This is a genomic window from Vibrio plantisponsor, assembly GCF_013041605.1.
GTDB classification, from domain to species: domain Bacteria; phylum Pseudomonadota; class Gammaproteobacteria; order Enterobacterales; family Vibrionaceae; genus Vibrio; species Vibrio plantisponsor.
The window spans coordinates 57,672-115,342 of the sequence record NZ_JABEQC010000011.1; the positions used below are offsets into that span (position 1 = coordinate 57,672).

The following is a 57,671-nucleotide window of genomic DNA, read 5'->3' on the forward strand; positions in this document are numbered from 1 at the left end:
CTGGTCACATTCATACTCAAATCATGGCTTACTCAGCAAAATACGCTTCTTGTTATTACGGCCCGTTCCGTGATGCAGTCGGCTCTGCGAGCAATCTGAAAGGTGGTAACAAGAAGAACTACCAGATGGATCCTGCGAACAGCGATGAAGCGATTCATGAAGTGGCGATGGATGTGAATGAAGGTGCGGATATGGTGATGGTGAAACCGGGTATGCCATATTTGGATATCGTTCGCCGCGTGAAGACGGAACTGCAAGTTCCAACCTTCGCATACCAAGTTTCTGGCGAATACGCGATGCACAAAGCTGCGATTCTCAATGGCTGGTTGTCAGAGAAAGAAACAGTGATGGAATCTCTACTGTGCTTTAAGCGCGCGGGCGCGGACGGCATTTTGACTTACTTTGCTAAAGATGTGGCGCAGTGGCTGGCTGAAGAAAATGCGCGAGCAGCTCAGTTTCTAAAGTAAAGCCCCTAAAATAAACCAGAAAACGAACAAGTCACTAAAGGCTGGCCATTGACCAGCCTTTTCTTTTTGAACTCAATTTAAGGAAACAATAATGAAGATACGTGAAGGCAGTTTGTCTGAAGTTGTAGCCGTGGTGACTGAAATTGATGAGTTCATTGTTAAAGAAAACGAACAAAGCTTAGCTCAGCGATTAGAAGGTAAGCGCCATTTGATTCTGGTTGCAGAGCAACAAGGCCAAATATTAGGTTTCAAAATCGGTTATGAGCTAGATTCAGATACTTTCTACAGTTGGTTTGGTGGTGTTTCTCCTAAAGCTCGCAATTTGGGGTTGGCTCAAAAGCTATTAGATGTGCAGGAATCTTGGGTTGTTGATCAAGGATATCAACAGCTTAAGGTTAAATCGCGTAATCAGTTTCCAACCATGTTAAGGCTGCTATTAAGGAATAACTACCTGATTGAGAACTTTGAGCCGTATGAGCCGCTATTGGAAAGCCGTATCCACTTTGTGAAGCAGTTAAAAAATAAATGAGATTTTTTCTCATTTAGTGTTGACAGATAAATGAGAATCATTATTATTAACTTTGTCTTAGGGAATGAGTGAATTTCATAAGGATGTGAGTGACTTGCTTTTTAAACTTGTTTAATTGCAAAGAATGAACAGCTGAATGAACGAACCTATTCTTTTTGACACGACATTGCTCACATTGCTTCCAGTGTAATTTTAAGCTTTTCGGTAGTGCTGAACGTTTTATTTCAGGCTGACCTTATATTGCTAGGCGACATCAAACGATGTCGCTTTTTTTATGCCACTTATCCACCGCACCTCTCTGGCGAGGCTACGCTCTTATATTTTTCTGTTTGGTACGGGATGTATAGTAACAAGTTTTTATTTTCAGTGATTAACCAGATTTCTCACCGTCAGAAAAATCCTCTTTTGTAAGAATTCTGTGTCAGAGTATGAAAATTCATCATTCATTTTGGATCCAGATCTCAAGGTGACTAAAAGGACACCGAGTGTCTTTTCCACAATTGATGATCGGAGGATGATCGTATTTTAAAACTTGGATCTTTTATTTTTATTTTAAAAAACAATTAATTATATAATGTTTTGTCGCTGTTTTTTACACTTTAATAACCAGTGGATAAAATCTATGAACAGAGTTATCCACAGAATGGTTTGTATGTTGGTGAGTAATTAGACGAAAGCGTGAACTTGAGTCTGCAAGGTAACATAGAATCCTGAACACAGTCGTGGCATCCTAGTCGCCAATTGTTTCTCATTGGACTAGCAACACTATGGCTCGCATTCCTGATAATCCGTTAATTTTGATCGACGGTTCTTCTTATTTATATCGCGCATTCCACGCTTATCCAGGCACCATGAGTAATGGGGATATTCCAACTAACGCTGTTTACGGTGTAGTGAATATGGTCCGTTCTATGATGCGCCAATTTGCTTCGGATCGTATTGCCGTTATTTTTGATGCCAAAGGCAAAACGTTCCGTGATGACATGTTTCCAGAATATAAGGCTCATCGTCCGCCAATGCCGGATGACCTGCGTTGTCAGATTGAGCCGCTACACAACATTATTCGCGCAATGGGTTTGCCACTGCTATCTGTTGAAGGTGTGGAAGCGGACGATGTGATCGGAACCTTGGCTTATCAGGCGTCACAAGCGGGAATGCCAGTACTGATTAGTACGGGTGATAAAGATATGGCTCAGTTGGTGGACGATAACGTCACTCTTATCAACACCATGACGAATGTGGTGATGGACAGAGAAGGCGTGATTGAGAAGTTTGGCATTCCACCAGAGCTGATTATTGATTACCTCGCGCTGATGGGTGATAAGGTCGATAACATTCCTGGTGTACCGGGTGTGGGTGACAAAACCGCAACGGCACTGCTGCAAGGCATCGGCGGTCTGGATGCGCTCTATGAGAACTTAGATAAGATTGCTGACTTAGGTTTCCGTGGTTCTAAAACCATGGCTCAGAAACTCGAAGATAATCGCGAAAACGCGTACATGTCTTACAAGTTGGCAACCATTAAGCTTGATGTTGAGCTAGAAAATACCCCTGAATCTCTGCATAAACAAACACCGGATCGTGATGCTCTGATTGAGCTGTACGGCAAAATGGCATTCAAATCTTGGTTATCTGAATTGCTAGAGGGCGGATCAGGTGTTGTTGAAGCCGTTGAAAAGAGCGGCGATACCGCATCCACAGCGTCTGCAGCGAGTGTCGCACTTCAAGCTGATACCTCAGCAGTAAAAATCGACCGCAGTCAGTATCAAACCATTCTCGATCAAGAAACGTTTAAAGCGTGGCTGGATAAGCTCCAAACTGCAGAGCTGTTTGCATTTGACACTGAAACGGACAGCCTAGACTACATGGTTGCTAACTTAGTGGGCGTGTCGTTTGCTGTGGCGGAAGGTGAGGCTGCATATGTTCCGGTTGCTCATGACTATCTTGATGCACCAGAGCAGCTCAGTCGTGAATGGGTAATTGAGCAGCTAAAACCGATTTTAGAAGATGAGTCAAAACATAAAGTTGGCCAGAACCTGAAATACGATGCGAGCGTACTTGCTCGTTATGGTATTGAGATGAGGGGTATTGCGCACGACACTATGTTGGCCTCTTACGTCTACAACAGTGTGGGCGGTAAGCACGATATGGACAGCTTGGCACTTCGCTTTATGCAGCACAGCTGTATTTCGTTTGAGCAAGTTGCGGGCAAAGGTAAAAACCAGCTGACTTTCAATCAAATCGATTTAGAGCAAGCGGCGCCATACGCAGCAGAAGATGCGGATGTGACTCTTTGTCTCCACAATCGCTTGTGGCCGTTAATTGAGCAAGATGAAAAACTGCTTTCTATCTACCGTGATATTGAAATGCCACTGGTTCCTGTGATTTCGCGCATCGAACGAACAGGCGTGTTGATTAATGACATGCTGCTTGGTACTCAATCACAAGAAATTGCTCTGCGCCTTGATGAGTTAGAGAAAAAAGCGTTTGAAATTGCAGGGCAAGAGTTCAACTTAAGCTCACCAAAACAGCTGCAAACCATTCTGTTCGATCAGATGAAGCTTCCGGCTGTGAAGAAAACGCCTTCAGGCACACCATCAACCAACGAGGAAGTGCTGCAAGAGTTAGCATTGGATTACCCGCTACCAGCAGTCATTTTGGAATATCGAGGTTTGGCGAAGCTGAAATCGACTTACACCGACAAACTACCTAAGATGATTAACCCAACAACTGGGCGAGTGCATACCTCTTATCATCAGGCGGTAACGGCAACAGGTCGTTTATCTTCAACCGATCCAAACTTACAGAACATTCCAATTCGTAACGAGGAAGGTCGCCGTATTCGCCAAGCGTTTATTGCTCCGCATGGCTGGAAAATTATGGCTGTCGACTACTCGCAAATCGAACTGCGAATTATGGCGCATCTTTCAGGTGACAAAGCACTGTTGGAAGCGTTCCAGCAAGGTAAAGATATCCATGCGGCAACGGCTGCTGAGATCTTGGGCGTTAGTATTGATCAGGTTAGCAGTGAACAGCGTCGCCGAGCGAAAGCGGTTAACTTCGGTTTGATCTACGGTATGAGTGCATTTGGTCTGGCTAAACAACTGGGCATTCCACGTGGTGAAGCACAAACCTATATGGACAGATACTTCGAACGCTACCCTGGCGTGATGCAATATATGGAAGATACACGCAGTGCGGCTTCTGAACAGGGCTATGTTGAAACAATTTTTGGTCGTCGTCTTCACTTACCGGAAATCAAGTCTCGTAACGGTATGCGTCGTAAAGCTGCGGAACGTGCAGCGATCAACGCGCCAATGCAAGGAACCGCTGCGGACATCATCAAGAAAGCCATGTTGCTGGTTGATGAATGGATTCGCCAAGAGGGTGATGGTCGAGTGAAACTGCTGATGCAAGTGCACGATGAATTGGTGTTTGAGGTTGAAGAGTCAGCTTTATCCGAAATTGAAAGTAAAGTACGACAATTGATGGAATCTGCCGCTGAACTTAAAGTGCCACTGGTTGCCGAAGCAGGGCATGGTGACAACTGGGATCAGGCACACTAATCACACTGAATCGTCCAAAACACGAGATAAACATGAGCCAGCGCACAAATGCTGGCTTTATTTTTACCTATAAAAAAATAAACGCATTTCAAATGTTTATGTAGCTTAATAAAAACTTAATGAAAAAAAATTACAAAAGTGGTTTTCATTTCTGACCAATTGTTGTACATTAACTTTCGTAGGGTACAGAGGTAAGATGTTCTATCTTTCAGACCTTTTGTTTCACGTTATTGGATTAGGCTGATTCAGCCGCCCCAGTCTCCTTTTGACTGGGGCGTTTTTTCTTGTGCGCTACAAAACCTTTTCTTCTCGTAAGTTGCCTTTCTTTTACCAAAAATCTTCTGAGCTTTTCTTCTTTTACTGTCGACACCCACACTGTGTTTTCGTGAATTCTAATGTCAGTTTCGTAATTTTATATCAGCATGATTAATGATTATTTTTAGAGTAATGATTCTACAAATGGTTTTGTAACTATCTGATATTTAATAAAAATAAAGTGAGGCTGATGTGGGAGGGGTTTTTCGTGATCAAGGCATATTGTTTTTACTAGGAGATTGGGGAATGCTAAACCGCATAACAATAACGATTAGGTTTTATTCTCTCCATTCCCCCACTTAGGTGGGGATTTTTGTATCTGCCACTTTTTAATAGCAAAAAGCCCCACCAATTGGCAGGGCTCATGTTTCTGAGAAGGTAAAATCCTTCTATTTATTCTTCTTTAGCTTGTTCTTCTTCAGCATCTTGCTGTTGGTCTTCAAGTACTTCTTCAACCAATTGTTCAGCAAGTGCTGGTGCAAACCAAGCATCAAGCTTAGCGCGCAGAATATCAACGCCGATACCGCTCAATGAAGAGAAGCCGTCAACACTTACGTCGCCACCAAACTCTTTCGCATCATTACGGATTTTCAGAATTTGCGCTTTACGTGCGCCACTCTTTAGCTTGTCCGCTTTAGTAAGTAGTACCTGAACTGGGATGCCACACTCAACCGCCCAAACAATGAGTTGTTGGTCGAGATCTTTCATTGGGTGACGAATATCCATCAAAACCACCAAACCCTTCAGGCATTGGCGCTTTTGTAAGTACTCACCTAACGATTGTTGCCACTTCTTCTTCATTTCTAGTGGAACTTGAGCAAAACCATAGCCCGGTAAGTCAACAATGTGGCAACCTTCGGTCACTTTAAACAAGTTAATTAACTGAGTTCGTCCTGGGGTTTTACTGGTTTTTGCTAGGCTCTTCTGATTGGTTAATCGATTGAGAGAACTAGATTTGCCAGCATTTGAGCGTCCTGCAAACGCAATTTCGATACCTTCGTCAGCTGGAAGATGGCGAATGTCTGGTGCACTGGTAATGAAATGCGTGTTTTGATAATGAATTTTTACGCTCACTGTTAACTCCATCTCGACTTTGTGTAGTCGATTGATTACTTTTTTGTGAAATTGTGTAAAATAACCGTGCTCGGCATAAGGTCGCCAATTGTACCACAGTGGTACTGGAAGCTTGATTATTATAAATGGAATGTCATGAATAAATTAGCGCTAATATTGAGTCTTTTAGCCAGCTGCTCCGTATGGGCCCAAGGCAGCATAGAAGCTGGCAAAGCAAAATCCGAAACGTGTGTTGCCTGTCACGGTGCTGATGGCAACAGTCTAATTACAACTTACCCTAAACTTGCTGGCCAACACGCTAAGTATATTGAGAAGCAGCTAAAAGATCTCAAACTTGGTGCGACGAGTGCTGGTAAACAAGGCCGTTACGACCCTGTAATGAGCGCTATGGCGATGCCACTTAGCGACGAAGACATGTCTGACTTGGCCGCTTACTTCTCTTCACTCCCTATCTCTTCTAACTCTACACCTGAAGATGTAGTAAGCACGGGTAAAGCACTATATACAGCGGGTGACGCCTCTCGTGGTCTAACAGCATGTATCGCATGTCATGGTCCACGTGGTAATGGTACAGAACTTTCAGGGTTCCCTAAAATTTCTGGTCAGCATGCTGATTATGTTAAAGCTCAGCTGATGAAATTCCGCGATGATTCTCGTGGTAATGACATGAACGCTATGATGCGTGATGTTGCTAAGAAGTTAACTGATGCTGACATCGAAATTTTGTCTAAATATGTTGGTGGTCTGCACTAACGAAGCCTAGCCAAGTTCGAGCAATGTTGTAAACAACCCTGAAGTCCGCTTCGGGGTTGTTGCGTTTTAGGGCTAAATTTTCTTCTCTAATCATGGTTCCATAAAGGTTCATTATCAGAAATGGCTGATGACCTTGTGAGACATTTGCCATACTGACTGCTTATCTTATTGTTAACTAATTCTTAACTGATTGATTTGTATGAAGCTTGATTAAGGTTGATAAAATTGGCTTAAAAATTAGAGCTAGATCCATTGTTTACACGCTTGATAGGCGTAAAGTTCTGGTGTCGGCAAGATGCTGACAGAGGAACTCAGACCATGAAGGTCTCCAAGGAGCAGGTAGGGATAGCTTGCATTCCGGTAAGGGACAGACAATAAGTAGGATGCTTATTGGGATAAGGATGGTCACTTCGTCTAAAGGTAAGACAGTGTAAAGGATCGAGCAAAGGACCGCTTTGCTACAGGAAGTAACACTTGCTATAAAAGGTAGCAATAAGAGGGAAGGCCAAAATTCATCAGGATGATGACAAAACACACTTTTTGGCATGGAAAGCATTAAAAACAAATGGAATATTGGTGTACCGAATCGGTACGACCCACTTTTTGTCACATACGTGGCGACTTAGAAAGCGATAGGTAACCCTATCGCTTTTTTTATTTTTAACTAAATTGTTGAAAAAATGTTCGTCGAGTCTCCACTCTAGCGTCAGTTTCTGGTATGTTTCGCATCCCCCGTTAAAGGATGCCGAAATGCACAACTGCCCTCAATGTCGCTGCCCTTTATGCAATGGCGATAAAACCGATGCATATTTTGAAGATAAACATCGAGAGTATCTTCAATGTCAGACATGTCAGTTGGTATTTGTAAACCCGCAGCACCGTCTAAGTGCTGAGCGTGAAAAAGCGTTTTATGACTTACATGAAAACGATCCAAACGACGCAGGCTATCGTCGCTTTTTATCTCGTGTATGTGATCCTATGCTTGAAAGACTGGCTCCAGATTCGAAAGGGTTAGATTTTGGCTGTGGTCCCGGACCAACACTCTCTTTGATGTTAGAAGAAGCAGGACACGACGTGGCTTTGTACGATATCTTCTTTCATCCAAATGAACAGGCGCTACAGACAGAATACGATTTTATGACTGCTACAGAGGTGATAGAGCACTTACATCACCCAGATACGGTGTGGCAGCAATGGTTGAATTTGGTTAAACCCGGAGGCTGGATTGGTCTAATGACCAAAATGGTAAAAGACAGAGATGCTTTTGCTAGTTGGCACTACAAGAATGACCTCACACATGTGATCTTCTTTAGTCGCGCCACATTCCAGTTTTTGGCTGAGCGAGATAAGCTCGAACTTGAATTTATAGGCAACGATGTAATTTTGCTGAGGAAACCCCAGTAATGTCTAGAGAAAAGAAAACTAAAACAGGTATTAACGGCGATCTCGTTTTCGCACGTAAACATAACCGTAAGAATGACGACGTTGAAGGTCGTGAACGCAAGAAAGCGAAGAAGCACAAAGGATTGAAAAGCGGTAACCGTCACTCTGAAGGCAAGCAGCAATCGGAGAGAGCGGCAGCGCAAGCTCGTGACCCTCGTCTTGGCAGCAAGAAAAAGATTCCTTTGATTGTTGATACTAAGAAACCAACAAAACAAGAGCGTCGTATTTCGGCTGAGAAAGAGCTGGAAATGCTAGAGAATGATGCTCAACTAAACGTATTGTTGGACCGTATCGACAACGGCGAGAAGCTGGGTGCTGGTCTGCAAAAATACGTGGATGAGAAATTAGACCGTATTGAAATGTTGATGAAGCAGTTGGGCATCTACGAAGAAGAGCTTGATGTTGAAGACGAGCAAGACGAAGAAGAGCAACTTTCTGCTAGCAAACAACCAGCGGCGAAAGCGACTAAACGTCAGCCAAAATCAGATGATGATTACCTGTCTGATTTCGAAAACCTCGATTTAAACGATTATAAAGGCTAAGGATTTTCAATGAACGTAACCCTATTAGTAATAGTTGGCGCTGCGATCATTGTTGGTCTGGCATCTTATGCTGGCTACCTTCTGCTGCAACTGAAAAAGCAAAAAGTGTTGCAGCAGCAACATCAGTCTCTGGCTATTGAAAAGCGCAATGCGAACATTTTCGAAAGTGTGAATGTATTGTGCATGGCAGGTATTCAGGGACAATGTGACCTTTCTGAGATCAGTATTCGCGTTTACTGCATCATGGATTATGTGCAAGGCGAAGACCGCGTCGATTTCGAAGCTGAATACCCTGCGATCTCTGAGCTGTATCATATCGTTAAAGATATGCCTCGTGGCGAAGCTCGTCAGGAAATGGCGAAACAAGAGCGCATGAAACAAAATCTCACTCGTCAGAAGGCTGAAGGCCGCTTGAATGACGCCATCATTGAAGAACTGCACGCGTTGAAAAAACGTGTTCAGCCACTGAATAATCAAATTGCCATTCAAATGGTGTGATAAATCGTTCATCTGCTAGTAAGTGATCGAGCTAGCAGATTCGAACATTTTGTCGCTAAATTTAATTTTGCTGCCCGCCGCTTTTCTTGTCGTGTGGCAAAATACACCTATTGATACTAGGTCAAAAGACCCTAAATAACGGAAAGAGTCACTATGTCGTCGCAAGTCGTACCGAGCCAGCAGATCGTTTGGGATCAGGCTGTTTTAGACAAGTACAACTACTCTGGGCCTCGCTACACGTCTTATCCTACTGCGGTAGAGTTTCATGAAGCTTTTACCATTGCAGATTACGATAGGGCATGTGCACAGTACCCAGAGCGACCGCTGTCGCTTTACGTTCATATCCCGTTTTGTCACAAGCTTTGCTACTACTGTGGTTGTAACAAAGTAATTACTCGCCATTCGCACAAAGCGGATGAGTATCTGGACATTCTGACTCACGAGATTCAGCAACGCGCTTCATTGCTGCAAGGTCGTCGCGTTACTCAGTTGCACTTTGGTGGCGGTACTCCGACTTTCTTGAGCAATAAACAAATAACACGCCTGATGACGCTACTGCGTAGCGAATTCTTCTTTGAAGATGATGCGGAAATCAGTATTGAAGTCGATCCGCGTGAAATTGAATTGAGTGTTCTTGACCACTTGAGAAGTGAAGGCTTTAACCGTCTGAGTATCGGTGTTCAAGATTTCAATAAAGAAGTTCAGGCGCTCGTTAACCGTGAGCAAGACGAAGAGTTCATCGTACAGCTTGTTGAGCGCGCTAAGCAGTTAGGTTTCCGTTCTACCAACCTAGATTTGATTTACGGTTTGCCTAAGCAAACATTAGAGACGTTTAGCCAGACACTCGAAAAAGTTCTGGAGATGAAACCGGGGCGCTTGTCAGTGTTCAACTACGCACACATGCCGCAGCTATTTGCTGCGCAACGTAAAATCAAAGATGCCGATTTGCCGTCAGCCGATGAAAAGATGGCGATTCTGCAGCACTCGATTTCAACCTTAACCGAAGCGGGCTACCAGTTCATCGGTATGGACCATTTCGCGTTGCCGGATGATGAACTGGCGATTGCTCAGCGTAAGGGTGTTTTGCATCGTAACTTCCAAGGTTATACCACCCAAGGTGAATGTGATTTGGTTGGCTTTGGTGTTTCAGCTATCTCAATGATTGGCGACGCTTACGCGCAGAATCAAAAAGAGCTGAAAAAGTACTACGAGCAAGTGAATGAGATGCGACATGCCTTGTGGAAAGGTGTGAGTTTAGATAGTGATGACTTGCTACGCCGTGAAGTGATTAAGCAGCTGATTTGTAACTTCAAACTGGATAAGCGAATTATTGAGCAGCAGTTTGGTGTTCGATTCCACCAATTCTTTAAGCATGATTTAGCGTTGCTTCAGACCTTCATTGATGACCAACTGGTTGTGGTGGATGATCAGTATATTGAAGTTACACTTCGTGGCCGTTTGCTGATTCGTAATATCTGTATGTGTTTTGACAAGTATCTGCGTCAACGTGCTCGCCAGCAGCAATTCTCACGCGTGATTTAGCGAATAGATAAATCGACGAACAGAGAACAAAATAAAAGCCAGCTTAGTTGCTGGCTTTTTGCTTTTTAGAACACGTTTAGTTTGTTTCTAACAGGCTTAGCGCTTTACGAGTAACATCGTGAGCAGCATGAGTCATGTTCTGCTGTTGCAAAGCATCAGCTAAATAAGCGTAATCGGAAACACTAGAACGTAGCGATAAGGCTTTTTCCAGATGTTCCTGTGCCAGTTTCCATTCTTGTTCGCGGAAATAGAGTTGTCCTAGAGCACTATGAGCTTCCGCATTGCTGTCGTTTTTCTTCACCGCATCTTTCAACATAACAATCGCAGGATAGCGGTCACTAATATTGAGTTCTGGGATCAAAGCATAAAGCTCAGGCGTTGCTTGCTTCTTCAGATTCTCTTTGATTAAGGTGAATGCTTCATTGTCAGCTTTGCGTTTAATCAGTTGTTGAATCAAGGCATTAACTAGTGCTGGTTCTGCTTTTAGTTTTCGCGTTAAACCGTTCCAGTGTGCAAGCAGGCCTTCTGTGCCTTTCTGGCTGGCAATCGATTCTAGAGCGCCGCACTGAGCCGTTAATGTAAGTTTTTCTGCTTCTTGTTCTGTTAGGCGTTTCGCTTTCACTAGTTTGGGCAGAAGTTCGAGCAGAGGAGCCCACTCTTTTTGCTGAAGGTAAGCTTGCTTCAACAAGTTCAAGATAATGGTGTTATTAGGATGCTGATGTTGCAACGTCGTCAGTGTTTGCGTTGCTTTGTCGTAATCACCATCGCTGATTTGTTGCTTCGCTCTGGTCAGCTCGACGGCTAAGGTCGCATTTTCTTGTTTCGCAGCCATTTCTAGGTATCGGTCGCGCTTTTCACGGTCACCCATGCCGTTTGCCGCTTCAGAAGCGACAAGATAACAGAGTAGAGGCATATCGTGGTGGCTTGCCCAGCGTGTTACTTTTTTCTCTGCCTGCTTCCAGTCACCTTCGAGTAACTTGATGATACCTTGGTTGGTATAACGACGAGAGCGGCGCTGCTTACGGATACTGAACCAGTTCCAGGTTGTGAAGCTCATGTAGAAGAATTTCTTCACAATAAACTCAAGCGCGAACAGCGCAGCCAAAGCGCCGATAACAAAGATAACCAGAGTCGTAACGCTCATCTCAATGGTTTTATTGGCTATTGAGATGAGAACATAACCTTGCTGCCCTGCGTATTGAGTGCCGACAAACAGCCCCGCACCAAGGACAACGAAAAGAAAGATTAAACGAATCATTCTTTGTCCTCCTTAATCACCGAAGTCACTTCGCGGCGTAAGCGCTCACTAATCACATCAGACAACTGTTTTTGCGTTTCCAGTTTTACCGGGTAATCAACCTGAACCTTTTGTTCAGCCAGTTTCGCCAGTGTCGATTGGAAGGTTTGTACGGTATTGTCATTTTGATTAAAGAATGATGTTGACCACTCTTGAGCCGTTTTTAGTGAAGTGGTGTAGATCTCTTGCTGTTCCACATAAACAGACTTAATTGCGGTTTCCAGCTTCGCCTTCACGTTCTCTTTAAGATAGAAATGTTGCTCAGGAGAGAGTAGTGGAATCACATTGCCATCACGGGTGCGGAAAGTGATGAAGTTTTCTGCGAAGTCTTTCAGTGAGGTCATCAAGTTGTCTTGCCAGTTATTGATGTCATCAGAGACGACTTGTTGTGTCTCTTGTGGTGCGTCAGGCAAGATCGCGTTTGCCAGAGGTAAGGCATCGACTTGTTGTTGCAGGCTAATCAGACGAAGAACCAGACCATCACGATCAATCAGAGGAACGGATTTTAGTTTGGTAATGTCATTCGCCATTGCTTTACGCAGTGGCGTTAAACTTGGGTCATTCAGTGAAGCAATACGCTGATCGGCACTTTCCATCAACTGGGTTGCACTTTCCACATCGTGCTCAAGGAACAGCTTACGTCCGGCAAGTTTTACTAAGTAATCTGCTTCTGCCAGTAGCCAATCATTCGGACGACGGCCTTTGACGTCAGCCATGGCTAGCTGCAAGCTTTGAATGCTTTTTTGCTGTTGTTCAAGCACAGTTTCTGCGCGATGAGTAACTTCAGTGGCTTTGGCTTCCGCTTGTTGGGTCACTTCTGCAAGCTGAGTATCAACAGCGCTGCGAGTTTGATTTAACTCGGCACGCAGTGCGGCAATTTGTGCTTCGTACTGCGTTTGTTTCTGCTGCATCTGAATTGCAAGACCACCGCCTAGCAGCGCGGCAAGCACAATGGCAACGGTTGCCAGTTTTGTTCCTTTCTTGCTTTGCTTTTCTAACTTGTTCATTTGCTCAGCATTAGATTTTATGTTGTCTTTTGCTGGCTTAGGCTCTGTTGGTTTGATCTCTGGAGAAGCTTCTTGAGTTGGTGCGGTTTCCGCTTTTGATGGTGCTTCTTTTGAGTCCGTATTTGACGAAGTAGAGTCTGACGAAGTAGAGTCTGACGAAGTTGAGTCAGACGAAGTCTCTGTTGGAGCAGCAGTAGAAAGTGTTTCTTGGTTTTTTTCCGGTTCTGATTGCGGATTATCTTTTTTACTTGTCATTGCTGAGAGTCCTGTTTGTTATGGCTGGAGAGCGGCCACTAAATCTTGGTTCGCTGCACTGCGAGTAACAACGATGTGTTCAAATCCCATTGTTCTTGCATCATTGGCGATACGTTCGCTTGGTACCAATAGCTTCAACTGATGAGCCCACGACGCCATTGCAGGGTTATCTAGTTGAGACATAAAAAAAGCCAGTTGATGACCGCTGGTAATAATTAGGGTATCAACGTTTTGCTGTTGCCATTGCTTGCAATAAGCTCTGGCGTCAAAAGGCAAATCTTTACGTTGATACACTTCTTTGTAGGCCACCAAAGCGCCTCGTTCACTCAGTGTTTCTTGTATCAGTTCACGTCCGCCGTTTCCGCGCAAAATAATAATTTTCTGCCCAGAGACTGATTGTAGTTCTGCCAGTTCAAGAAGATGCTCACTATCACTGACGTGAGGGTAGTTTACTGATTGTCCGGTGACTTTGCTTAAAAGGTGTGCTGTTTTTTGACCAACGGCAAGGTATCTTGTTGATGTTGCCCAATTTGATTGCTGTTGTCTCAAATATTGGTCACTAAAATCAACAGCGTGCTGGCTGACCGCAATGATGGTATCACATTGCTTGATATCGGGAAGAAGGTGAGGCAGATCGGTACCTGCCTCGATAGTCATCAGAGGGTGGTATAGGGCGGTGAGGCCCACATTTTCGAGTTGTTGGCACAACTCTATGCCTTGCGCTTCGGGGCGCGTTACCAGTACCGCCATCAGTTACTTAGCCACCATCTATTATTCAGCTGTCAGAGTTTATTCGTGTTCAGCGTAAAGCTTAGTGAGGATCTCTTTGGCACCTTGATCGAGAAGTTGGTGAGCAAGTTCGATACCTAAACTTTCGGCATCTTGGCGAGCGCCCCTGATTTCACCGCGTACTATGGTTGTGCCATCTGGCTCACCGACTAAAGCGCGCAACCAAAGTTCATCTCCGTCGAGAAGTGCATAGCTGCCGATAGGCACCTGACAGCCACCTTCCAATGTCAGGTTCATTGCGCGCTCACATTTCACGCGGTCAGCTGTATCAACGTGGTTAAGCGGTGCCAGCAGTTTTAGCAGACGTTCATCATCTAGGCGACACTCAATACCTACCGCGCCTTGCCCAACGGCTGGAAGTGATTGCTCTGGTTCAATAAAGCTGCGGATTCTCTCTTCTAGCTCAAGGCGTTTTAAACCTGCGGCTGCAAGAATGATCGCATCGTATTCACCGGCATCTAGCTTACCTAAGCGTGTTCCGACGTTGCCACGAAGCTCTTTGATGATTAAATCAGGGCGAGCTTCTTTTAGCTGGCATTGACGACGTAAGCTACACGTACCAATTACAGCACCTTGTGGTAATTCATCGATAGAAGCGTAAGTGTTTGACACAAAAGCGTCGCGAGGATCTTCTCGTTCACAGATAGTGACTAAGCCAAGGCCTTCAGGAAACTCGACAGGCACATCTTTCATTGAATGCACCGCTAAATCTGCGCGACCTTCCAACATGGCAACTTCCAGTTCTTTAACGAATAGACCTTTGCCACCCACTTTTGCTAGTGGTGTGTCTAGAATGATGTCGCCTTTCGTTACCATGGTTACCAATTCAACTTCGAGACCCGGATGGGCAGCTTGTAGAGCATCTTTTACATAGTGAGCCTGCCATAAAGCCAGTGGGCTTTGACGAGTAGCGATTCGAATAGGTGTTGTCTGTGTCATGGTAATCCTGATAAAAATATTAGTTTGAAGGCAATTGACCTAGAAGATTTACAGGTTCCTAGTCTACCACTGGAAAAAATAAAGTTTCACTACTAGTTCTTTGTCTTGTGCTTGTGGTGTTTTTTTACGAAAAAAGGAGGAGTAAGTGTGACGTGTGACACTCTATGTTGACGATTTTATTATTTACTTACGGTGGATAGTTACAATGCTTATTTGACGGGCTTTCAAGCCATCTTGTTTAATAATACTTTAGTGTGACATAGTGCCAAGAACGCTTTACCAGTGCGGATTAAAGTGTTAAATTGATCACGTTTTAATGGCGCTTTAGTGTGAAATGCAACCAAAGTGCGCATTTTTGTTTCAACCAAGGACCATACCTTGCAGGCTTACACACAGACGTTAATCCAGAGATTAGACAAGTTAAACCGGCAACGCATTCAGCGTGCGCTGGCTCTTATGGATTTGCAAAGTCAGCGAGTATTCCACCTGATCCCCGCTTTATTTCACTACAATCATCCGCTTATTCCAGGCTATTTCAGTTACGAAGTTCCACATGGCATTCAATGTTTTGAACTTAATGATGTTCAGCAACAGTTTGTTAGTGATGCGGAATTAACGCTAAACCAACCTTTGAAAACGACAGAACACCCGGAAATTTTGGGTCTGTATACCATGGGCAGCACATCGTCTATTGGTCAAAGCACATCTAGTGATTTGGATATTTGGGTATGTGTTAGCTCGTTGATGGGTTGTGAAGCGCGTGAACGTTTAACCAATAAGTGTTTATTGATCACGGATTGGGCTAAGAGCCAAGGTGTAGAAGCAAACTTCTTCTTGATGGATGAGCAACGATTCCGCTCTAAACAATCAGAAGAGATGACGGGCGAAAACTGTGGCTCGTCACAACATATGCTGTTACTGGATGAGTTTTATCGCTCGGCAGTACGCTTAGCTGGTAAGCGTCTTTTGTGGCAAATTGTGCCGCCAGAGATGGAAGAGTGCTACGACGAATATGTCACTCAGCTGTGTTCAAAATCCTATATCGACTGCTCAGAATGGATCGACTTCGGTCAGCTTAACCATATCCCTGCAGAAGAGTACTTTGGTGCGAATTTATGGCAGCTGTATAAGAGTATCGACTCACCGTACAAATCGGTAATGAAGGCGATACTGCTAGAGGCATATTCGTGGGAGTACCCACAAACTCAGTTATTGAGTGTCGACAGCAAGCGTCGTTTCTTTGCTCATGATCCTGACCTCTATAGTATGGACTCATACTATCTGATGCTGGAAAAAGTGACGCGTTATCTGGAACGTATCGGTGACGATACTCGCTTAGACTTGGTGCGCCGCTGTTTCTATCTCAAAACTCATGAAAAGCTGTCTCGTGAGCCGGGTGTCGGTTCTGTTGAGTGGCGTCGTGAGGCTCTGGGTGAATTAACTCAACAATGGGGATGGTCTCGCTCTGTTATTGAAGAGCTGGATAACCGTCGCCATTGGAAGGTTGAGCAAGTGAAAGTGGTTCACCACTCACTGCTTGACGCTTTGATGCTCAGCTATCGCAACCTGATTCAGTTTGCGCGTCGTAATGACATTACGTCGGCAATTAGTCCGCAAGACATTTCGATATTGGCGCGTAAATTATACGCGGCATTTGAAGTACTGCCGGGCAAAGTCACCTTGCTAAACCCACAAATTTCTCCTGACCTGCATGAGCCAGACTTAACCTTTATCGAGGTGAGCAAAGGCCGAACTAACAAAGCAGGCTGGTACCTTTATAAGCAACCAATCGAAGCGCACCGCATCATTGGTCAGCCTTACCTAGAGCACAACGAATACCTCAGTAAGCTCGTCGCTTGGTCATTCTTTAACGGCATGATCACTGAATCGACGCGTTTGCACTCTGTGGTTCGTGGCGCTCATCTGGATATAGATAAGTTCTACCAGATGGTGAGTGATTTGCGGAATACCTTCTCGCTACGTAAGCGCCGCCCAACCATGCAAGCGTTGGCGAGCCCGTGTGAAATTAGCCAGTTGGCGATGTTTATCAACTTTGAAAATGACCCTACTGCGGATTTAAGCGGTAAGTCTTTGAAAGTTGACTTGAAGAACGCGGATATTTTCAGCTTTGGTGCAGAACAGAAATGTTTGGTCGGTAGTGTCGATTTGGTGTACCGAAATTCATGGCAAGAAGTGCGTACCCTGCACTTCAAGGGTGAAACCGCCATGATGGATGCCCTGAAAACGGTACTCGGTAAAATGCACCAAGACGCTTTGCCTCCAGAATCGGTGGATGTGTTCTGCTACAGCAAGAACTTACGTGGCGTGATGCGTAATCTGGTTTATCAGCTATTGGCTGAATGTATCGATTTACGTTTGAAACCAGTTGAGCAAGAGAAGCGTCGTCGCTTCAAAGCGTTGCGTATTGGCGACCAGATGTACGGTCTGTTCTTTGAACGTCGTGGTGTGTCGGTACAAAAACTCGAGAACTCAGTGGATTTCTACCGCAGCATTTCAACCAACAAGCTGAAAGGCTCTCCGTTGTTGATGCTTGACCGTGATGAAGATTATCAACTGCCTGATGTGGTTGATGGCTTTGCCAGCGAAGGTTTGGTGCAGTTCTTCTTTGAAGATACAGAGAAGGGTTTCAATATTTACGTGTTAGATGAAAACAACCGCGTAGAAGTTTATCACCAGTTTAACGGTGAGAAAGATGAGATGATCGCCAGCGTGAACTCATTCTACACATCAGTTCGTGATGATAACGAATTGGCCTCTCAACTGATCAACTTCAATTTGCCTCAGTATTACCAGATTGTTCATCCGGTAGAAGGCGAAACATACGTTGTGCCTTATCGTAACGACTCATCGCTTTATTCCCGACCATCGAAAGCGGTCAACGGGTAACGGTTGTCATCGTCAGATGAACACAATCCGAATCAAAGTAAAAAAGAGCACCTAGGTGCTCTTTTTTCTCATTGCCGTTTGAAGAGGGAACATTTCACGTAAGGCGCAGGGTTTTATTCCCAGTCAATCTCTTCGCCAGCGTGTTTTTCACACTCTTGCTTAACCATGCTGATAAGCTCAACACCCGTTTTAGAGCAGATCCATTGTTCGTCTTGCCACTGGAAGTGGAAACCGCCTGATTTAGACGCCAGCCAGATCTCTTTCATCGGCTCTTGGCGGTTGATTATGATTTGGCTGCGGTCGTCAAACTCTAACGTCATCACGTTACCCGTCGTTTCATAATCGATATCGGCACCCGAATCATCAATGGCTTGTTCGATGATTTGCATCTGGCTATCGACCAGTTGATGAAATTCAGTCTCGTTCATCCTATCTGTCCTATTGCTTTTCCTGATTGTGGTGCGATTATAGGGGGCATTGAATCAATAATCACGATATGCAAAATGAAAAAGTCCATTACAGCACTATTTCTTTTGTCTGCACTTGCATTAGCAGGGTGCGGGCAAACAGGGCCACTCTATATGCCAGACGACGCTCAAAACAGTGAGCAGAGCAAATAACGCTCTAATAATAAATAACGAATGAAAAAATAAGGGAAAGAATTTTGGATTACTTCAATTATCAGGATGATGGCCAGCTTTGGGCGGAAAACGTCGCTTTAACGCAACTTGCAGAGCAGTTTGGCACTCCTTTATACGTGTATTCTCGCGCAACATTAGAACGTCACTGGCATGCGTTTGATAAATCTGTGGCAGATCATCCGCACCTTGTGTGTTATGCGGTGAAAGCAAACTCAAACATCGGCGTATTAAATACATTAGCTCGTTTGGGTTCTGGCTTCGATATCGTTTCAGGCGGTGAACTTGAACGTGTTATCGCTGCTGGTGGTGATCCGGCTAAAGTGGTGTTCTCGGGCGTGGGTAAAACCGAAGCTGAGATGAAACGCGCTTTGGAGCTGAAGATTAAATGCTTCAACGTAGAGTCTGAGCCAGAGCTAGAGCGCTTGAACAAAGTTGCGGGTGAGCTTGGTGTGAAAGCGCCGATTTCACTGCGTATTAACCCTGATGTGGATGCCAAAACTCACCCTTACATTTCGACAGGTTTGCGCGATAACAAATTTGGTATCGCTTTTGACCGCGCACCACACGCTTACCGTCTGGCTCAAAGCTTAGAGAATCTATCGGTATGCGGTATTGACTGTCACATCGGTTCTCAGCTTACTGCGATTGAACCTTTCATTGATGCAACAGATCGTCTGCTGGCGTTAATTGATGAATTAACCGCTTCTGGCATCAAGATTAAGCACCTTGATGTGGGTGGTGGCTTAGGTGTTATCTATCGCGATGAACTGCCTCCGCAGCCTTCTGACTATGCGAAAGCACTGCTTGCTCGTTTGCAGAATCATCAAGACCTTGAGCTGATTTTTGAGCCGGGACGTGCGATTGCGGCTAACGCGGGTGTGTTGTTAACCAAAGTCGAATTCCTGAAACACACTGAGCACAAGAACTTCGCTATTATTGATGCGGCAATGAACGATTTGATTCGTCCTGCGCTTTACCAAGCTTGGCAAGACATCATTCCGCTGGTTCCTCGTGAAGGTGAGCCAACAACTTACGATTTAGTTGGCCCAGTTTGTGAAACTGGCGACTTCCTAGGTAAAGACCGTTCTTTGGTATTGGAAGCGGGTGATCTTCTGGCAGTGCGTTCTGCGGGTGCTTATGGCTTTACCATGTCATCAAACTACAATACTCGTGCCCGAGCGGCGGAAGTGATGGTTGATGGCGATAAGGTTCACCTTGTGCGTAAGCGTGAAGAATTAAGTAGCCTATGGGCTCTAGAAAATATTTTGCCGGAGTAAAGTGACCTATTATGCACTTCCACTTTTCTAAAATGCATGGTTTGGGTAATGACTTCATGGTTGTGGATTGCATTACTCAGAACACCTATTTTTCACCAGACTTGATCCGCCGTTTGGCGGATCGTCATACTGGTGTGGGGTTTGACCAACTGTTAGTGGTTGAAGCCCCTTATGATCCGGAAACGGATTTTCACTACCGCATTTTTAATGCTGATGGCAGTGAAGTAGAACAGTGTGGGAACGGTGCCCGTTGCTTCGCTCGCTTTGTGCGCATGAAAGGTTTAACCAATAAGTACAGCATCAGTGTCAGCACCAAAAAGGGCAAGATGATCCTCAATGTTGGTGAAGGCGACGATATCACTGTAAACATGGGCGTACCTGAGTTCGAACCAAGCAAAATTCCTTTCCGCGCCAAGCAGATGGAAAAGACTTACATCATGCGCGTTGAAGACCAGACTCTGTTTTGTGGAGCGGTCAGCATGGGTAACCCACATGTGGTCACCGTTGTTGATGATATTGACACAGCGGCAGTGGAAACATTGGGTCCATTACTGGAGTCTCATGAGCGTTTCCCTGAGCGAGTCAATGCCGGTTTCATGCAAGTGGTTAGCCGTGATGAAGTGAAACTTCGTGTTTATGAGCGCGGTGCCGGTGAAACTCAAGCGTGCGGAAGTGGCGCGTGTGCGGCAGTTGCTGTGGGTATTCTGCAAGGTTTACTGGATGACGAAGTGGTTGTACATCTACCGGGTGGTAGCTTAGAAATCGAGTGGAAAGGCTTAGGCTATCCGTTATACATGACAGGTCCTGCAACTCACGTCTATGACGGTCAGGTTTCCTGCTAATCTCATTGTCCCTTGTAGCTGCCTTAACGAAGCTACTAAGCAAAGGGATGCATTGTTGTTAAGGAATACATCGTTTTGTCACAACTGGAAGCAGATGCTCTGACAGCAGAAGTGGTTGCTGAGTATCTAAAAGACAACCCAGACTTTTTTAAGCACCGCCAAGAGTTGGTGGACAGCTTATCTTTACCGAGCCAGCAGTCTGGCTCGGTTTCTTTAGTTCACGTTCAAATGGCTCGTCAGCGTCAGCGAATTGAAGATTTAGAAGAAGAAATTACTTCTCTGATGTCTTTAGCTGCGAGCAATGACCGTACTTTTCATGAATTCATGGATCTGCAAGAGCAGATATTAAAATGTGAATGCTTTGCCGACGTCTGTGCCATGATTGAAGAGAAGGCGCGTACATTGAACCTGATTGGTTATGTGCGTTTGTTGAACAATCAAGACACTAAGTACAGCTTATCCAAAGAGCAGTGGAGCCGTTTTTCGACCAATCATTTTAATGGCAAGAGCGCTTACCTTGGGCGCTTGAGAAAGGCTGACCGCCACTTACTTTTTGGCGAGCAGCTTTTTGGTGAGCAGGTCTTTAGCGGAAAACGGGCGGGTGAAGAACGATATGCGCCGGAAATGGGCTCTTACGTGATTCTGCCGTTAATTAAACGTAATCCGCTAGGGATATTGGCGTTTGCCAGTGAAGATGGTGGTCACTTCCAACCGTCTATGGATACTCTGTTCTTGCGCCATCTTGCTTTGGTCGTTTCTCATTTAATCGACACCTTACCTTGGCAGCTGGAGTCCCATGAGCGAATCAACACCTCATTTGTCAACTAACTTTGCTGAGCCTCTAGAACGCTTTTACGAGTACTTACGCAGTGAGAAAGGGCTGAGCCTTTATACCCAGCGAAATTATAAGCAGCAGTTAGAGAGCATGGGTCTGTATCTCATGTCTGTCGGTGTTGACGGTTGGGTAAACGTCGATCCCGGTTGGGTTCGTCAGCTTGCCAGTAAAGGTATGCGCTCGGGAATGAAAGAGAGCAGCATCGCCACTCGTCTTTCTTCACTACGTAGCTTCTTTGATTTTCTGATATTGCGTGGCGAAATGAATGCTAACCCCGCTAAAGGGGTGTCTGCGCCAAGGAAAAAGCGTCCTTTGCCGAAGAACCTTGATGTAGACGAGATGGCGCAACTGCTCGAAGTGAATGAAGATGACCCTCTGTCGATTCGTGATCGTGCCATCATGGAGCTGATGTATGGTGCTGGTTTGCGTTTGGCTGAGCTGGTATCTATTAATGTCAAAGACGTTAACTTCAGCGCTGGTGAAATACGTGTGGTCGGTAAAGGGAACAAAGAACGTGTCGCTCCTTTTTCTGGAATGGCGAAAGAGTGGCTGAACAACTGGTTGAAAATTCGTGGGCAGCTAGCAAATGCAGATGAAGACGGTTTATTTGTCTCTAAGCTGGGTAATCGAATCTCTCACCGAAGTGTGCAAAAACGCATGGCAGAGTGGGGGCAGAAGCAAGCGGTTCCTAGTCATATTAGCCCTCACAAATTGCGTCACTCGTTTGCCACACATGTACTGGAATCAAGTAATAACCTTAGGGCAGTACAAGAGTTGCTGGGGCACGAGAATATCTCGACAACCCAAATCTACACTCACTTGGATTTCCAACATTTAGCTCAGGTTTACGACCAAGCCCATCCAAGAGCTCATAAGCGTAAGCAAAACAAAGATAAGGAGTGAGTGATGCAAATTTATCGCAGCCTTTCACCCATTCAGGCGATGACATTTGATCTGGATGATACCCTTTATGACAACCGTCCAGTCATTCATCATGTTGAAGAGCAAGTGGCTCTTTGGTTGTTTCAGCATCACCCAGTGACGGCAAGCAAACCATTAGTATGGTGGAAAGCATTAAAAGCAAAATTAGCTAAGGATGACCCTTGGTTGCCGCATGATGTGAGCTTGTGGCGTTTTGAACAAATTCGTCAAGGCTTGATGCTGTTAGGTTATTCGGAAACCGATGCGCGTATTGCGGCTACCGATGCGATGCTGGAAGTTCATCGGCTGCGAAACTTAGTGGATGTGCCTGATGAGACACACAAAGTTCTTGCTGAGCTTGCTGCAAAAATTCCGTTGGTGGCGATTACTAATGGTAATGTCGATCCAGAGAAAATCGGTTTAGCCCAGTATTTTCAACTGATATTAAGAGCCGGTCCTGACGGACATGCAAAACCGTATCCGGATATGTTTTTACGTGCGCAGGAATTTTTAGGCTTGCCCGCGCAATCGATCTTGCATGTCGGAGATCATCCAGTAAAAGATGTGATGGGGGCGAAGAAGCACGGTTTTCAAGCGTGTTGGTATAATGATCGAGGTCTCACATTGCTTGCAACGCGTAAAGCTAAAATCCTGCCAGATCTCGAAATTAATCAAATAGAGCAATTATCACAATTCATTAGATGACATACCTATGCGTTCATGCGGTATAATTATTAACAATAATAACAAAAGATTCATAACGTATTGATATGAACCTTTCACCTTTAGTCGGGTTAGCCAACGTTCATGTTCACGTCATCGCTACTAATCACTTCTGAGCAATCTGTAAAGAATGTTATTGATGAAAATGCTGTTAACAATGATGGCATAACACTTATTCAGTTATTTTCAAATCAGCCGCAGAACGAAGTTGTTGAAATTGCTAACCAACTCATGGGTGTCTATCCAAACGCTCATATTATTGGTATGAGCTCATCATATGTGATTCACCAAGGTTCAATTCATCAAAACGCCACTTTGCTTATTTTTACTCAGTTTCAGAATGTGACGCTGAGTTCGACCGTGGTGAACTATACCGATCAGTTGCTTGTGGACTGCAGCAAGCTTGCACAAAGACTCAAACTCAAGGCTGATAGCAAAGCGATCATTTGTTTTACTGACCGAATGGAGTTCACTCGACGTGAGAGAATCACCCAGTTCAGTCAGTTTTCAAGCGTGCCTATTTTTGGTGGTGCGTCTTGCCCAACAGACAATGGTCGTTGGGTGCTATTAGGTAATAAGTGTTATGAAAACTCGTTGGTTGCTTGTGCACTTCACGGTGAATCTCTGTATATCACGGCCGACAGTTATACGGAATGGAACCCTATTGGACGCCCGTTTAGGGTAACGAAATCCTCAGAGCGGAATTTGCAGTGTCTCGATGGTGAACCTGTTCATGCGATTTATGATCGTTATTTGGGTGATTCTAAATCTGTCCCAGTCGAGTTACTGCAACATTTTCCGCTGATTAAAGGTGACAGTAAGCAGCAAGATGTCTATTTGCCATTAAGTCTTACGGAAGATGGCATCTTACTTAATCGTGAGTTGCAAATCGGCGATGAAGTTCGATTTTGCTTCGATCACCCTTCATTAACTCTTGGTCAGGTTCAGCTTGGGGCCGAACGTTTATCGAAATTTCAGCCAGAGCAGATTTTTGTCTATAACTGTTTGTCTCGTCTGCAATTTATGGAGGAAAACACGGAGTTGCTTCCATTGCAACGAGTGGCTAATTCTTACGGGACTTACTGTGCGGGTGAATTGACTCGTACTGGTGAACATCAGCAAGTGCTGCATCACAGCATGACCTATCTGGCGTTACGCGAAGGTGAAGCAGAGAGTATTGAAGACAACTCATCTGAAGAAGCCCAAGGGCACAATGTTATTGCTCCGTTATTCTGCTTAATACGTAACGCGCTGGCCGATGTCGACAGAATGAATCAGAACCTTGAGCAGAAGATTCAGACTCAGGCGTCACTGCTCACTTCCAGTTATCGTGTTGATAGGCGTACTGGTTTACCAAACCGAGAAGCTCTGCGTGAACGTTTGTCATTAATGGGTAAGGACGATCACCTGATCACCCTGAAATTAACCAACTTTAGCCGTATTAACGAAAAATACGGTTATCAAGTAGGTGACCAACTTCTGCAAGATTTGAGCGACCATTTTCAGCAATATATAAATCAAATGCTGGCGGGGCGCAGCACATTATATGCGATTGGCGTAGGTGAGTGGGCGTGTGTGTTTCGCAGTGATTATGGTAGCGACTACATCCACCAGCAATTTTCGGCCTTTGTTGAGCAGCTAGAATACTTCAACTTTGAACCTTATGGTTTGCCTGAGGTGGATTACTTATCGGTCTCACTCTGCGCTGGTTTTGTCAGTCGAAGGGATTTCCCCGATGCAGGTAAAGATGATTTGCTGTTGCGATCTATTGAAGCGCGCCGCTTTGCGCAAAATCAGAACCGACATTTTTATTGCGCCAGTGATTTACTTACCCGAGAGCAGGTAAGGCAGGAGCAATTAAGCTGGCTATCATGTGTCAGCAGAGCCGTGCTTGGCAATAATGTTCAGGTTTTTGCTCAGCCGATAGTGAAAGCGAACACCCATGAACTGTCGTCTTATGAATGTTTGGTTCGTATCGAAGATGATGGTGAAATCATACTGCCGGGGCGCTTTCTACCTATTGTCGAAGGGACGCATCTATACTCGCGCTTAAGTCGCCAAATGATATCTCGAACTTTTGAGTTAATGCACTCTCGCAGCGAGTCGTTTTCTATCAACTTGTCGCCACAAGATTTTATGAGTGACAAAACGCTTCGTCATTTAGAAGACGCAATCCAGAAATTGGCTGACCCAACCAGAGTCGGTCTGGAAGTCTTAGAAACGGAGCAAATCAAAGACTACGGGCACATGATTGAAGTGTGTAATCATTTCCGGTCTCTGGGGGCTTCAATCATTGTCGACGACTTTGGATGCGGTTATTCCAATATTGACGAGATTGTGAAGTTAGAACCTCAAATAATTAAGCTCGACGGTAGTCTGATTCGTAATATCGATAAAGACGTCAAGCAACGCAAGATTGCCCAACAGCTTGTCAGGCTATGTCAGGTACTGGATGCAAAAACGGTTGCCGAGTTCGTCCACAATGAAGAGGTTTGCCGTATCAGTGAGGATATGGGCATTGATTACCTGCAAGGCTTCTATCTTGGTCAACCAAGCCGCCTAATCTAGTTTTATCGCCTTGCAAGCAAGCGGACACTAATAGATATGTCCGCTTTTATCCGCCTGATAAACCTTGCTGAAATGAGCGAGGAAATGATTGAGTTTTTCTGCATCACTAAGGTTTCCGTTTATCGCAAGAATCTCGCTGGCAACCTCTAGTGTGCACAGGTGTCCGTCGCTTTGATTACGCCTCAGCTGGTAGTTTGATACCTGACTAGGGGTAAGGTGGACTCTTGGAACATCATCCAGCCACGGGCTTTTTCGCTCCATTTTCTTCGCTTCCTGCCAGGTTCCGTCAAGAACAATAAAATGCGCGTTCTTACCGTGTTGTTTGGCGGTTTCTAACGCCACATATAAAGGAATGCTCTCTTCACAGGGGTACACCAGAAAAGAGAGGTATTCACTGTTGCTAATTCTTGCAACCAGCGATCGGTTTTCTTCCACTCGGCTCCATTTGAACTCTTGGCACAAAGGCAGAGCTTCAAGCAGCCATTTTCCTGTGTTGGTTTCCCGCAGATACTCATTTTCATGCATCAGCAGTGACAACGGCATGTCGCTGTCCAATGTCGGGATGTTTTGGCAGACGCATTGCAAACGCAATCCGCATTTGGGGCACGCACAGTTTGAAGCTTGAGACACTGAATCTAACGACATATTTTCAATTACTCGGTTGTGCCTTTGGCAGAAAACAGAACTAAGCCACCGTTCGCAATCGGATAGACGATGTTGCCCACTCGTTCTTTTTCGGCAATAAGCTGTTTATCTTGCTTGGTGAAAATTCGCTCGGATACCAAGTATTGCTGCTGGTGGTGAGTCATCACCACTTGTACTTGTGTTGGATTCAGTTGTTGCCAATAGCCTTTTTCAACAATAGCGGGATCGCCATTGCTATAAGTGTATTCAGTGGTTGCTGTGTGGTCGTTGCTCAGCGTGAGGGTGACACTAAAGTCGGTGTTTTTTGTCGAGCTGGCGAAGTACTCTCCTGTCCATGATAGTGTCGGATCACTGTTGCCTAGCGTCGCACAACCTTTGTAGCTGCGATTGGCCAAGGTAAGGTTTGAAGACCAACCGTATAAACTGTCGCTCATGCCATCAGAACAGGTTTGACGTACAAGAGTAAGTTGACCGCCTTTGAACTGGTAATGGCGTGTGGCCGGTGAAATTTCACTGCCTTTTAACGTGGTGACCTGTGGTTCTTCACCCATCGGCTGGAAAGTTAATTTGTCTTTACCCAGCTTAATGTTCCAGTTTGGTTCAGTACCGAATGCGGTAGTGGGAGAATTTGGTCGTTGGCAGCGCTTAGGGTTTTCTGCACTGATGATATTGATGTTCTCTACCACAAATTTCGCACTGTAGTCGCCTTTGTAGCTGGTTTTGCTCGGTGGTGTTAAATGACCAATCAGTTCACCGTACATCGCCTGATAAGGTGAATGAGAAAGCTTCATGGTTTGCTGCACTAAAGAGGCTGGCATATCGAGCAGGAATTGCTGGTTGCTGCCACAAGGCGTGAACGTTCGTGTGTCACTGCCAACCACAACTTCTCCGCGCATGATGAAAGTCTGAGGCTTGATGCTGGAAGGCTGATCTAAAGTGGCTTTTACGTTATCTTGCATAGACTCAGGCGCAGATGACGTTGTTGAACAAGCTTGTAAAAGACAAGCCGATAAAATGGCAATTGGGGTAATCAGCACCTTCATGGTTGCTTTTCCTCATGGCAAAAACGAACGGATTTCATTATGGCATATTGGTTATTCAAAACTGAACCAGACACCTTTTCGATTGATACTTTACGCATCCAACAAGTTTCCTGCTGGGAAGGAGTGAGAAACTACCAAGCGAGAAACATGTTACGTGATGACATCAGAATTGGCGATTTAGTTCTAATTTATCATTCATCTTGCAAAAATGTCGGTGTGGCTGGGATTGCCAAAGTCGTGCGTGAAGCCTATCCAGACCATTTTGCATTCGACCCTGAAAGTGACTACTTCGATGCAAAGTCGAACCCGGAAAATCCACGCTGGGTTATGGTGGATGTGGAATTTGTACGTAAAACAAAACGTGTGATTCCACTTGGTGTACTAAAGGCTATGCCTGAACTCAGTGAGCTGGCGTTAGTGAAAAAAGGCAACCGCTTGTCGATCATGCCAGTTTCAGAGCAAGAGTGGCAGGCGATTTTAAGTAAAGAAGAGTTGGGTAAGTCCGCACGCTAAAAAAACAGGCAGCGTGTGCTGCCTGATTAAAGAGTAGGGGGACTCTTTAAAAAACGGTTTTTACACTTTCAGGATGGTCTGTCAGTTAAAACAGGTGCTCGTGAAGGTAATGCGCGACAGCATCATCTGCATGGCTGCCAATCACTTCGATTTCTGGCAGCGCTTTCATCACTTTTTCATGAGCGGTACCCATCACCAGACCTTTTCCAGCCATGGATAGCATCTCTACATCGTTCATGCCGTCACCAAATGCGATGCAGTTTTCCAATGTTAGATTCAAAGATTCAGCCACCGCTTTAAGCGCATCACCTTTAGACACGCCAGCGCCCATCACTTCCAAGCAATAAGGCGTAGAGAAGGCTACATTCACTTGACCTGCGAATTTTTCGTTAATCAGCTTCTCATAAACAACCAGCATTTCATGGTCGTGGTCTTCATTGGTGAAGAAGACTTTTGCGATACCGTCGGTAGGAGCGTTATTGATATCAAACAGCTGATAATGGAAGCCAGACTCGTTGTGATATTCACGTAAGGCCTCATCTTCACGGCTCATCAGCCAAGTGTCGTTGCGGTAGATATGAGTGACAATTCGTTTATCTTCTTTAACTAAATCAATAATCGCTTGTACTAAATTCTGAGGTACATTTTTGCTGTACATCTCAGCATCGTTCTGGTCGTGAACACGAGCACCGTTAGAGGTAATCATATAAGCTGGGATACCTGCGATTTCGCGAATACCCGCAACATCAACATGGTGACGTCCTGTTGCAAAGATAAAAGTGAAGCCTTTTGCATGCAGCTCTTTTAGCGTTTTCTTCGAGAAAGCACTGAGCTTGTGATCCGGTGCCAATAGGGTGCCATCCAGATCAGAAGCCACGATTTTGATTGGGTTTTCGTTACTTACTACGCTCATGTCTCTCTCTTAACTACGTCAGATATGATATTAATTGCTCTTCATTGGGCTTAAGTGTATGCCAAAAAGGATCGAAAAAAGAGGGAAAACCTTTTTATCCGTCATTTCCCTATTTGTTCTCAGACAAGATTGCTGCTTATAGCCAACTTAATCAGCGGCTTTTACTGCGTTGGAGAAATGCTTCAGTACCGCGTCCAATGCCTGATTGCGGAATTCATCTTTCTCGAAAAGAATTTCGTGTTTTGCATCAAGAATCATCAACAGTTCGCTGCTTGGGTTGGTCTTGGCTAATCGGGCGATAAACTTTATCTGTGCGGCATTACTGACGATGGTATCTTTGCCACCTTGCAGCACTAATGTCGGAATGGTGATCTGCCTTGTGAGCTGAATGCACTGCTTGGTTGCCATCAAGCTTTGCCATACCCAGCGAGTGCTTGGGCCTCCCAGTTTCAGTTCAGGCTTCTGTTCATATAACTCACGGAACCAGCGATAGCGCACTTCACACTGAGTCAGAGGGTTATCTTCAAAAGGTTTTGGATAGTAGTCTGTATAACCGGGTGCATAGGTTGGCTTACTGGCCGTTGCGGTTAACACCTGTGTCAGGGTAATGGCAATCGGGCGGATCTGCCATGGAACGTTAATGCCGAACATTGGAGCACTAAAAGCGACGGCATCAAAAGGATGTTGCGGATGCGTTTGAAGATATCGTGCGGTCACTGCGCCGCCCATCGAGTGAGCGAGCACAAAGCGCTGTTGATAATGACTGAGGCTAAAGTGCTCAACCAGATCGTTCATATCCGTCAGATAATTCTGAAATTCATCCACATAACCCATCTGCTTATTGTCGATTAAGCGGTCCGACAGGCCTTGGCCTCGATGGTCAAAAGAATAAATGTCGTAGCCTTGCTGGAAGAGATCGTAAAACAGTTCTTGGTATTTCCAGCAGGATTCAATTCTGCCATTCACAACCACTATGGCTTTGTTGTGCTCTTTCGATGTGATTTTGCACCAGTAAAGTCTTTTTCTATCAAATGATTGCAGAAATCCTTCTTGCCGCTGTTCCCACAATGCTTTGATTTCATTTTCGATACGTTGGGAAAAGTTTGACTCTTGCGTGTAAGAGTGACAGGTTGTATTTTTTTGGCTCATAATTTACGTGCTAGAAAGCCCGTTGTCGCTGAAATTGATAGTTAAGAATAAGGGAGTTAGGCGGAAATGCAATCGATCTACCTACTTGCTTTTAGACCGATTGATGTTATTTTTGTTGTCCTCGTGGAGAGTAAAAATTAAGCAGTTGTAGAGAGTTGTTCACTGATCGCATAGAGTTGATTTGCCTAGGTCATTTGCTTCTATTTTTATGAGTGTAATTGTAATGTGAGCACTCAATAGAGCCTAATTGAACTGTATTCGTTGAAGGTAATATGTACACCACTTATGTAGCACGACAACCGATATTAAATTCGAAACGTCATACTTTAGGGTATGAGTTGTTGTTTCGTGACGGCGAGAAAAATAGTTTCCCTCAGCATGTGGATGCTGATCGTGCTACTTATCGTCTGATTGTTGAGAACTTTCTTTCGATTGGGACAAATCCTGCCATTGACAGCTCTCGTTGCTTTATCAATTTCCCCTATAACAGCCTGATCCGTAGGCTGCCACTCACTCTGCCTAAGCAAAAGATAGTGATTGAAGTACTGGAAACTTGCCGCCCTACGGATGAGCTTCTGGAAGCGATTATTGAACTGAATAACGAAGGTTATTTGATTGCATTGGATGACTTCGTCTATTCGCCTGAGTGGGAACGATTTCTGCCTTACGTGCAAATTATTAAGCTCGATATTATGGCGATGGGGATTGAAGCCGCTTGTGCGATGGTGAAAAAACAACTCGCCAGAGGCAGCAGAAAACGCTATCTCGCGGAAAGAGTTGAGACGGAAGATGAATTCCGCACCGCCCGAGAGGCCGGTTTCCGATTTTTCCAAGGCTATTTTTTCAGTAAGCCGGAAATCATCAAACAACGTTATGTGAGCCCCAAACACATTGTGGCTATGCAGCTTTTCCAAGAAGTGTGTAAACCGCATGTCGACTTCGTGCGTGTGGAACAGTTGGTGGCTAAAGATGTCGCGCTTTCTTATAAGCTACTCTGTTTTGTTAACAGCATAACGGAACGCATTGAGGTACCCATTTCTTCATTTCGTCAGGCCTTGGTTTATCTTGGGCAGGACAGACTCAAAATCTTCGTATCGCTGGCGGTTGCTTCTTATATTTCCAATCATAAGCCCAAAGAGCTGTATAACTTGTCGTTGCAGCGAGCGCAGTTCTGCCAACTCACCGCTACCCGCCGCAAGTTTAATGAGCACAAAGATCAAGCATTTCTAATCGGCTTATTCTCGGTGCTGGATGCGATGTTAGATATTTCCCTCGACGTTATTGTTGAACAATTGCCACTGACTGAGTCCGTTAAAGAAGCGTTGGATAAGCGATTAGGACCATTTGGAGAGTTACTAAATCTCGAAGAATGCTTTGAAAAAGCCGACTGGCAAGGTGTGCAGGACTACTGCGAGTTACTCGGTCTTCCATTTGAGGATACGGCACGAGATCTCAACGAAGCACAACGTTGGAGCCAAGAGACAAGCAACTTGGTTTAAGAGACTAAGTCTCAATAACCTTTACCACGAATAACCAGCGAACTTTCGCCCGTGGTTTGGGTTAGATGAATTTTTTATGACAGTAACGGCACGCGCATTGACGCGTGCTTTTTTATATCTAATATATTCACATGTCCGTATATGTGAGAGATGCCTATGTTACCTCATCAGTTTTTTAAACTTCTTGCAGATGAAACTCGAATGAGATGTTTATTGCTAATCGCAAGAGAACAAAGGTTGTGCGTGTGTGAGTTAACGCATGCGCTTGATGAAAGCCAGCCTAAAATTTCTCGTCATCTTGCCCAGCTGCGTCAGTCGGGTGTCTTGATTGACGAACGTCAAGGGCAGTGGGTGTACTACAAGGTTTCTGACCAGTTACCAGGGTGGCTGAACAAGATTATCGATGGTTTGAAGCATTCAAACTGTTTACAGCAGCAATACAGTGTCGATACGCAGCGTTTGAGAGATATGACGGACAGACCGTCTTGCTGCTAACGAATTGCTCCACATGCGCTTCTTATTAAAAGAACCGCTTGCTGCAAAAGCTTATTAATTTCAAATATTAGGGAAACGAAGAATGACAATTAAAGTGGGTATTAACGGCTTTGGTCGTATTGGTCGATTAGCGATGCGTGCTGCGTACGATTGGCCTGAGTTGGAGTTTGTGCAAATTAACGATGTGGCTGGTGATGCCGCAACACTAGCGCATTTGTTGGAATTCGATTCTATTCAAGGTCGCTGGCACCATGAAGTTGCCGCTGAAGGCAATGAAATCGTCATCGCTGGTAAGCGTATCAAAACGACCCAGGAGCGCGATATCGCTGCGATTGACTGGTCTGGTTGTGATGTAGTGATTGAATCAACAGGTGTTCACCGTAAGACTTCATTCCTCAACAAGTATCTTGAGCAGGGTGTAAAACGTGTCGTTGTCTCTGCACCAGTGAAAGAAGACGGTATCGCTAATATTGTTGTGGGTGTCAATGACCACATTTTTGACCCAGCACAGCATCGTATTGTGACTGCGGCTTCTTGTACCACAAACTGTATTGCACCAGTGGTAAAAGTGATTCATGAGAAATTAGGTATCGAGCAATCTTCTTTCACCACCATTCACGATTTAACCAACACTCAAACCATCCTTGATGCACCACATAAAGATCTACGTCGTGCACGTGCATGTGGCATGAGTTTGATTCCAACTACAACAGGTAGTGCAACCGCTATCGTGGAAATTTTCCCTGAACTGGCAGGCAAAATTAACGGTCATGCCGTGCGTGTTCCACTGGCGAACGCATCGCTGACGGACATCATTTTTGACGTCAAACGTGATACTACAGCTGAAGAAGTTAATGCATTGCTGAAAGAAGCATCTGAAGGTGAGCTTAAAGGCATTCTAGGTTTTGAAGAGAAGCCGTTAGTGTCTATCGACTATCGTGGCGATCAGCGTTCAACCATCGTTGATGCTCTATCGACTATGGTTGTTGGGACGCGCATGGTGAAAATCTATGCTTGGTATGACAATGAAATGGGCTACGCAACCCGTACGGCAGAACTCGTTCGTAAAGTAGGGGAGGCACAATAATGTCTAATTCAACCAAGGTTCACCCTACTTGGGAGCTTACTGTTGACTCATCAGCGTTAGTATTAATGCCGTGTCCGGGAACCAAAGATCTGGGTTTAGCTGAAAGTATTCAGCAGCTAAAAGAAAGTGGTGTGAAAGCCATTGTCACTGCTATTACCCGTGAAGAGATGCATGAAAAACACGTTGAAGAGCTGGGCGCAATCGCTCAAGCCAATGGTATCTCTTGGATTCACCTGCCGATTGAAGACGACGCTGTGCCGGATGAAATGTTTACAGAGCACTGGCCAACTGTAAGCCCACAGCTTCGCAGCCTTCTCAAAAAAGGCGACAAAGTGGCGCTCCACTGTATGGGTGGTTCTGGTCGTACAGGTTTATTAGCGGCACATCTGTTGCTGGATATGAACTGGGAACTGGAAACCATTATTTCTCAAGTTCAAGCCTTACGTCCGGGTGCGTTCACCAAGCCCGAGCAACGTGAATATATTGAAAACGTAGCGGCAGTGATCAGCTAATTAAGCTTTGGGATCATTATGATCCCAAAGCTCCCTTTGGATCAGTATTATGTTGAAAGTGATTTCAAATTTGGATTCATCGATCCGCCAATACATGTTAGTGACGTTCAATTACTGGAACTTTACTCTCACGGATGGCGCATTGAGGATGCTGGTGGTGTTGTATTTCCATCAGTTGGGCTATGGAACCTTAGCAATAGCTTCTTTGTTCTTGTTTTATGAGTTCTTTGGCGTTGTGACCAATCTGGTTGGTGGTTGGTTAGGTGCTAGACTCGGTCTGAACAGAACGATGAATATTGGCCTAGCGATGCAAATCATTGCGCTGGTTATGCTCGCTGTTCCTCCAGCTTGGTTGACGATTCCATGGGTAATGGCTGCTCAGGCGATGTCTGGTATCGCAAAAGATCTCAACAAAATGAGCGCGAAAAGTGCGATTAAGACTCTGGTGCCTGATGAGCAACAGGGGGCTCTGTATCGTTGGATTGCAGTATTAACTGGGTCAAAAAATGCGTTAAAAGGGCTAGGCTTTTTCCTTGGCGGTTTGTTGTTAACAGCGGTTGGCTTTAAAGGCGCGGTACTGCTGATGGCTGCAGTTTTGACACTCGTGCTGATTGGTAGCTTGTCAGGGCTTAAACAGGAGCTGGGTAAAGCGAAGAATAAACCCAAGTTCTCTGAGATTTTTTCTAAGTCTCCGGCGGTGAATATTCTTTCTGCGGCTCGAATGTTTCTGTTTGGTGCTCGTGACGTTTGGTTTGTGGTTGCTCTGCCGGTCTATTTGGGAACGGTATTCGAATGGGATCACCTTTGGGTGGGCGGTTTCCTAGCCTTGTGGGTGATTGGTTACGGTATTGTGCAAAGCCAAGCTCCAGGAATTACAGGCAAGGCGAAGGGTAAAGTCCCTGATGGGCATGCTGCGTTTCGTTGGGCGTTAGGGTTAAGTATCGTGACGGCGGCTGTGGCGTTGGGTATCAGCCAAAACTGGCATCCTCAATGGGTGATCGTGATTGGTTTAATGCTGTTTGGCGCCGTATTCGCGGTGAACTCATCGCTTCACTCCTATTTGATTGTCAGCTACGCCAAAGGAGACGGTGTCTCTCTTGATGTTGGCTTCTATTACATGGCTAACGCGATGGGACGACTGATTGGAACCATATTGTCTGGTTATCTCTTTCAGGTGAGTGGTTTAGCCGCCTGTTTATGGGTGTCATTAGGCTTTTTAATTGTGACCAGCATCATCTCATTACGCCTACCAAGACTGAGCAGTCAGAATTGAATTCCTGAACCGAAGTAAGTTCTAACACTAAGCCCTCCAATGAGGGCTTTTTTATATCTCATTTTTTCTATTTGTTTACTCTCTGATATTCAATCAGTGTAATGTTGACTAAGGTTTACCACTGACTGACGTACTATTTTAATTGTGCTTTATAGTTGTAAATGAAAAATAGTTTCGAGTGCAGATTGACTAGAGAGAATCGTTGAATGACAAAACGAGTAATATTTTTTGATTTAATGCGCTGTGTGGCTGCGGTGGCGGTAATTGCGATTCATGTCCTTGCTCCTTATCGGGAGCTGCAAAACTCGATTCCTTATGGTGAATGGCTGACAGCCGTTACGGTAAACGGCATGACTCGCTGGGCGGTACCTGTGTTTATTTTGATCTCTGGTGCCTTGATGCTAAGTGATACGCGTACTTTTGATTTTGGTTATTACGTTAAAAGACGTCTTGGAAAGGTACTCGTTCCTTTCATTGCTTGGTCTGTCTTTTATGCCTACCTTTCTGGCTGGAGTTCTGCTGGCTTCGATTCTGCGTTAGCAATGGAAGTACTGCAAAATAGCCCGCACCATGAGACGTACTACCATCTGGGCTTTTTCTACTATTTCATCCCGCTTTATTTCGTTATTCCTGTACTGCAGTGGTTGATGAAACGAACGGATGACACGGCTTGGTATGTCTATCTTGGTATGTGGTTAATCACTACCACGTTATTCTTGTTCCATATTGATGGCCCTTGGAGCTATGAGATTTGGCTCTATACAGGCTATTTACCGCTTGGATATCTGCTTTATAAAAAGCTGCCGATTAATCCAGTAACGGTCGGGTTAGCGGTTGTTTTAGGCGGTATTTCTTTCTACTTTACGGTGAATTCGGTAGTTGAGCTCAGTCTCGCAAATGGTGAGTACAGTGTCGGTCGCTGGTTCTCATACAAAACGCTTAACGTTGTGGTGGCGGCTAGTATGGTTTTCGTTTTGTGCCGAGCTGTTGGAGAATCATTATCAGAAGGTGCGAAGAAAGTGGTGAGCGTAATCAGCCAGCATAGTTTGGGTATTTATCTGCTTCACCCGATTTTCCTTTGGCCAATGAAAGAGTTTGGTTGGTATCAGGGTCATCCAGCATGGGTCATACCATTATGGATAATCATTAGCGGTGCAGGTGCGCTGGCGGTGAGTTGGTTATTGTCACAATCGTCCAAGACTCGCTGGTTACTGCCTTAGTCCAGACCACTGAGCTTACGGGATAACGATGATGCCTCGTTAACGTAGTAAGGAAAAGTGAATGAACTGAGTTCCTCTATAGGTGAGTATGCCTTTATCACCAGGATTTAAAGCGTGAAAGTAGTGCGCTCCCACTTGGAACTCTCGTTTTGGACCCAAGCGGCCTTTTTGCACGTAGATCCAAAATTCTTGATCATCTTCTCCTATGAAAGGATTGTCTACCGTGATGGACTGCTTATCGAGAATAGTGACTTGAGTTTGTTTCTCTGGTGCGTTTTCACCTTGCATATGGCGTCGGTAGAAGCGAGAAAAAAGTAAGAGCGCCACTACAAGCAGCATGATGAGTGTTGCAAGCAAAGTAATCTGCATAGTGACTCCCAGAGCAAAATGATGGTTTCATTTTACGTATTAGTTTGATTTTTCGTGTTACGTAACGTTATAAAAGGGATGTAGCGCGTTGATTGGTCTTATTTTTTCGGCGCACTTCACACTTTGTTGCTTGGCTTTGTCAATACTTAAAGTGAGATACGTATAAATAGAAAAGCCCATCAGCGGAAGCCGAAGAATCAGTATAGTGATGGCAATTTAAAAGGAGAACTTCGATGTCGGATATAGAACAAGTTGTTCTTCGTACTCGAAAGTTAGAAAAATTATTGCGCGAGCAGTACCACGCGCGAGGCAAAGGACTGCATCAGTTAATCAGCAGTTGTGAAGAACGGTTACCCCATGATGTCATCGCGAAACTGCGTTTTATAGCGACAATTCGCAACAAGGTAGTGCATGAGGATCGTTATAAGCTTGAGGACCGCAGAGCGTTTTTATCTGTGTGTAAAGAGTGTGAAAAAGAACTCACACCTCGCAGCAATCGTTTTGTATGGGGAATTGTAATTTCATTAGTCATGTTCATGACTGTGACGGCTCTTGTTTTCTACTACATACACTGGGAAGAATTGAGCAAACACATTCAGTAGCAGCGAAACGTTTAACAATTTGAAAATAAAAAAGGACGCAATAGCGTCCTTTTTTATTTGTATAACATAGGGTTAGTACATCATTGGCAGTGTCATCAAGCCAACGATAACTGCGATCATTACCAAACCTTGTTTTTGAGATGAAGAAATCATAACACTGCTCCTTTTCTGCCTATTCACCTGTGGAATTAGATTAACACTGTTTTAATGGCTTGATCAATACATTCTTTGGTAATGGCTTAAAATAATAACTTTAACTGGTCGTATTTGCTCGATTTTGGTGATGTTTACGTATGTTTTTGGTGCGTTCATTTAATCGCCCTTGTGGCTTTTTATTGCACTATTTGTTTTTAAGTGTATGAATAATATGTTTTTAAATGTGTTTTAATAGTGTTCTATTTCGTTTTTTTTATTGTGAGAGGGTTTTGGTGTGCTTTTGTCTTGTTAACGTAAATTTGTTGTTGTTTATCGTAAAATGTTTTTCTTTTTTGATATTTATTCTCATTAAATTTCGTTGTCTTGAGAAATTTAAATCATTACTAACCTCTAATTTTGTTTTTTGTCATTAGCTTGTTTGTGTTTTGTATTTTTTGATTTTTTATTAACTAACTTATTGTATTTTTTGTTTTTATTATTAAATATTGTCCGGTTAACACTAAAAAGCAAACGTTTGGCTTTTGGTTTTATTGTGAATATGAGTATGTAGGAGTTAACAGGCTTTGTTGTTGGCTCAACTTTGGTGTTTAATGAATTTGTATAGTTGTGTTGAGTCGCTTTTAGTGGGTGCCAGAGGAAAACCGAGGACAATGAATCCTAATCAAGATCCAATTTTTGTCTTTCATTTCTGGACATCCGATCTAACCTCTCTACACTGGCGGCAGATTGTTAATGAGGTATAGGCATGTTGGGCTGGATTTCGGCTTTAATATCTGGATTTATCAGCATATCTGCGTTTGAAAGCAATAAAGCGAAGCTGGCTGTGGTGTTCAATACACTGTGTTTAGGTCTGTTATCGTTGATGCTGTTATTGTCGATAATAGGTAATCAGCAAGATGATTGGTCGGTAGCACCCTTATGGGTTCTTGCCGGTTTGGCCGTTTCTGTGGTTGCTGATATTTATCGAATTCAGCAAAAGCAGGCTAAAGCTTGTTTTAGCGCTTTTCTCGTTGTACAGCTCTTTTATAGCAAAGCATTTTGGATACAACTTACCGGGCCGATGATCTGGTGGTTACCTGCTTTGCTCATTGCTGCAAGTATTGTCGCGTTTTTCCTCCTGTTACCTCAAATCGATACTCTTATTTTTCCGGTAACTATTATGGGAATGATGTTACTCCAGATGACATGGGCATCAGGTGAAGTCTGGATTACCTCTCCAACACACGCATCTTTGCTCGGTTTTCTCGGTAGCTTAAGTTTTATCGTTTCGGCAATTATTCTCGCTATTCATGATTATCGACAGCCTTTGCGCTATGGCAAAACCTTAATCGGTGGAAGCTATCTACTCGCCCAAGCGCTAATTGTTGCCTCCGTAGTTTTTTAAATAAACGGTGATTTAAGGCTGTTTTAAATCAACGCTACGATTGAATAACAGCGATAAGCTAAGACTCCTTCTGTTCAAAAACTCAATAGGAGAGTCAACGTGGAACAACACATTCATGCTCATAAAATTTTGAATCAGTTGAAGGTACAGCCTATGACTGAAGAGCAACTGCGTCAGTTTATTGCTGCTGAGTTTGGCCCCCAAGTGCTTTTCCGTACCTGCAAACTTTCCGGCATGGATACCGATACTGTGCTTGAGTTCTTTCAAGCCAAGCAGAAAGTAATCATTAAAGATGATGTATGGCACTTAAATCTGGCAGAGATTTGCCAGCATTAATTTGTGGCTAGTGTGATGGCCGTGTCTATTAGTTGTGCTAGTTTTTTCGTGCTTCAGGCTACGATTGTTCCTAATCGTAAAATCTGAAGTACGTTGATATACTGCGCCATTATGCTTATTGACACTGAGACACTATGGACATCCTATCTGCCGCAACCTTGTTATTTCTCATCATGGATCCATTGGGCAATCTGCCTATCTTCTTATCGATCCTAAAACACATTGATGCCAAGCGCAGACGTATTGTTTTGATTCGGGAGATGCTGTTCGCTCTCGCGATTTTGATGCTGTTCTTGTTTGCTGGTCAGTCAATCATGGACTTCCTGCATGTCCAGCCTGAAACACTGAGTATTTCTGGCGGCATTATTCTTTTCATCATCGCGATTAAGATGATTTTCCCTAGTGCAGGCAGTATTACTGGGTTAGCTGCAGGCGAAGAACCTTTTATTGTGCCTTTAGCTATTCCTTTGATTGCCGGTCCAACCGTGATTGCGACTCTGCTGTTACTCTCTAGTCAAAACCCGACGCAGCTGTTAGAGCTGTCTGCGGCCGTCATGATTGCCTGGACGGGAACTTCCGTGATTCTGATGTTTAATGGATTCTTCCATAAAATTCTGGGAGAGCGTGGTTTGAAAGCGGTTGAGAGGCTGATGGGGTTATTGCTGGTGATGATTTCTACGCAGATGTTCCTCGACGGTATCAAAAGCTACGTTGGTCTTTAGTCTGTTATTAAAAATTGGGCTAACGCTATAGTCAAAAAGTCACAAAGAAAATCGTTGATGAGTAAGTACGGTCTGTCTGCTTCATTTAGCTGTTTAAGTTTTAGGTATGGGCTGTATCTTCAGTTTCTGGTTTTCTTTTTTGTTTGATGTATTGGCGTGGGCTTAAGGCGAATTTCTTCTTAAAGCATTTGGAAAAATAGTTGCTGTCGCTAAAACCGGATTGCTCTGCCACTTGCTGAATCGGCATAGGATTGTCATTGGTCAGTAAGGCGTGCGCGTACTTGAGCTGCATCTCTCGTAAATACAGATTCGGCGATGTGTTGAGAAACTGTTTAAACAACCTTTCGAGCTGTCGCTGGCTAATAAATGCGGCTTGGGCGATATCGCGACTATGCATATTGCTGTCGGTAAAATTTTGTTCAATAAATATCAGCGCTCTGCCTAAAGCCATGGTGGTTTGAGGAAGGTCTTGCGTTTGTTGTTGGTACATTCGTGCCAAGGTAACCGCCAGTTGCTGCATTAAACTGGTCAGCATGGTCTCAAAACCGTTCTCAGCTCGGTCATATTCTTGCCCGATTGTCTGAATGAGTTGTTCAACGATAGAAAACTGTTCGCCGTTTAAGGTTAGCTGTGAGCGGTACTTACTGGTTTGACGTGCAATCGGCTCAACTTTGAACATCGCTTGATAACCAGAGAGTCTTCTGAGTGAAGGTGTCTCAAAAAATGGGGCATCGGCCTCAAACATCAAGTTAATGATTCTTAGCTTATCGACATCCTGAAAAGCGTGTTCAATATCCCCGTTTATTACGAATATATCTCCGGGATTGAGTGGGTAAATGTGCGACGAAACTAAGTGGTTGCCTTTGCCGCTGATCACTAAAAACAGTTCAGAGTAATCATGACTATGTAAGCCAAAATCATGGTAGTGGTGGCAATCCAGATAAGCAAACTTCAGGTGTGGGTAACGCTGATGACGTTTTAAGTGATAAGTGGTCTCCATGTCGTTATTTTCCTTTTATTGGTCGCGTTTTTGGTAGAAGTTGCCTGTTGCCTATCATAGACTTAAGCGCCAAAAAATATCAAACCCATACTTGCATATCCCGTTCGGGCAAAAATATAGAATTAACCACTCTTTTATCTAGCCAGTGATGACACCCTGTCAGCCCACTCTGGGACAGCGTTACTATCCCTTTTAAGGTCAAAATAATGCCCAAAAATGAAAAATTTCATCAACGTATGTCTATTGTTGCTTTAACGTGGCCAATATTGGTGGAAATTTTGCTGAGGACTGCACTCGGTACCAGTGATGTATTTATGCTTTCTGGTTATTCAGATAAAGCGGTTTCAGCGGTTGGGGTCATCACTCAGCTAACCTTTTTCCTGATCATTGTTTCTACATTTGTCAGCAGCGGCACCGGCATTCTTATTGCTCAATACAATGGTGCGGAGCGAACTCAAGATGCGACTAATGTGGGCGTTGCCAGCATCGCGCTTTCCGTCGTCGTCGGTTTGCTGCTGAGTATTGCTGCGGTGCTGGGTGCTGTGCATCTTATCTCTTTTTATGGTCTCGAACCTCAAGTTGAACTTTATGCTCAAGAATATCTCATCATCAGTGGCGCAATGACCTTCAACGTGACGATTGGCATCGTCTTTACCACCATTCTGCGCAGTTACGGCTATTCTCGCTCACCTATGGTGGTGAACATGGTCAGTGGTTTGCTGAATGTGGTTGGTAACTATATTGCGCTTTATCAACCGTTCGGGTTGCCTGTTTACGGGGTTCAAGGTGTGGCGATAGCGACGGTTGTGAGTCAGATTGTTGGAACAGTGACTCTTGGCTTTATATTGAAATACAGTCCTATTTCATTGCCGATGGGCTCATTAAAGAACGTTCCTGCTGGGGTATACAAAAAAATTCTTAAAATAGGCGGAATGAATGCGGGTGAAGTGTTGTCCTATAACATGGCACAGATTGCAATTGTCTACTTTGTTGTGCAAATGGGAACCGCTTCGCTTGCTGCTTTTACCTATGCGCAAAATATCGCGCGTTTCTCGTTTGCCTTCGCTTTAGCGATAGGTCAAGCAACTCAGATTCAGACGGGTTACTACATAGGCAAAGGCTGGATAGAGAGTATTCTTAAGCGGGTGCAGATCTATTTCTTGGTGAGTTTTGTTGTCTCTATTTCTGCTGCCAGTGCTATTTATTTGCTTAGAGATTCGATATTGCCTCTGTTTACTCATCAACCGGAGATCTTGTATCTCACAGGGACATTAATGATGGGGTCGATCATTCTTGAAGCAGGACGTGTGTTTAACCTTGTTTTTATCTCTGCTTTGAAAGGGGCAGGCGACGTTCGTTTCCCAGTACAAATAGGCATACTGTGCATGTGGGGTGTTGGGGTGTGTTTCTCTTACCTTTTAGGCATTCATTGGGGCTTTGGGGTTATTGGTGCTTGGATGGCGATAGCTTTAGATGAATGGGTGCGTGGCATCATTATGTTGGTGAGATGGCGTTCATCATCTTGGGTCAGGTTCAAACTTCTGTAACATAAAGCTGTTTTCATATAACGGTGGAAGAAAGTTGCCCGTGAAATTTTTCATAATATTGAAAGTTTTCACGGGCGGTTTGTTTTTTAAGCACAAAGAGCACGAATTTTTCGTGACTAAATTCGCTAAACCTCATGAAATGAAAGCGATTTCATTGTTGGTGAACTAGGAAATTCATTCTTAACTAATTGAATTCCATTTAATATCCCTATCTAAAATTCTTCACGACTGTTTCATGTTAATTATTTCGATATGCGGGTGTGAAGTCGGCAAATATTTTCAAACCTTTCATTACTTATTATTTCCCTGAATTAGAACAAACCTAAATTTAATAGGGAAATAACATGAAGAACTTTAAAGTTTTACCAATAACTTTTGCTGTGGCATCTATTTTATCCTCTGCCTCTGTGTTCGCGGCAGATACCGATATTTCAGCTTTAGAAAAGCGTATTCAGGAGCTGGAAGCTAAGGTTGTTGAAATTGATTATGTAAATGATCAACAACAAGCTGTATTGACGCCAGATACAAAAGTACCTCAAGGAATTATCTTCTCTGGTTATGCTCGCTACGGCGCACATTATTCAGATAGCGATAACCGTTATGTCCTCGTCGGTAGCTCAGGTAAGTCTCTGGGTCGTCTTGGCAACGAAGCTAACGGTGGTGAGTTCCAGTTCGGCAAAATCTTCCAAGCGGACAACGGCGCCAAGTGGGACTTAGTTTTGATGATTGATGAGTGGTCTCATCGTGACTGGATTCCTGCTGGTGGTTCTGCTGGCGGTGTAAGCTTGAAAAAAATGTACGCAGGTGTAACCAACATATTTGAAAGCCAACCTGAGCTGTATATGTGGGCAGGTCGTGATTTCCACGGTCGTCTACAACAAGGTTTGAACGATTACTTCGTATTCACTCACGATGGTCAAGGTGCGGGTTTCAACAACTTAAATCTTGGTGGCGCTAAGCTAGACATGGGCTTTGTGGGTAAAGTCGACTCTTCAGCTGGCAGCCTAAACAATGATACTGGTGTTTACGCTATTACTTCTAGACTGCACAGCATCAACGCGGGTATCGGTAATCTAGACCTATACGCAAACTACGGTTTTGCTTCAGACCAAGCAGGCGCAGACAAAACCAATGAAGATTCATGGCAAGTCGGTGCAGTATTGGGCCTAGGCAGCTCAAACAAACTGGTTATGAAGTACGCGGATGGTGCTGATGATTCTGCGTTTGATTTAGCGGGTGACAAACAAGTGGTATACGCGAGTTTGGAAGGTAATGCTAAAGCATCTGATCAATTCATCATTGACTACTTAGTCTCTTACAAAAACATTGCTGGCGCTGACGCAGATGAGAAAAACGAATACGCAGGTATCGTTCGTCCTCAATACCAATGGGATGAAGTGCATTCAACTTGGCTAGAAGCGGGTTATGCGATGGAAGATTGGGATAACGGCAAAGAAGTGAATGGTTGGAAAGTAACACTTTCTCAAAACGTTTCACTTGGTGGTCTACCTTGGAGCCGTCCAATGCTACGTTTCTACACCACTGTGGGTGATGTTGAAACGACTGAAGCAGGTTCTTCTACTTCAACAACTGTTGATACAGTTGCAGTAGGTGCAATGTTCGAAGCATGGTGGTAATCCACTCATAGTTTACTGTCTATCTATGTATTAGCCCCAAAGGCAGATTATTGGGGCTTGGTTTACCAACCAATTTAACTCCAACTTTGGGCACCAATGTGTGCCCATTTTTTATCTTGCAAAGAGCAGCATGTAGTGAATTGTTTATCAGTAGGTGGAGTATGCCTTTTCAATCGTTAGTTTCTCGTCTCTATCTTGGTTGTATGTGCGTTATCGCAATTATGATCGGGTCTGCATGGCTATCTGTCAGTAGTAACCAGAACGTTACGGCTAAGATGGAATCCATCACTCAAGATGCAACGCCGCTGATGCTTCGCTCAGCGCAGCTTACCATTGATTTTCTTAACATTAACCGCAGTTTGACGCCGTATCTATCGGCTCAATATCTGGATGAACTGCCGCCATTTGTTGAGTCAATTCAAGCCAATATAGAGACTTATAATACTCAGCTTCGTTGGTTTGTTGCTCAAACACAGCAACGCCCAGACTTGCATGATTACGTAGAGCCAATCACAGAGCAGGGAGAGCAGGTATTAGAGGTTTTGAATGCGGTCATTGACACTCATGCCAGTTACTTAGATCAGTTAGACCAGAGCTATCTGTTGCAGTCTCAGTTCCAATCACTCGTCACTCAGTTGGGTAATGCGCTTCAACGTGCACGCAGCAGCGCAGATTCGGCAGAGGCGCTAAAAGCTCTGGATGCACTTACCAGCCAAGTTGGTTTGTTGAACAACGAAGCTAACGAAGTGTTCAAGTTGCAAGATATGACGGAGCTCCGCTCCGTTGCTCGTCGCTTGACCAATCGCCAGCGTTATCTTGACGAGAGTGAACAACTGCTGATCAAAAATCACTCAAAGCTCTATTCTTCGCTTGAAACACCCCTTTCAGTACTTAAACAACTTACTTTCCAACCAACAGGCGCAGTAAAGATGCATGTTGATGTGGTTGAACAAGCTGAGAATCTCGCAAAATTACGCTCTGAATTAGAGCAAAAAATTGATGCTCAGTTGGCGAATGTCGACAACCTTTCTCTGTATGCCAACCAAATTGCCAACCAACTTTATGATGAAGCAAGACAAGCATCGAGCGAGACACGTTCGCTGTTTATTGCTATTTCGCTGGCCTCCATTTTTGTTACTGCATGTCTGGTGCTGAGTTTTACCAATATGGTGCGTAAAGCGACCGGACTTTTGCTCAATGCTTTAAATCGAATTGCAGCTAAAGATTTGACTCAGGAAGTGGAATACTCGGCAAATAATGAATTTGGACAAGTGGCGGAAAAGGTCAACCTGGTTGTTCGCCATCTATCATTGATTATTGAACGCATACGTCAATCAAGCGCCGAGCTCAATAGCACCTCATTGACCAATCAGGGAATCAGTACCGAACTCAATAGTGCTATCTACGAACAAACGTCACAGACGGTATCAGTGGCTTCTGCGATGGAAGAGATTGAATGTTCGGTGACGGACATTGCTCAGTCGACCGAAGACACGCTGAGCCTAGTGACAGAAGCGGTTGAGCACTCCGATAAGGCGCAAACAGATATGACTGAGAATGTCGCAATGTTGGAACGACTTTCTCATGAGTTAAATCAAGTCACGGCAACGAATCAAGCTCTGGAACAAGAGAGCATCAGCATTGAATCTATCTTGGATACCATTTCCGGTATCTCTGAGCAGACCAACTTACTTGCGTTGAATGCTGCAATTGAAGCGGCTCGTGCAGGTGAATATGGGCGAGGATTTTCAGTAGTTGCGGATGAGGTCAGGATTCTTGCGGCTCAAACTACCCATAGCGCGAAGGAAATTCAAAATAAAATTGAGCGTTTACAGAGACAAACGGATATGGCAGGCAAACAGATTTCCAACTGCCTTTCTGGTATGACCCAAAGTATGCAGCAAGCCAAACAGGTTAATGGGCGTTTTGTGAAGTTGCATGAACTGCTTAATCAAGTCTCTCATCGCAGTCAACAAATCGCTTCAGCGACTATCGTTCATCAATCTGTTGCCAGTGAAGTGACGAAAAATGTCAGTCATATTCATTCGTTATCCGAGCAAAATTTACATCGCTCAACCCAAGTGGCAGAGCATGGTGAGAAATTAGAACGTTTGGCTGAAATTCAATTTGAATTGACGGACAGTTTTATTTTGCAACCGGAAGAACGAAATAAAGAAGTTATATAAGAAAGCATTAAATACGGATGTTTTAAATATTTTTAAGCTTTTTAATAAGAATATTTATAACTCGTGAAGCTCAACGGGATAATTCGTTTCATGAAACTGTTTCATGGGCGAGGGTGAAATTGTAAGAGCTCTCTACTTTTATGAAAGCTCTATTTTTCCCAAAAAATTAGTGTGACCACACTCACTCATTACACTCACTAACTACGGAATACTTAGCTTGTAAGCGTTTTCAACAAAAGTAGTATTGAGGTATCGGTGGCAACAATTAAACACGTCTCTGAGCATGCGGGGGTATCTCAGGCGACAGTATCCAGAGTGATTAATGGTACTTGTCGTGTGAGTCACGATAAAAAGCTAAAAGTCGAAAAAGCGATTAAAGAGCTGGGTTACCGCCCTAACTCTATTGCTCAGGCTTTAGCATCGAGTCGTACTGGCAGCGTGGGAATTGTTGTTCCGGAACTAAGTGGCTTTTATTCGGGCATGCTTCATTGCTTAGAAGAGAATCTACGTCGCTTTGGCTACCATGCCATCGTGACTGCGGGTTCCGATACTGAACAGGGGCAACGCGAGTCTGTAGAGTTTCTGCTAGGGCGCAGAGTCGATGCATTGATTCTCCATGTTCAGCATCTGAGTGATGATTACTTAATCTCTTTGGAAGAGCAGGGCATTCCAGTGGTTTTGGTGAACCGCTTTGTTCCAGAGATGTACCGAAGCTGTATTGATATTGATAACGAGCTGGGGGGAAAACTCGCGACTCAATATCTATTGCATAAAGGCCATACCGAGATCGCCTGTATTACCGGCCCTCTAGACAAATCTGATGCTCGAGGACGCTTACAGGGCTATCGAAGAGCCTTGGAAGATGCAGGGTTGGAGTATAACGAAGCACTGGTTTCTGAAGCAGGTTTTACGGAAGAAACAGGTGTTATCGCGACGAAGAAATTGCTGAAGAGAGACTGTCGGTTCACTGCGATTTTTGCGTCAAATGATCATATGGCGTTTGGAGCATTTGAGGTGTTACGGGAAGCCGGTTATTTCATTCCTAATGACATTTCACTTGTGGGTTTTGACGATAACATTTTTGCTCGTTATCTCACTCCCTCTTTAACCACGATTAATTTTCCAATTGAGCAGATGAGCATTGAGGCAGTACAGCTCACTTTGCAAAAGCTTAACAAGAATAAGCAAGATGTGAATTTCAAACTCAACCCTGCGTTGGTAGTGCGAGATTCAGTCAAGGACATAACGAGTACCCTATAACTACATTAAGGATAAAGCATGAAATTTAAGACCTTAGCACTTTCGAGTGCGATTGCGCTGGGACTTGCTACAACGGCAACCGCAGCTGATAGCCAGATCCGTTTTGATGGTTTCCCTGATTTTGATAGCAGCTTGAAAGTTCTGCTACCTGACTTCGAGAAAGAAACGGGCATCAAGGTTGATTACCTGATGAACAACCACGGTGACCACCACACTAAGCTAACGACTAACCTTGCAACAGGCTCAGGCGCTGGTGATGTGATCGTTGTGGATGTAGAGAAAATTGGTCCATTTGTAGCGTCTGGTGGCTTAGTTAACTTGTCTGAAAAATACGGTGCTGATAAGTATGCTGACCGTTTTGCTCCGTATGCTTGGACGCAAGGTAAAGGCGCTGATGGCTCAGTTTACGGTATACCTGTCGACCTGGGTCCCGGTGTTATGTACTACCGTACCGACATCTTCAAAAACGCGGGTATTGACGTTAGTGAAGCGATCAAAGACTGGGATTCATACATCAAAGCCGGCGAAAAGCTAAAAGCGAAAAACATTCAGTTGATTGCTTCAGCGGCAGACGTTGCACAAGCGATTATCTTTACCACAGTACCTGAAGGCGAAGGTTTGTACTTCGACAAAGAAGGTAACCCAGTGGTCACTTCTGAGCGTTTTGTGCACGCATTTGAAGTTGCGAAGGAAATTCGTGACAAAGGCTTAGATGGAAAAATTTTAGCTTGGTCAAACGAGTGGTACGAAGGCTTCCGTAACGGTACGTTTGCAACTCAGTTATCTGGTGCTTGGCTACTTGGTCACTTAAACAACTGGATTGCTCCGGGAACTGCAGGCAAATGGGGTGTATCTCACCTACCTGACGGTATCTACGGCAGCTGGGGTGGTTCTTTCCTTTCTATCCCTACCCAATCAACTAAACAAGATGAAGCGTGGAAGCTAATTGAATACATGACCACTCGTCGTGATGTACAGCTTAAACACTTTGAAACTATCGCAGCATTCCCTGCTAACGTAACCACTTACGATGACGCTTTGTTTGAACAAGAAATGCCTTTCTTAGGTGGTCAGAAAGCTCGTTTGTTGTTTGCTGAAGTGGCGAAAAATATCAAGCCTGTTGCACCAGCGAAAGGTGACCACGTGGCGCGCTCTATCATTCTAGAAAATGCACTGATGGAAGTGTTAGACGAAGGCAAAGATATCAAGACTGCGCTTGAAGAAGCTGAGCGCTTGATTAAACGTCGTACGCGTAACATGTAAGCTAGAGTTGTTTTAATTTTTGGGAGGCGTTACTTACGCCTCCCTAGGTAAGGGGTTGTTACTATGAACCAATCTACAGGTAACTCAGTGAAAACATCAGGCGGCGAAAGCCTTTTTTCTCGCCTGAATTTGAAAGCGCTTACACCGTATTCGTTTCTGTTGCCATTTTTAGTTATTTTCTCTGTATTTGGAATTTTTCCGTTACTTTTTTCTGTTTTCTTGTCGTTTCACTCATGGAACCCTGTGGAAGGGCTGGGAGCGATGGAATATGTGGGCGTTGAAAACTACCAAATCGCTCTCACAGACCCATGGCTATGGCGTTCTCTGCAAAATACCTTTTGGTTAGCGATTACATCTGGCCTAGCTCAGCACTTAATTGCCATTCCGGTTGCGTACATTCTTGTTTCGATGGGGGATAAAATCCGTCATTGGTTGACATCAGCGTATTTTCTTCCGTACATCACTTCTACGGTTGCGGCATCACTGATCTTCTTCAACATGTATTCACCAAACTCAGGCATCATCAACCAGACTTTGATGGCGCTGGCAGACAGTTCACTGTTTGGTTGGGCATTTGCATGGGTGAATGATTTTCAGCCAATTCGCTGGTTGGATGATGCAACTTTGATTAAGCCATCTATCGCTATCATGGTGTTCTGGAAGTACACAGGTTTCAACATCGTACTGTACACCACAGGCTTAATGACGATTCCAAAAGACATTCTTGAAGCTGCCCGTATGGACGGTGCTAACGCACTACGTCGCTTCTGGAACATTTCACTACCTATGATTCGCCCGTTTGTTTTCTTCGCTGTAACTATGACCATCATTGGTAACTTACAGTTGTTTGAAGAACCGTTCGTGTTGACGCGCGGCGGCGGCGGTACTGGTCAGGCTGGTCTTACTATCTCTATGTATTTGTACAAAGTGGGCTGGGAATGGCTTGAAATGGGTACGGCGTCAGCTATCTCTTGGTTGCTGTTTGCGCTGATTGCCGCTTGTACCATGGTTCAATTCTTCTTCTTCGGTAAAAAAGGTTTGGGGGAGCAATAACATGACGACTCAATCTGTTACATCAAACTCGTCATTGTGGGCTTCGATTAAGCCTAGCGATCGAGTGATTGAAAGTTTCACTAAGATCTTGATGGTTGTTTTGGCACTTGTCCTGATTGTGTCAGCCGTTATCACTGTCTTTCCATTCATTTGGTCAGCTCTGCTTTCTACGCGTGACCGTGGGGAGATCTTCGGTACAGGAATCAGTTTTGCTATTGGTGACAGCCTTGCTATCAACTACGCCAAACTTCAACAAATCATGCCGTTTTGGCAGGCAATGTTTAACTCTATTTACGTTGCGTTCCTAGGAACAACCATTTCGTTGCTGTTCTGTAGTATGGGCGGATATGCGTTTGCGGTATTTAAGTTCCGTGGCAAAAACATCCTGTTTGGCATGTTGGTCGGTTCGATGATGATTCCGCCAGTGTTAAGCCTGATCCCGTATTTCATGATTGTGAAATTCCTAGGCTTGTTGGATAACCACGTGGCGGTATGGCTTCCGTTTACTACCACTCCATTTGGTATTTTCCTGATGCGTCAACACGTAGTGGCTTCGATTCCAAAAGAGCTACTAGAAGCGGCGAAACTGGATGGTGCGGGTGAGTTCAGAACGTATTGGAGCGTGGTATTACCCTTGATGAAACCAGCACTTGCCACTCTGGCTATCGTTCAGTTCGTCTTCTTCTGGAACATGTTTATGCAACCTCTAGTAGTACTGAACTCACCAGAAAACTACGTGATTACGCAAGCACTACGAAGTGTACAAGGTATTCCTAATACTCCTTGGGGAGCAGTAATGTTGGGCACCACTATCTCGATTCTTCCTCTGGTTGTGACTTATCTATTCGCGTCTAAACAGATGATTAGTGGCTTAACGTCCGGTGCAGTAAAAGGTTAAAAAATGACAATTAATAAATATCAGCTGCCGAAAGACTCGGCACTACTTACTCAAGATTTTGTTTTCGGTGTCGCGACGTCTTCTTATCAGATCGAAGGCGGTATTCATGAAGGTGGTCGTACACCTTCTATTTGGGATACGTTTTGTAAGGTACCAGGCAAAGTTGATAAAGGTGACAACGGAGATGTTGCTTGTGACCACTACCACTTGTGGAAGCAAGATATCGAAATGATTGCAGACCTAGGTGTGGATGCGTACCGCTTATCGATTGCATGGCCAAGAATCCTGCCTCAAGACGGCGTGGTTAATCCTGAAGGTCTTAAGTTCTATGAGCAGATCATCGATGAATGTCATGCTCGTGGTATGCAAGTTTATGTGACGCTTTACCATTGGGACCTTCCTCAATATTTGGAAGACAAAGGTGGTTGGCTTAACCGTGAAACAGCGTACAAGTTTGCTGAATACGCTGAAGTCGTCAGCGCGCATTTTGGCAACAAGATCGATGTATATACCACACTCAATGAACCATTCGTTGCTGCTTTCTTAGGCTACCGTTGGGGTCAACATGCTCCGGGTATTAAAGGTGATAAAGAAGGCTATCTAGCAGCCCATCACCTGATGTTAGGCCATGGTTTAGCTATGCCAGTGCTAAGAAAAAATGCGCCTGAGTCTATGCATGGCATCGTATTTAACGCAACACCGAGCTATCCGGCTACGGATAAAGACCAAGCGGCGGCTGACTACTGTGAAGCAGAGAACTTCCATTGGTTCATCGACCCTGTACTCAAGGGGCAATATCCGAGTGCTGTAGTTGAAAAACAAAAAGCCAATATGCCAATGATCCTAGCGGGCGACTTAGAAATCATGTCGGCACCAGTGGATTACATCGGTATTAACTATTACAGCCGCAGTGTTGCTCGTTTCAATGAGCAAAATGAGATTGAAACAATTAAGCCAGAAGGTGCTGAATACACTCACATCGGTTGGGAAATGTATCCGCAAGGCCTAACGGATCTTCTAGTAAGGCTCGATCAGCGTTACGACAATGTACCGCCTTTATACGTTACGGAAAATGGTGCAGCTGGTAACGATTCAATTATTGATGGTGAAGTTAACGATGAGCAACGTGTTCGTTATTTCCAAACTCACCTAGAAGCGGTTGACAACGCTATCCGTGCAGGTGTTCGTGTCGATGGTTATTTTGCTTGGAGTTTAATGGATAACTTCGAATGGGCATTTGGCTATGAACAGCGTTTCGGCATCGTCCATGTTGACTATGTAACCCAGAAAAGAACATTGAAGCAGAGCGCTATTGCGTACCGCAATATGCTTCTAGAGCGCGCCGAGGAGAACAAGTAATGGCTAAAGTAGAATTTCGTAAAATTAAAAAGTCTTTTGGAAATGTGGACGTTGTTAAGCACTTTGATTTCACAGTAAATGATGGCGAATTCGTGGTTTTCCTTGGTCCTTCTGGCTGTGGTAAGTCAACTACGCTACGTATGCTTGCGGGTCTTGAAGACATCTCTTCTGGCGAAATCTATGTTGACGATAAGTTGATGAACAAGATTGACGCTAAAGATCGCGATTTGGCGATGGTGTTCCAAAGCTATGCTCTGTACCCACATATGACTGTGTATGAAAACATTGCCTTTGCTCTCAAGCTTAAAGGAATGAATAAAGCTGACATCGACGTGGAAGTTCGCAAAGCTGCCAAAATGCTGGAGCTAGAAGCGCTACTGGACCGTAAACCGAAAGAGCTTTCTGGTGGTCAACGTCAGCGTGTTGCGATGGGCCGTGCGATGGTTCGTACGCCGAAAGTATTCTTATTTGATGAACCGCTATCTAACCTTGATGCCAAGCTACGTGGTGTGATGCGTGAAGAGATCAAACAGCTACATCGTGAACTGAAAACAACCACTATCTATGTAACTCATGACCAGATCGAAGCGATGACATTGGCTGATCGCATCGTGATTCTGAAAGACGGTTATGTGGCACAGGTTGGTACTCCAACGGAAGTGTTTAAACGTCCTGCAAACAAGTTTGTTGCACAGTTCATCGGTAACCCGTCAATGAACATGTTAGATGCGAAATTGATTAGTGAGCAGAATGAATATTTTATTCTTTTGGGTGATGTGAAGATTCCACTCCCTGAGCGTTTTAAAGCGCATGCTTCTAAGAATCTTGCTCTGCACTTTGGCATTCGACCAACCGATATCCACTTGCGTCCAGAGCAAGTTGATCATGACCGTGTGTTGCCGATTCCAGTCACTATCAAAGACAAAGAGTTGCTTGGCGCAAGCATCCTGCTGAGAACAGAAGTGAGCGGTCAACCTTTGACTGTAGAAACACAGGCAGCAGAAGTAGAGAGTAAAGAACAGACGCTTTACGTTGACCTGGATGCTATTCACTTGTTTGACGCACTGAGTGAAAAATCACTGGCTCACTAGTAACCAGTCTCAATATAAGACCCAAGAATCAATTTAATAGTTAGCTCCCACACGTATGGGAGCTAAGGATAGTGATATGAAATTCGGATATTTTGACGATAACAATAAAGAATATATCGCCACCACTCCTTGTACACCGATTAAGTGGTGTAACTATGTAGGTACACTGGAGTTTGGCGGTCTGGTTGACAGTAACGGTGGTGTTGTTTTGTGTAAAGGTGACCCTGCGCTGAACCGCATCACCAAATACATTACCCAACTGCCTAACTCAGACTTTAAAGGCTCTACTGTTTATCTGAAAGTGACTAACCGTGAAGGTAACGTTGAAGTATTTTCACCTTTTTACACGCCAACATTAAAACCGCTGGAAAAGTTCGAAAACCACACCGGTCTTTCTTACACAAAAATCATTTCAGAAGGTTATGGGGTTCGATGTGAAGTAACGCTGTTTGTGCCTAAAGATGCTCCTGTGCTACTTGAGGACATCAAAGTGACTAACATCAGTGATGAAGAGCTGCATGTAGATGTTGTGCCTGTGTTTGAATTCACCCATTTTGACGCGTTAAAACAACTGGTTAACGCAGACTGGGTGCCTCAGACCATGACTTTGAAAGCGCATCAACAAGCGTCTGGACATACAGTTCTAGAGCAGTATGCCTTTATGAAACGTGACTACGCGGTAAATCTGATGACGGCAGATCGCCCAGCGACTTCATTTGATGGTGACCGCCAGAAGTTCCTCGGTAACATGGGTTATGGCAGCTGGGCTGCGCCTGAAAAATTGTTTACTGCTGAACTGGGTAATAGTGAATGTCTGCGTGGTGACAATATTGGCGCATTAAACTTGCGTTTAGGTTGGTTAGCCCCACAGCAGAACGAGCGTACCGTTGTACAGCTAACGCAAATGCCGAGCCTAGCACAAGCTGAATCTATGCTTGCGAAGTATCGTGATCATCAAGAAGTGGATAAGGCGTTTGACGCTCTGGCTACTCATTGGGACAACTATCTTGCGGCAGTTCAGGTTGAAACGCCTGACCCAGCAATGAACTCAATGCTGAACATTCACAACCCACGTCAGTGTCATACAACGAAAAACTGGTCACGCTATTTGTCTTTGTATCAGCTTGGCTACGGTGCTCGCGGCATTGGTTTCCGAGACTCTTCGCAAGACACTCTTGGTGTTATCACTCATATGCCTGAAGAAGCGCGCGAGTTTATCGAGCGTCTGCTTTCGGTACAAAACGTTGATGGTTCAGCAATGCACCAGTTCTTCCCATCTACGATGGAAGCGAACGCAGGTGACTCTCGTGAAGAAGAAGATCGCCCTGATTACTATGGCGATGACCACTTGTGGATTGTTTATGCTGTAACCCAGTACGTCAAAGAAACTGGTAATGCAGCGTTTCTCGATAAGCTAATTCCGTTCTATCAAAAAGATAAGCAAGGCAAACCGCTTGAATCAGCGAGCGTGTGGGAACACTTATGCCGCGCGATTGAGTTCACTCGTGGTAATACTGGTCAACATGGCTTGCCACTGCTTGGTTTCGCTGACTGGAACGATACGGTGAACTTGCCAACAGGTGCTGAGTCTCTAATGGTTGCCAGCATGTACGGTAAAGCGCTACTCGATATGCTCGATCTCTGCCGCTTGCGCGGTGAAGATGATCGTGCAACGCAATATCAGGCACAGTATGAGCAGATGAAGGCCATCGTTAACCAATGTGGCTGGGATGGTGAGTGGTTTGTTCGTTACTTTGACGAGCAGGGACAACCTGTCGGTTCTCATACCAATGCGCAGGGGCAAATCTATACCAATGGTCAAAGCTGGCCAGTGATTGCAGGCTTTGCTGAGCAAGAGCGCGCGACTCAGGCGCTTAACTCGGTATACACCAAACTCAATACGGCAAACGGTATTAAGCTTTCAACCCCTGGCTACAATGGCTTTAACCCGAACCTTGGTGGTGTTTCAACTTACCCACCGGGTGCGAAAGAAAATGGCGGTATTTTCCTCCACTCAAACCCGTGGGTGATGATTGCTGAAGCGAAAATGGGTAACGGTGATCGTGCCTACGAGTACTACCGCCAAATCAACCCAGCATCAAAGAATGATGTGATTGATATCTTTGAATCAGAACCTTACTGCTACCCGCAAAACATTCTTGGTGATGAGCATCCGCAGTTTGGTCTTGGCCGAAACGCTTGGCTATCGGGCACATCTTCATGGACTTATGTTGCCGGAACACAATGGATTTTGGGCGTGCGTCCTGACATTGATGGTTTGATTGTTGATCCTTGTATTCCATCTGATTGGAAAGAGTTTCGGGTTAAACGTCAGTTCCGTGGTGCTACCTACCATATTCACGTAATTAACCCAGACAAGGTAAGCAAAGGTGTGGCGGAGTTACGCGTGAATGGTGAAGTCCTAGCAGGGAACAAAGTGCCAGTGTTTACTGAAGGTGAACATCAAGTAGAGGTAAGACTCGGCTAGTGAATGAGGGGGAGCATTGCGCTCCCCACTTTTTGAACTCGCCAATAGAACTAGATAAATGTGGCTTGGCATTGCCACTCAAATTGAACGGTTTCCTCTGGAGCCAGCTCCAGTAGACCAATGTGATTATTGAATGCATCAGCTGGGCAGGTCATTGGCTCAATCGCAATACTAGGCTCCGCAGGAGGCGTGTAGAGTTGCACGAACGAGTAGCCCTTGCCTTGGTTGAACTGCAAAGAAGCGCTCTTGTCATCACGTATCAGTTCAAGAGTTTGCTCTGAAGAGTCACTGAACTGGTAGCAGTTATTGAGGTTAACGCCTTCCAATGAAGTTGGGATAGAGAAGACGTTGCTAGAGAGATATTGCCCAGTAGGTAAATCGTGTTGGTGTTCGATCTCGGTATGAGCCGCCATAGTGAGCTGACAATGTTTGAGGTCACAGCCAAGAGAAAAGTAGGGGTGCCATGCATCTCCAAATGGGAAATGTTCGGTACCTAAGTTGGTAATGGTCGTATTGCAGCTTAAGGTTCCTTGATAATCAATCCGATAACGGACATCAAGGCGAAACGCGAAGGGATACCCATCCGCTAATTTAGTGGTTTCAAAGCGAAATGTGGCTTCGGCGTGTTCACTATTGGCTTCATGCGCGACCAGTTTAAAAGGTTGGTTATAGAGCAAACCGTGTACTGCATGCTCAGACCATGGAAAGTTGGCTGCCAGTGTGTAATCACGTTGTCTATAGCGGTATTGGCCTGCTTTTAGGCGATTTGGGAAGGGGAAGAGCTTTGCGCTACGCGAAAAGAAAGGATGAGATTGAATTAAATCATGACTGTCTTGGTATCCCACAATAAATGAAAATGGACTGTGGTTAACTCGATATTGATTAATGATAGCACCGAAGTCTTGAATAATATCGACTTGAATTCCAAGTTCAGAGTTTAATATGGTTGTGGAATTGAGTTCCCCAAAATTGTTTTTAATTAATTTAAACATAAGTATTCTCCTTTTTTTAGATATTAAAGGATGAGTTTAAATATTCAATATTGGATTTGAAATTATGATAAATAAAATTCCATATACATCGTATTCAGGTCAAGCGGGTGCATTATGTAGTAAAGGGAATGCCGTTGAGTTTCTTCAGCCTTGGTATACCCCGATCTCAACAACTCCTGCTAATACAGGGATGGCTGTGGGTGGCATAGGGTCGACATTTACCTTAACCCCGCAAGGTAACACCCCAAACTTTAGCTTTATTCCAGGCATATTTGTTGATTGTGAGTATGAAAGTATTCACTTTAATGACTTTTATTTTTCTGTGATGGATGAGCACTCTCTGGATAATTTGGACATACCAAATGTCGGCGAGTTATTACTGTTCTTAAAATATTATCCTGCGGATTTTTCTTTTAATGTTTTTCATGCCGACAATAAAGATTCTATTCTTTCTGGAATAAATAATTGTTTGCGTTCAGGCTTGTTCTATCTAAATAATAAATCCAACTTTGAACGTTGGCAGATTGAATTTTCAGATAAAACCCAACAAGCGATCACCAACGATCCTTCTAGCCTTGAAACCCAGTTACTTGTTGTGATCGATTTCTTCAATGGTTTATTGGTAAACAACTCGGCACGAGCTCTGTCGCTGACGGCTAATAATGGTTCAAGCGTTGAATCTATTGATCCAAGCAACATAGAGTACCGTGCTCTTTATCCGATCGCAGAGTACGAATATCAAGGGCTTGAGTCTGTTGCGCTAACGCGTCAGGTCATTTCACCTATTGTGAAAAACGACCAAATGCTTTGTAGCTTGCCGATGCACTGGAACCACTTCGAGATGAGTAACCGTAGTGACAAAACTCAGCTTGTCACCTTGGTTCAGCCGTTACACAATTTGATTGGTTCAACCTATAAGAAAGCACGTGAAGGTGTTCAGGATTCTTGTTGTCACTTAGTTCAAAATGCCATTAGCCAACAACATCAGCCAGTAACTATCTCAGGAGCTGGTTTTGAGTTCCATGGCGTGAGTATGACATCGAACTCACCTTATGATGGCGATATCTCTGGTGAGGTTTTGTATGGCGTGCATACCCAATTTGATGGGGTAGCGGCTGAGCAAGTAACGGTGACCGTCAAGCCTCAAGTCTACTGCAGCAAAGCGGATCAACAAGTTGAGCGAGCATTAAAAACAGGCCGCACCAATGCACATTTTGATCGTGGTATCTATAGTGGCCGAGAGCCTTTA

At 44.4% G+C, this 57,671-nt stretch carries 52 protein-coding genes (2 of these 52 cut by a window edge); 39 read left to right on the forward strand and 13 right to left on the reverse strand.

From position 1 onward, the window contains the following. The 4 genes from hemB to spfP form a co-directional block, all read left to right on the forward strand. On the forward strand, nucleotides 1-467 hold the final stretch of the coding sequence (gene hemB, locus HKI82_RS15595; protein WP_171138485.1) for a porphobilinogen synthase. Its footprint begins 571 nt before the window's first position; 467 of the gene's 1,038 nt are visible here — the last part of the coding sequence; its start codon lies beyond the left edge, outside the window; it ends in the stop codon at nucleotides 465-467. 91 nt (nucleotides 468-558) lie between these two features. Further along, nucleotides 559-996 carry a GNAT family N-acetyltransferase gene (locus tag HKI82_RS15600; RefSeq protein WP_171138486.1) on the forward strand — a complete coding sequence of 146 codons (438 nt, stop codon included), beginning with the start codon at nucleotides 559-561 and terminating at the stop codon, nucleotides 994-996. 767 nt (nucleotides 997-1,763) lie between these two features. Continuing rightward, nucleotides 1,764-4,562 (forward strand): DNA polymerase I, encoded by a 2,799-nt coding sequence (gene polA, locus HKI82_RS15605; RefSeq protein WP_171138487.1) that lies wholly within the window; start codon nucleotides 1,764-1,766, stop codon nucleotides 4,560-4,562. A 196-nt stretch (nucleotides 4,563-4,758) separates the two neighbouring features. Next, a complete protein-coding gene (gene spfP / locus HKI82_RS20725) occupies nucleotides 4,759-4,806 on the forward strand; it encodes a small protein SpfP (RefSeq protein WP_438356636.1) in 48 nt (15 codons plus the stop codon). Between the two features lie 464 nt (nucleotides 4,807-5,270). Here the strand turns inward: spfP and yihA are convergent, their stop codons facing one another. Further along, on the reverse strand, nucleotides 5,271-5,951 hold the full coding sequence (yihA, locus tag HKI82_RS15610; RefSeq protein ID WP_102941501.1) for a ribosome biogenesis GTP-binding protein YihA/YsxC: 681 nt from the start codon (nucleotides 5,949-5,951) through the stop codon (nucleotides 5,271-5,273). Between the two features lie 135 nt (nucleotides 5,952-6,086). On the opposite strand from yihA, the gene HKI82_RS15615 reads away from it, so the two are divergent. The 5 genes from HKI82_RS15615 (at nucleotide 6,087) to hemN (ending at nucleotide 10,729) form a co-directional block, all read left to right on the forward strand. Next, on the forward strand, nucleotides 6,087-6,704 hold the full coding sequence (locus HKI82_RS15615) for a c-type cytochrome (protein WP_102941502.1): 618 nt from the start codon (nucleotides 6,087-6,089) through the stop codon (nucleotides 6,702-6,704). A gap of 750 nt (nucleotides 6,705-7,454) precedes the next feature. Next, nucleotides 7,455-8,108, forward strand: a complete 654-nt coding sequence (locus tag HKI82_RS15620) for a class I SAM-dependent methyltransferase (RefSeq protein WP_042487961.1) — start codon at nucleotides 7,455-7,457, stop codon at nucleotides 8,106-8,108. Then, nucleotides 8,108-8,689, forward strand: a complete 582-nt coding sequence (gene yihI / locus HKI82_RS15625; protein WP_171138488.1) for a Der GTPase-activating protein YihI — start codon at nucleotides 8,108-8,110, stop codon at nucleotides 8,687-8,689. Before HKI82_RS15620 ends, yihI begins: the two co-directional genes overlap by 1 nt. 9 nt (nucleotides 8,690-8,698) lie before the next feature. Continuing rightward, nucleotides 8,699-9,187, forward strand: coding sequence for a DUF2489 domain-containing protein (locus HKI82_RS15630; RefSeq protein WP_171138489.1), 489 nt, complete (start codon nucleotides 8,699-8,701; stop codon nucleotides 9,185-9,187). Nucleotides 9,188-9,340: 153 nt separating this feature from the next. Further along, nucleotides 9,341-10,729: an oxygen-independent coproporphyrinogen III oxidase gene (gene hemN / locus HKI82_RS15635; protein ID WP_171138490.1), complete on the forward strand. Its 1,389-nt coding sequence runs from the start codon at nucleotides 9,341-9,343 to the stop codon at nucleotides 10,727-10,729. A gap of 76 nt (nucleotides 10,730-10,805) precedes the next feature. Here the strand turns inward: hemN and HKI82_RS15640 are convergent, their stop codons facing one another. Genes HKI82_RS15640 through hemC form a run of 4 tightly spaced genes read right to left on the reverse strand, consistent with a single transcriptional unit; the run spans nucleotide 10,806 to nucleotide 15,016 of the window. Beyond that, complete coding sequence (locus HKI82_RS15640; protein ID WP_102941506.1) at nucleotides 10,806-11,987, reverse strand: heme biosynthesis protein HemY; 1,182 nt, start codon at nucleotides 11,985-11,987, stop codon at nucleotides 10,806-10,808. Next, nucleotides 11,984-13,288, reverse strand: a complete 1,305-nt coding sequence (locus tag HKI82_RS15645) for a uroporphyrinogen-III C-methyltransferase (RefSeq protein ID WP_171138491.1) — start codon at nucleotides 13,286-13,288, stop codon at nucleotides 11,984-11,986. Before HKI82_RS15645 ends, HKI82_RS15640 begins: the two co-directional genes overlap by 4 nt. A gap of 18 nt (nucleotides 13,289-13,306) precedes the next feature. Further along, entirely contained in the window at nucleotides 13,307-14,038 is a 732-nt protein-coding gene (locus HKI82_RS15650; protein ID WP_171138492.1) for a uroporphyrinogen-III synthase, read from the reverse strand. A 39-nt stretch (nucleotides 14,039-14,077) separates the two neighbouring features. Then, complete coding sequence (gene hemC, locus HKI82_RS15655) at nucleotides 14,078-15,016, reverse strand: hydroxymethylbilane synthase (RefSeq protein WP_102954590.1); 939 nt, start codon at nucleotides 15,014-15,016, stop codon at nucleotides 14,078-14,080. 378 nt (nucleotides 15,017-15,394) lie between these two features. Between hemC and HKI82_RS15660 the strand changes: the two genes are divergently transcribed. Next, nucleotides 15,395-17,923, forward strand: coding sequence for a class I adenylate cyclase (locus HKI82_RS15660; protein WP_102941509.1), 2,529 nt, complete (start codon nucleotides 15,395-15,397; stop codon nucleotides 17,921-17,923). A gap of 113 nt (nucleotides 17,924-18,036) precedes the next feature. Here the strand turns inward: HKI82_RS15660 and cyaY are convergent, their stop codons facing one another. Beyond that, nucleotides 18,037-18,351 carry an iron donor protein CyaY gene (cyaY, locus tag HKI82_RS15665; protein ID WP_042487987.1) on the reverse strand — a complete coding sequence of 105 codons (315 nt, stop codon included), beginning with the start codon at nucleotides 18,349-18,351 and terminating at the stop codon, nucleotides 18,037-18,039. 75 nt (nucleotides 18,352-18,426) lie between these two features. Between cyaY and lptM the strand changes: the two genes are divergently transcribed. From lptM to HKI82_RS15700, 7 genes are all read left to right on the forward strand, one after another. Continuing rightward, nucleotides 18,427-18,543 carry an LPS translocon maturation chaperone LptM gene (gene lptM, locus HKI82_RS20705; protein ID WP_414628718.1) on the forward strand — a complete coding sequence of 39 codons (117 nt, stop codon included), beginning with the start codon at nucleotides 18,427-18,429 and terminating at the stop codon, nucleotides 18,541-18,543. A 44-nt stretch (nucleotides 18,544-18,587) separates the two neighbouring features. Beyond that, on the forward strand, nucleotides 18,588-19,841 hold the full coding sequence (gene lysA, locus HKI82_RS15675; RefSeq protein ID WP_042487990.1) for a diaminopimelate decarboxylase: 1,254 nt from the start codon (nucleotides 18,588-18,590) through the stop codon (nucleotides 19,839-19,841). An 11-nt stretch (nucleotides 19,842-19,852) separates the two neighbouring features. Next, nucleotides 19,853-20,683: a diaminopimelate epimerase gene (gene dapF / locus HKI82_RS15680; protein WP_102941511.1), complete on the forward strand. Its 831-nt coding sequence runs from the start codon at nucleotides 19,853-19,855 to the stop codon at nucleotides 20,681-20,683. A gap of 75 nt (nucleotides 20,684-20,758) precedes the next feature. After that, entirely contained in the window at nucleotides 20,759-21,511 is a 753-nt protein-coding gene (locus tag HKI82_RS15685) for a DUF484 family protein (RefSeq protein WP_102941512.1), read from the forward strand. Next, a complete protein-coding gene (xerC, locus tag HKI82_RS15690) occupies nucleotides 21,480-22,421 on the forward strand; it encodes a tyrosine recombinase XerC (protein ID WP_171138494.1) in 942 nt (313 codons plus the stop codon). Before HKI82_RS15685 ends, xerC begins: the two co-directional genes overlap by 32 nt. A gap of 3 nt (nucleotides 22,422-22,424) precedes the next feature. Continuing rightward, nucleotides 22,425-23,144 carry a 5-amino-6-(5-phospho-D-ribitylamino)uracil phosphatase YigB gene (gene yigB, locus HKI82_RS15695; RefSeq protein ID WP_171138495.1) on the forward strand — a complete coding sequence of 240 codons (720 nt, stop codon included), beginning with the start codon at nucleotides 22,425-22,427 and terminating at the stop codon, nucleotides 23,142-23,144. 102 nt (nucleotides 23,145-23,246) lie between these two features. Beyond that, nucleotides 23,247-25,730, forward strand: a complete 2,484-nt coding sequence (locus tag HKI82_RS15700) for a bifunctional diguanylate cyclase/phosphodiesterase (RefSeq protein WP_102941515.1) — start codon at nucleotides 23,247-23,249, stop codon at nucleotides 25,728-25,730. 27 nt (nucleotides 25,731-25,757) lie between these two features. Here the strand turns inward: HKI82_RS15700 and HKI82_RS15705 are convergent, their stop codons facing one another. Continuing rightward, complete coding sequence (locus tag HKI82_RS15705) at nucleotides 25,758-26,375, reverse strand: tRNA-uridine aminocarboxypropyltransferase (protein ID WP_102941516.1); 618 nt, start codon at nucleotides 26,373-26,375, stop codon at nucleotides 25,758-25,760. Nucleotides 26,376-26,383: 8 nt separating this feature from the next. Beyond that, nucleotides 26,384-27,418, reverse strand: a complete 1,035-nt coding sequence (locus HKI82_RS15710; protein ID WP_171138496.1) for a COG3650 family protein — start codon at nucleotides 27,416-27,418, stop codon at nucleotides 26,384-26,386. Between the two features lie 39 nt (nucleotides 27,419-27,457). On the opposite strand from HKI82_RS15710, the gene HKI82_RS15715 reads away from it, so the two are divergent. Then, a complete protein-coding gene (locus HKI82_RS15715) occupies nucleotides 27,458-27,931 on the forward strand; it encodes an EVE domain-containing protein (RefSeq protein ID WP_102941518.1) in 474 nt (157 codons plus the stop codon). An 85-nt stretch (nucleotides 27,932-28,016) separates the two neighbouring features. Here HKI82_RS15715 and HKI82_RS15720 read toward each other — a convergent pair whose 3' ends face one another. Beyond that, complete coding sequence (locus tag HKI82_RS15720) at nucleotides 28,017-28,844, reverse strand: Cof-type HAD-IIB family hydrolase (RefSeq protein WP_171138497.1); 828 nt, start codon at nucleotides 28,842-28,844, stop codon at nucleotides 28,017-28,019. Nucleotides 28,845-28,991: 147 nt separating this feature from the next. Next, the gene (locus tag HKI82_RS15725; protein ID WP_102966461.1) at nucleotides 28,992-29,993 is read right to left on the reverse strand and encodes an alpha/beta fold hydrolase; all 1,002 of its coding nucleotides are present in this window, start codon (nucleotides 29,991-29,993) and stop codon (nucleotides 28,992-28,994) included. 272 nt (nucleotides 29,994-30,265) lie between these two features. On the opposite strand from HKI82_RS15725, the gene HKI82_RS15730 reads away from it, so the two are divergent. The 6 genes from HKI82_RS15730 (at nucleotide 30,266) to HKI82_RS15755 (ending at nucleotide 36,079) form a co-directional block, all read left to right on the forward strand. Next, on the forward strand, nucleotides 30,266-31,492 hold the full coding sequence (locus tag HKI82_RS15730) for an EAL and HDOD domain-containing protein (RefSeq protein ID WP_102941521.1): 1,227 nt from the start codon (nucleotides 30,266-30,268) through the stop codon (nucleotides 31,490-31,492). Between the two features lie 156 nt (nucleotides 31,493-31,648). Next, entirely contained in the window at nucleotides 31,649-31,987 is a 339-nt protein-coding gene (locus tag HKI82_RS15735) for a metalloregulator ArsR/SmtB family transcription factor (protein WP_102941522.1), read from the forward strand. An 82-nt stretch (nucleotides 31,988-32,069) separates the two neighbouring features. Then, nucleotides 32,070-33,074, forward strand: coding sequence for an ArsJ-associated glyceraldehyde-3-phosphate dehydrogenase (locus HKI82_RS15740; RefSeq protein WP_102941523.1), 1,005 nt, complete (start codon nucleotides 32,070-32,072; stop codon nucleotides 33,072-33,074). Continuing rightward, entirely contained in the window at nucleotides 33,074-33,586 is a 513-nt protein-coding gene (locus tag HKI82_RS15745) for a cyclin-dependent kinase inhibitor 3 family protein (RefSeq protein WP_171138498.1), read from the forward strand. The genes HKI82_RS15740 and HKI82_RS15745 overlap by 1 nt, the downstream gene beginning before the upstream one ends. 49 nt (nucleotides 33,587-33,635) lie before the next feature. Further along, nucleotides 33,636-34,859, forward strand: a complete 1,224-nt coding sequence (arsJ, locus tag HKI82_RS15750) for an organoarsenical effux MFS transporter ArsJ (RefSeq protein ID WP_171138499.1) — start codon at nucleotides 33,636-33,638, stop codon at nucleotides 34,857-34,859. Between the two features lie 206 nt (nucleotides 34,860-35,065). Beyond that, nucleotides 35,066-36,079, forward strand: coding sequence for an acyltransferase (locus HKI82_RS15755; protein ID WP_171138500.1), 1,014 nt, complete (start codon nucleotides 35,066-35,068; stop codon nucleotides 36,077-36,079). Nucleotides 36,080-36,118: 39 nt separating this feature from the next. Here the strand turns inward: HKI82_RS15755 and HKI82_RS15760 are convergent, their stop codons facing one another. Further along, nucleotides 36,119-36,448, reverse strand: coding sequence for a DUF2500 domain-containing protein (locus HKI82_RS15760; protein ID WP_171138501.1), 330 nt, complete (start codon nucleotides 36,446-36,448; stop codon nucleotides 36,119-36,121). Nucleotides 36,449-36,681: 233 nt separating this feature from the next. Here HKI82_RS15760 and HKI82_RS15765 point away from each other — a divergent pair, with 233 nt between their 5' ends. The 4 genes from HKI82_RS15765 (at nucleotide 36,682) to HKI82_RS15780 (ending at nucleotide 39,648) form a co-directional block, all read left to right on the forward strand. Beyond that, entirely contained in the window at nucleotides 36,682-37,050 is a 369-nt protein-coding gene (locus HKI82_RS15765) for a DUF4145 domain-containing protein (protein WP_171138502.1), read from the forward strand. A gap of 895 nt (nucleotides 37,051-37,945) precedes the next feature. After that, entirely contained in the window at nucleotides 37,946-38,590 is a 645-nt protein-coding gene (locus HKI82_RS15770; protein WP_171138539.1) for a lysoplasmalogenase, read from the forward strand. A 99-nt stretch (nucleotides 38,591-38,689) separates the two neighbouring features. Further along, nucleotides 38,690-38,926: a YecH family metal-binding protein gene (locus tag HKI82_RS15775; RefSeq protein WP_102941530.1), complete on the forward strand. Its 237-nt coding sequence runs from the start codon at nucleotides 38,690-38,692 to the stop codon at nucleotides 38,924-38,926. A gap of 134 nt (nucleotides 38,927-39,060) precedes the next feature. After that, nucleotides 39,061-39,648 carry a YhgN family NAAT transporter gene (locus HKI82_RS15780; protein ID WP_042488042.1) on the forward strand — a complete coding sequence of 196 codons (588 nt, stop codon included), beginning with the start codon at nucleotides 39,061-39,063 and terminating at the stop codon, nucleotides 39,646-39,648. A gap of 100 nt (nucleotides 39,649-39,748) precedes the next feature. Here the strand turns inward: HKI82_RS15780 and HKI82_RS15785 are convergent, their stop codons facing one another. Beyond that, nucleotides 39,749-40,648, reverse strand: a complete 900-nt coding sequence (locus HKI82_RS15785; protein WP_102941531.1) for a helix-turn-helix domain-containing protein — start codon at nucleotides 40,646-40,648, stop codon at nucleotides 39,749-39,751. Between the two features lie 206 nt (nucleotides 40,649-40,854). Between HKI82_RS15785 and HKI82_RS15790 the strand changes: the two genes are divergently transcribed. The 10 genes from HKI82_RS15790 to HKI82_RS15835 all read left to right on the forward strand — a co-directional run bounded on the left by HKI82_RS15790 (nucleotide 40,855) and on the right by HKI82_RS15835 (nucleotide 55,430). Continuing rightward, nucleotides 40,855-42,195 (forward strand): MATE family efflux transporter, encoded by a 1,341-nt coding sequence (locus tag HKI82_RS15790; protein ID WP_171138503.1) that lies wholly within the window; start codon nucleotides 40,855-40,857, stop codon nucleotides 42,193-42,195. A gap of 344 nt (nucleotides 42,196-42,539) precedes the next feature. After that, nucleotides 42,540-43,832: a carbohydrate porin gene (locus HKI82_RS15795; protein WP_000787774.1), complete on the forward strand. Its 1,293-nt coding sequence runs from the start codon at nucleotides 42,540-42,542 to the stop codon at nucleotides 43,830-43,832. 161 nt (nucleotides 43,833-43,993) lie between these two features. Continuing rightward, nucleotides 43,994-46,018: a methyl-accepting chemotaxis protein gene (locus tag HKI82_RS15800; RefSeq protein ID WP_236005781.1), complete on the forward strand. Its 2,025-nt coding sequence runs from the start codon at nucleotides 43,994-43,996 to the stop codon at nucleotides 46,016-46,018. Between the two features lie 255 nt (nucleotides 46,019-46,273). Continuing rightward, the gene (locus HKI82_RS15805; protein ID WP_102941533.1) at nucleotides 46,274-47,278 is read left to right on the forward strand and encodes a LacI family DNA-binding transcriptional regulator; all 1,005 of its coding nucleotides are present in this window, start codon (nucleotides 46,274-46,276) and stop codon (nucleotides 47,276-47,278) included. A gap of 18 nt (nucleotides 47,279-47,296) precedes the next feature. Beyond that, the gene (locus HKI82_RS15810) at nucleotides 47,297-48,541 is read left to right on the forward strand and encodes an ABC transporter substrate-binding protein (RefSeq protein ID WP_000669764.1); all 1,245 of its coding nucleotides are present in this window, start codon (nucleotides 47,297-47,299) and stop codon (nucleotides 48,539-48,541) included. 63 nt (nucleotides 48,542-48,604) lie between these two features. Further along, nucleotides 48,605-49,594: a carbohydrate ABC transporter permease gene (locus HKI82_RS15815; protein WP_001076657.1), complete on the forward strand. Its 990-nt coding sequence runs from the start codon at nucleotides 48,605-48,607 to the stop codon at nucleotides 49,592-49,594. 91 nt (nucleotides 49,595-49,685) lie between these two features. Then, complete coding sequence (locus HKI82_RS15820) at nucleotides 49,686-50,492, forward strand: carbohydrate ABC transporter permease (protein ID WP_373417228.1); 807 nt, start codon at nucleotides 49,686-49,688, stop codon at nucleotides 50,490-50,492. Between the two features lie 9 nt (nucleotides 50,493-50,501). After that, nucleotides 50,502-51,851, forward strand: a complete 1,350-nt coding sequence (locus HKI82_RS15825) for a GH1 family beta-glucosidase (RefSeq protein ID WP_171138541.1) — start codon at nucleotides 50,502-50,504, stop codon at nucleotides 51,849-51,851. After that, a complete protein-coding gene (locus tag HKI82_RS15830) occupies nucleotides 51,851-52,942 on the forward strand; it encodes an ABC transporter ATP-binding protein (protein ID WP_102941534.1) in 1,092 nt (363 codons plus the stop codon). The genes HKI82_RS15825 and HKI82_RS15830 overlap by 1 nt, the downstream gene beginning before the upstream one ends. 76 nt (nucleotides 52,943-53,018) lie before the next feature. Further along, complete coding sequence (locus HKI82_RS15835) at nucleotides 53,019-55,430, forward strand: glycoside hydrolase family 94 protein (RefSeq protein WP_171138504.1); 2,412 nt, start codon at nucleotides 53,019-53,021, stop codon at nucleotides 55,428-55,430. Between the two features lie 50 nt (nucleotides 55,431-55,480). Here HKI82_RS15835 and HKI82_RS15840 read toward each other — a convergent pair whose 3' ends face one another. After that, the gene (locus HKI82_RS15840; RefSeq protein WP_171138505.1) at nucleotides 55,481-56,422 is read right to left on the reverse strand and encodes an aldose 1-epimerase; all 942 of its coding nucleotides are present in this window, start codon (nucleotides 56,420-56,422) and stop codon (nucleotides 55,481-55,483) included. 64 nt (nucleotides 56,423-56,486) lie between these two features. Between HKI82_RS15840 and HKI82_RS15845 the strand changes: the two genes are divergently transcribed. After that, nucleotides 56,487-57,671, forward strand: partial view of a GH116 family glycosyl hydrolase gene (locus HKI82_RS15845; protein WP_171138506.1) — the start only. The gene runs 1,893 nt beyond the window's last position; 1,185 of the gene's 3,078 nt are visible here — the first part of the coding sequence; its start codon is at nucleotides 56,487-56,489; the stop codon falls past the right edge of the window.

Bases quoted from the DNA above. Each gene is read 5' to 3' on its own strand.
- HKI82_RS15755 (WP_171138500.1), top strand. From the start codon at position 35,066: ATGACAAAACGAGTAATATTTTTTGATTTAATGCGCTGTGTGGCTGCG.
- HKI82_RS15620 (WP_042487961.1), top strand. From the start codon at position 7,455: ATGCACAACTGCCCTCAATGTCGCTGCCCTTTATGCAATGGCGATAAA.
- HKI82_RS15735 (WP_102941522.1), top strand. From the start codon at position 31,649: ATGTTACCTCATCAGTTTTTTAAACTTCTTGCAGATGAAACTCGAATG.
- HKI82_RS15790 (WP_171138503.1), top strand. From the start codon at position 40,855: ATGCCCAAAAATGAAAAATTTCATCAACGTATGTCTATTGTTGCTTTA.
- HKI82_RS15815 (WP_001076657.1), top strand. From the start codon at position 48,605: ATGAACCAATCTACAGGTAACTCAGTGAAAACATCAGGCGGCGAAAGC.
- HKI82_RS15645 (WP_171138491.1), bottom strand. From the start codon at position 13,288: ATGACAAGTAAAAAAGATAATCCGCAATCAGAACCGGAAAAAAACCAA.
- HKI82_RS15710 (WP_171138496.1), bottom strand. From the start codon at position 27,418: ATGAAGGTGCTGATTACCCCAATTGCCATTTTATCGGCTTGTCTTTTA.
- dapF (WP_102941511.1), top strand. From the start codon at position 19,853: ATGCACTTCCACTTTTCTAAAATGCATGGTTTGGGTAATGACTTCATG.
- HKI82_RS15795 (WP_000787774.1), top strand. From the start codon at position 42,540: ATGAAGAACTTTAAAGTTTTACCAATAACTTTTGCTGTGGCATCTATT.
- HKI82_RS15630 (WP_171138489.1), top strand. From the start codon at position 8,699: ATGAACGTAACCCTATTAGTAATAGTTGGCGCTGCGATCATTGTTGGT.
- HKI82_RS15715 (WP_102941518.1), top strand. From the start codon at position 27,458: ATGGCATATTGGTTATTCAAAACTGAACCAGACACCTTTTCGATTGAT.
- HKI82_RS15780 (WP_042488042.1), top strand. From the start codon at position 39,061: ATGGACATCCTATCTGCCGCAACCTTGTTATTTCTCATCATGGATCCA.
- HKI82_RS15705 (WP_102941516.1), bottom strand. From the start codon at position 26,375: ATGTCGTTAGATTCAGTGTCTCAAGCTTCAAACTGTGCGTGCCCCAAA.
- polA (WP_171138487.1), top strand. From the start codon at position 1,764: ATGGCTCGCATTCCTGATAATCCGTTAATTTTGATCGACGGTTCTTCT.
- HKI82_RS15725 (WP_102966461.1), bottom strand. From the start codon at position 29,993: ATGAGCCAAAAAAATACAACCTGTCACTCTTACACGCAAGAGTCAAAC.
- HKI82_RS15840 (WP_171138505.1), bottom strand. From the start codon at position 56,422: ATGTTTAAATTAATTAAAAACAATTTTGGGGAACTCAATTCCACAACC.
- HKI82_RS15745 (WP_171138498.1), top strand. From the start codon at position 33,074: ATGTCTAATTCAACCAAGGTTCACCCTACTTGGGAGCTTACTGTTGAC.
- yihI (WP_171138488.1), top strand. From the start codon at position 8,108: ATGTCTAGAGAAAAGAAAACTAAAACAGGTATTAACGGCGATCTCGTT.
- xerC (WP_171138494.1), top strand. From the start codon at position 21,480: ATGAGCGAATCAACACCTCATTTGTCAACTAACTTTGCTGAGCCTCTA.
- yigB (WP_171138495.1), top strand. From the start codon at position 22,425: ATGCAAATTTATCGCAGCCTTTCACCCATTCAGGCGATGACATTTGAT.
- HKI82_RS15615 (WP_102941502.1), top strand. From the start codon at position 6,087: ATGAATAAATTAGCGCTAATATTGAGTCTTTTAGCCAGCTGCTCCGTA.
- HKI82_RS15640 (WP_102941506.1), bottom strand. From the start codon at position 11,987: ATGATTCGTTTAATCTTTCTTTTCGTTGTCCTTGGTGCGGGGCTGTTT.
- HKI82_RS15785 (WP_102941531.1), bottom strand. From the start codon at position 40,648: ATGGAGACCACTTATCACTTAAAACGTCATCAGCGTTACCCACACCTG.
- lptM (WP_414628718.1), top strand. From the start codon at position 18,427: ATGAAAAAGTCCATTACAGCACTATTTCTTTTGTCTGCACTTGCATTA.
- hemN (WP_171138490.1), top strand. From the start codon at position 9,341: ATGTCGTCGCAAGTCGTACCGAGCCAGCAGATCGTTTGGGATCAGGCT.
- HKI82_RS15830 (WP_102941534.1), top strand. From the start codon at position 51,851: ATGGCTAAAGTAGAATTTCGTAAAATTAAAAAGTCTTTTGGAAATGTG.
- HKI82_RS15810 (WP_000669764.1), top strand. From the start codon at position 47,297: ATGAAATTTAAGACCTTAGCACTTTCGAGTGCGATTGCGCTGGGACTT.
- HKI82_RS15740 (WP_102941523.1), top strand. From the start codon at position 32,070: ATGACAATTAAAGTGGGTATTAACGGCTTTGGTCGTATTGGTCGATTA.
- HKI82_RS15820 (WP_373417228.1), top strand. From the start codon at position 49,686: ATGGTTGTTTTGGCACTTGTCCTGATTGTGTCAGCCGTTATCACTGTC.
- hemC (WP_102954590.1), bottom strand. From the start codon at position 15,016: ATGACACAGACAACACCTATTCGAATCGCTACTCGTCAAAGCCCACTG.
- HKI82_RS15700 (WP_102941515.1), top strand. From the start codon at position 23,247: ATGTTCACGTCATCGCTACTAATCACTTCTGAGCAATCTGTAAAGAAT.
- HKI82_RS15600 (WP_171138486.1), top strand. From the start codon at position 559: ATGAAGATACGTGAAGGCAGTTTGTCTGAAGTTGTAGCCGTGGTGACT.
- HKI82_RS15730 (WP_102941521.1), top strand. From the start codon at position 30,266: ATGTACACCACTTATGTAGCACGACAACCGATATTAAATTCGAAACGT.
- HKI82_RS15765 (WP_171138502.1), top strand. From the start codon at position 36,682: ATGTCGGATATAGAACAAGTTGTTCTTCGTACTCGAAAGTTAGAAAAA.
- HKI82_RS15720 (WP_171138497.1), bottom strand. From the start codon at position 28,844: ATGAGCGTAGTAAGTAACGAAAACCCAATCAAAATCGTGGCTTCTGAT.
- HKI82_RS15835 (WP_171138504.1), top strand. From the start codon at position 53,019: ATGAAATTCGGATATTTTGACGATAACAATAAAGAATATATCGCCACC.
- cyaY (WP_042487987.1), bottom strand. From the start codon at position 18,351: ATGAACGAGACTGAATTTCATCAACTGGTCGATAGCCAGATGCAAATC.
- HKI82_RS15760 (WP_171138501.1), bottom strand. From the start codon at position 36,448: ATGCAGATTACTTTGCTTGCAACACTCATCATGCTGCTTGTAGTGGCG.
- HKI82_RS15800 (WP_236005781.1), top strand. From the start codon at position 43,994: ATGCCTTTTCAATCGTTAGTTTCTCGTCTCTATCTTGGTTGTATGTGC.
- HKI82_RS15650 (WP_171138492.1), bottom strand. From the start codon at position 14,038: ATGGCGGTACTGGTAACGCGCCCCGAAGCGCAAGGCATAGAGTTGTGC.
- arsJ (WP_171138499.1), top strand. From the start codon at position 33,636: ATGTTGAAAGTGATTTCAAATTTGGATTCATCGATCCGCCAATACATG.